The 57671-nt window shown below is 73.6% G+C and carries 43 protein-coding genes and 1 pseudogene (2 of these 44 cut by a window edge); 24 read left to right on the top strand and 20 right to left on the bottom strand.

What is annotated here, in order from left to right:
- The 3 genes in view from ABZT12_RS23755 to ABZT12_RS23745 are tightly spaced (at most 9 nt apart) and all read left to right on the top strand, a layout consistent with a single transcriptional unit that may run on beyond the window.
- On the top strand, positions 1 to 4005 hold the 3' end of the coding sequence (locus ABZT12_RS23755; protein WP_356388013.1) for a type I polyketide synthase. Its footprint begins 6615 nt before the window's first position; 4005 of the gene's 10620 nt are visible here — the last part of the coding sequence; its start codon lies off the left edge, out of view; it ends in the stop codon at positions 4003 to 4005.
- A gap of 9 nt (positions 4006 to 4014) precedes the next feature.
- On the top strand, positions 4015 to 15255 hold the full coding sequence (locus ABZT12_RS23750) for a type I polyketide synthase (RefSeq protein WP_356388011.1): 11241 nt from the start codon (positions 4015 to 4017) through the stop codon (positions 15253 to 15255).
- Positions 15256 to 15262: 7 nt separating this feature from the next.
- The gene (locus ABZT12_RS23745) at positions 15263 to 16162 is read left to right on the top strand and encodes a proline iminopeptidase-family hydrolase (protein WP_356388009.1); all 900 of its coding nucleotides are present in this window, start codon (positions 15263 to 15265) and stop codon (positions 16160 to 16162) included.
- A 70-nt stretch (positions 16163 to 16232) separates the two neighbouring features.
- Here ABZT12_RS23745 and ABZT12_RS23740 read toward each other — a convergent pair whose 3' ends face one another.
- From ABZT12_RS23740 to ABZT12_RS23730, 3 genes are read right to left on the bottom strand one after another with little or no spacing between them, the layout of a single operon-like run.
- Positions 16233 to 16625, bottom strand: coding sequence for a DNA-binding protein (locus ABZT12_RS23740; protein WP_356388007.1), 393 nt, complete (start codon positions 16623 to 16625; stop codon positions 16233 to 16235).
- Complete coding sequence (locus tag ABZT12_RS23735; protein ID WP_356388005.1) at positions 16625 to 16876, bottom strand: hypothetical protein; 252 nt, start codon at positions 16874 to 16876, stop codon at positions 16625 to 16627. Before ABZT12_RS23735 ends, ABZT12_RS23740 begins: the two co-directional genes overlap by 1 nt.
- Positions 16877 to 16879: 3 nt before the next feature.
- Complete coding sequence (locus ABZT12_RS23730; protein WP_356388003.1) at positions 16880 to 18208, bottom strand: MFS transporter; 1329 nt, start codon at positions 18206 to 18208, stop codon at positions 16880 to 16882.
- A gap of 223 nt (positions 18209 to 18431) precedes the next feature.
- Between ABZT12_RS23730 and ABZT12_RS23725 the strand changes: the two genes are divergently transcribed.
- On the top strand, positions 18432 to 18701 hold the full coding sequence (locus ABZT12_RS23725; RefSeq protein WP_356388001.1) for a hypothetical protein: 270 nt from the start codon (positions 18432 to 18434) through the stop codon (positions 18699 to 18701).
- 309 nt (positions 18702 to 19010) lie between these two features.
- On the top strand, positions 19011 to 20384 hold the full coding sequence (gdhA, locus tag ABZT12_RS23720; protein ID WP_356387999.1) for an NADP-specific glutamate dehydrogenase: 1374 nt from the start codon (positions 19011 to 19013) through the stop codon (positions 20382 to 20384).
- A 280-nt stretch (positions 20385 to 20664) separates the two neighbouring features.
- Here gdhA and ABZT12_RS23715 read toward each other — a convergent pair whose 3' ends face one another.
- The gene (locus tag ABZT12_RS23715) at positions 20665 to 21099 is read right to left on the bottom strand and encodes a nuclear transport factor 2 family protein (protein ID WP_356387997.1); all 435 of its coding nucleotides are present in this window, start codon (positions 21097 to 21099) and stop codon (positions 20665 to 20667) included.
- A 184-nt stretch (positions 21100 to 21283) separates the two neighbouring features.
- On the opposite strand from ABZT12_RS23715, the gene ABZT12_RS23710 reads away from it, so the two are divergent.
- The gene (locus ABZT12_RS23710) at positions 21284 to 22183 is read left to right on the top strand and encodes a helix-turn-helix transcriptional regulator (protein ID WP_356387995.1); all 900 of its coding nucleotides are present in this window, start codon (positions 21284 to 21286) and stop codon (positions 22181 to 22183) included.
- A gap of 300 nt (positions 22184 to 22483) precedes the next feature.
- Here the strand turns inward: ABZT12_RS23710 and ABZT12_RS23705 are convergent, their stop codons facing one another.
- Positions 22484 to 23665, bottom strand: a complete 1182-nt coding sequence (locus ABZT12_RS23705; protein WP_356387993.1) for an amidase domain-containing protein — start codon at positions 23663 to 23665, stop codon at positions 22484 to 22486.
- Positions 23666 to 23959: 294 nt separating this feature from the next.
- On the opposite strand from ABZT12_RS23705, the gene ABZT12_RS23700 reads away from it, so the two are divergent.
- The 5 genes from ABZT12_RS23700 to ABZT12_RS23680 all read left to right on the top strand — a co-directional run bounded on the left by ABZT12_RS23700 (position 23960) and on the right by ABZT12_RS23680 (position 30145).
- Positions 23960 to 25399: a WGR domain-containing protein gene (locus ABZT12_RS23700; protein ID WP_356388025.1), complete on the top strand. Its 1440-nt coding sequence runs from the start codon at positions 23960 to 23962 to the stop codon at positions 25397 to 25399.
- Positions 25400 to 25680: 281 nt separating this feature from the next.
- Entirely contained in the window at positions 25681 to 26433 is a 753-nt protein-coding gene (locus tag ABZT12_RS23695) for an NAD(P)H-binding protein (RefSeq protein ID WP_356387991.1), read from the top strand.
- A gap of 257 nt (positions 26434 to 26690) precedes the next feature.
- Positions 26691 to 27824: a Fic family protein gene (locus tag ABZT12_RS23690; RefSeq protein WP_356387989.1), complete on the top strand. Its 1134-nt coding sequence runs from the start codon at positions 26691 to 26693 to the stop codon at positions 27822 to 27824.
- Between the two features lie 65 nt (positions 27825 to 27889).
- Positions 27890 to 29068, top strand: coding sequence for an epoxide hydrolase (locus tag ABZT12_RS23685; protein ID WP_356387987.1), 1179 nt, complete (start codon positions 27890 to 27892; stop codon positions 29066 to 29068).
- 117 nt (positions 29069 to 29185) lie between these two features.
- The gene (locus tag ABZT12_RS23680; protein ID WP_356387986.1) at positions 29186 to 30145 is read left to right on the top strand and encodes a lysozyme; all 960 of its coding nucleotides are present in this window, start codon (positions 29186 to 29188) and stop codon (positions 30143 to 30145) included.
- Positions 30146 to 30413: 268 nt separating this feature from the next.
- On the opposite strand, the gene ABZT12_RS23675 is transcribed toward ABZT12_RS23680, so the two are convergent.
- From ABZT12_RS23675 to ABZT12_RS23660, 4 genes are all read right to left on the bottom strand, one after another.
- Entirely contained in the window at positions 30414 to 31031 is a 618-nt protein-coding gene (locus ABZT12_RS23675) for a TMEM175 family protein (RefSeq protein ID WP_356387985.1), read from the bottom strand.
- Positions 31028 to 31375, bottom strand: coding sequence for a glycosyl hydrolase (locus ABZT12_RS23670; protein WP_356387984.1), 348 nt, complete (start codon positions 31373 to 31375; stop codon positions 31028 to 31030). The genes ABZT12_RS23675 and ABZT12_RS23670 overlap by 4 nt, the downstream gene beginning before the upstream one ends.
- A 313-nt stretch (positions 31376 to 31688) precedes the next feature.
- Complete coding sequence (locus ABZT12_RS23665) at positions 31689 to 31844, bottom strand: hypothetical protein (protein WP_356387982.1); 156 nt, start codon at positions 31842 to 31844, stop codon at positions 31689 to 31691.
- Positions 31845 to 31987: 143 nt separating this feature from the next.
- Entirely contained in the window at positions 31988 to 33193 is a 1206-nt protein-coding gene (locus ABZT12_RS23660; RefSeq protein ID WP_356388023.1) for a phospholipase D-like domain-containing protein, read from the bottom strand.
- A gap of 138 nt (positions 33194 to 33331) precedes the next feature.
- On the opposite strand from ABZT12_RS23660, the gene ABZT12_RS23655 reads away from it, so the two are divergent.
- From ABZT12_RS23655 to ABZT12_RS23630, 6 genes and pseudogenes are all read left to right on the top strand, one after another.
- Positions 33332 to 34174 carry a DUF1206 domain-containing protein gene (locus ABZT12_RS23655; protein WP_356387980.1) on the top strand — a complete coding sequence of 281 codons (843 nt, stop codon included), beginning with the start codon at positions 33332 to 33334 and terminating at the stop codon, positions 34172 to 34174.
- Positions 34175 to 34521: 347 nt separating this feature from the next.
- A complete protein-coding gene (locus tag ABZT12_RS23650; RefSeq protein WP_356387978.1) occupies positions 34522 to 36543 on the top strand; it encodes an NAD-binding lipoprotein in 2022 nt (673 codons plus the stop codon).
- Positions 36544 to 36577: 34 nt separating this feature from the next.
- A pseudogene (locus tag ABZT12_RS23645) lies at positions 36578 to 37483 on the top strand (aminoglycoside phosphotransferase family protein).
- 116 nt (positions 37484 to 37599) lie between these two features.
- Positions 37600 to 38736 (top strand): molybdopterin-dependent oxidoreductase, encoded by a 1137-nt coding sequence (locus ABZT12_RS23640; RefSeq protein WP_356387976.1) that lies wholly within the window; start codon positions 37600 to 37602, stop codon positions 38734 to 38736.
- On the top strand, positions 38733 to 39152 hold the full coding sequence (locus ABZT12_RS23635) for a hypothetical protein (RefSeq protein ID WP_356387974.1): 420 nt from the start codon (positions 38733 to 38735) through the stop codon (positions 39150 to 39152). The genes ABZT12_RS23640 and ABZT12_RS23635 overlap by 4 nt, the downstream gene beginning before the upstream one ends.
- 286 nt (positions 39153 to 39438) lie before the next feature.
- Positions 39439 to 40491 (top strand): NAD-dependent epimerase/dehydratase family protein, encoded by a 1053-nt coding sequence (locus ABZT12_RS23630; protein ID WP_356387972.1) that lies wholly within the window; start codon positions 39439 to 39441, stop codon positions 40489 to 40491.
- Positions 40492 to 40627: 136 nt separating this feature from the next.
- Here ABZT12_RS23630 and ABZT12_RS23625 read toward each other — a convergent pair whose 3' ends face one another.
- Positions 40628 to 41743: a HAMP domain-containing sensor histidine kinase gene (locus ABZT12_RS23625; protein ID WP_356387970.1), complete on the bottom strand. Its 1116-nt coding sequence runs from the start codon at positions 41741 to 41743 to the stop codon at positions 40628 to 40630.
- On the bottom strand, positions 41733 to 42467 hold the full coding sequence (locus ABZT12_RS23620; RefSeq protein ID WP_356387968.1) for a response regulator transcription factor: 735 nt from the start codon (positions 42465 to 42467) through the stop codon (positions 41733 to 41735). Before ABZT12_RS23620 ends, ABZT12_RS23625 begins: the two co-directional genes overlap by 11 nt.
- A gap of 163 nt (positions 42468 to 42630) precedes the next feature.
- Here ABZT12_RS23620 and ABZT12_RS23615 point away from each other — a divergent pair, with 163 nt between their 5' ends.
- Genes ABZT12_RS23615 through ABZT12_RS23600 form a run of 4 tightly spaced genes read left to right on the top strand, consistent with a single transcriptional unit; the run spans position 42631 to position 46347 of the window.
- On the top strand, positions 42631 to 43362 hold the full coding sequence (locus ABZT12_RS23615; protein ID WP_356387966.1) for a glycosyltransferase family 2 protein: 732 nt from the start codon (positions 42631 to 42633) through the stop codon (positions 43360 to 43362).
- Positions 43359 to 44009: a DUF2064 domain-containing protein gene (locus tag ABZT12_RS23610; protein ID WP_356387964.1), complete on the top strand. Its 651-nt coding sequence runs from the start codon at positions 43359 to 43361 to the stop codon at positions 44007 to 44009. The genes ABZT12_RS23615 and ABZT12_RS23610 overlap by 4 nt, the downstream gene beginning before the upstream one ends.
- Positions 44006 to 44860, top strand: a complete 855-nt coding sequence (locus tag ABZT12_RS23605; RefSeq protein WP_356387962.1) for a class I SAM-dependent methyltransferase — start codon at positions 44006 to 44008, stop codon at positions 44858 to 44860. Before ABZT12_RS23610 ends, ABZT12_RS23605 begins: the two co-directional genes overlap by 4 nt.
- Positions 44857 to 46347: a glycosyltransferase 87 family protein gene (locus tag ABZT12_RS23600; protein WP_356387960.1), complete on the top strand. Its 1491-nt coding sequence runs from the start codon at positions 44857 to 44859 to the stop codon at positions 46345 to 46347. The genes ABZT12_RS23605 and ABZT12_RS23600 overlap by 4 nt, the downstream gene beginning before the upstream one ends.
- Before the next feature lie 114 nt (positions 46348 to 46461).
- Here the strand turns inward: ABZT12_RS23600 and ABZT12_RS23595 are convergent, their stop codons facing one another.
- The 3 genes from ABZT12_RS23595 to ABZT12_RS23585 form a co-directional block, all read right to left on the bottom strand.
- Positions 46462 to 47967: a cryptochrome/photolyase family protein gene (locus ABZT12_RS23595; protein WP_356387957.1), complete on the bottom strand. Its 1506-nt coding sequence runs from the start codon at positions 47965 to 47967 to the stop codon at positions 46462 to 46464.
- A 201-nt stretch (positions 47968 to 48168) separates the two neighbouring features.
- The gene (locus tag ABZT12_RS23590; protein ID WP_356387955.1) at positions 48169 to 49428 is read right to left on the bottom strand and encodes a hypothetical protein; all 1260 of its coding nucleotides are present in this window, start codon (positions 49426 to 49428) and stop codon (positions 48169 to 48171) included.
- Positions 49429 to 49558: 130 nt separating this feature from the next.
- A complete protein-coding gene (locus ABZT12_RS23585; RefSeq protein WP_356387953.1) occupies positions 49559 to 50806 on the bottom strand; it encodes an MFS transporter in 1248 nt (415 codons plus the stop codon).
- A gap of 556 nt (positions 50807 to 51362) precedes the next feature.
- Between ABZT12_RS23585 and ABZT12_RS23580 the strand changes: the two genes are divergently transcribed.
- The 3 genes from ABZT12_RS23580 to ABZT12_RS23570 all read left to right on the top strand — a co-directional run bounded on the left by ABZT12_RS23580 (position 51363) and on the right by ABZT12_RS23570 (position 53280).
- Complete coding sequence (locus ABZT12_RS23580; RefSeq protein ID WP_356387951.1) at positions 51363 to 51566, top strand: hypothetical protein; 204 nt, start codon at positions 51363 to 51365, stop codon at positions 51564 to 51566.
- A 608-nt stretch (positions 51567 to 52174) separates the two neighbouring features.
- Positions 52175 to 52846 (top strand): beta-glucanase, encoded by a 672-nt coding sequence (locus ABZT12_RS23575; RefSeq protein WP_356387948.1) that lies wholly within the window; start codon positions 52175 to 52177, stop codon positions 52844 to 52846.
- 65 nt (positions 52847 to 52911) lie between these two features.
- On the top strand, positions 52912 to 53280 hold the full coding sequence (locus tag ABZT12_RS23570; RefSeq protein ID WP_356387945.1) for a hypothetical protein: 369 nt from the start codon (positions 52912 to 52914) through the stop codon (positions 53278 to 53280).
- 398 nt (positions 53281 to 53678) lie between these two features.
- Here ABZT12_RS23570 and ABZT12_RS23565 read toward each other — a convergent pair whose 3' ends face one another.
- The 6 genes from ABZT12_RS23565 to ABZT12_RS23540 all read right to left on the bottom strand — a co-directional run.
- A complete protein-coding gene (locus ABZT12_RS23565; RefSeq protein ID WP_356387943.1) occupies positions 53679 to 53945 on the bottom strand; it encodes a DUF4235 domain-containing protein in 267 nt (88 codons plus the stop codon).
- Between the two features lie 12 nt (positions 53946 to 53957).
- Entirely contained in the window at positions 53958 to 54386 is a 429-nt protein-coding gene (locus ABZT12_RS23560) for a DUF3618 domain-containing protein (protein WP_356387940.1), read from the bottom strand.
- Positions 54383 to 54817, bottom strand: a complete 435-nt coding sequence (locus ABZT12_RS23555; RefSeq protein WP_356387937.1) for a phage holin family protein — start codon at positions 54815 to 54817, stop codon at positions 54383 to 54385. Before ABZT12_RS23555 ends, ABZT12_RS23560 begins: the two co-directional genes overlap by 4 nt.
- A 111-nt stretch (positions 54818 to 54928) precedes the next feature.
- Complete coding sequence (locus tag ABZT12_RS23550; RefSeq protein WP_356387934.1) at positions 54929 to 55981, bottom strand: YihY/virulence factor BrkB family protein; 1053 nt, start codon at positions 55979 to 55981, stop codon at positions 54929 to 54931.
- Between the two features lie 160 nt (positions 55982 to 56141).
- Positions 56142 to 57065 (bottom strand): glycosyltransferase, encoded by a 924-nt coding sequence (locus tag ABZT12_RS23545; RefSeq protein ID WP_356387931.1) that lies wholly within the window; start codon positions 57063 to 57065, stop codon positions 56142 to 56144.
- A protein-coding gene (locus ABZT12_RS23540; RefSeq protein ID WP_356387928.1) for a glycosyltransferase crosses the window boundary here: on the bottom strand, positions 57062 to 57671 show its 3' portion. 332 nt of this gene lie beyond the right edge of the window; 610 of the gene's 942 nt are visible here — the last part of the coding sequence; its start codon lies off the right edge, out of view — the gene reads right to left on this strand; its stop codon occupies positions 57062 to 57064. The genes ABZT12_RS23545 and ABZT12_RS23540 overlap by 4 nt, the downstream gene beginning before the upstream one ends.

Raw genomic sequence — 57671 nt, 5'->3', positions numbered from 1 at the left:
ACCGCCCGCACCCCCGCAGCCCTCACCGACCAGGCCGCCCGCCTGCACACCCACCTCCAGACCCACGACGCCTCCCTCACCGACCTCGCCCACTCCACCGCCACCAGCCGCACCCTCCACGAACACCGCGCCGTCGTCCTCGCCGCCACCCGCGAGGAACTCCTCACCCGCCTCACCGCCCTCACCCGGGGCGAGACCCCGGCCGACACCGTCACCGGCGCCCGCACCGACGGGGCGACCGCCTTCCTCTTCACCGGCCAGGGTGCCCAGCGCCTGGGCATGGGCCGTGAACTGCACGCCGCCTACCCCGAGTTCGCCCGCGCCCTGGACGAGGTCGTGGCGGCCATCGACGCGTTCCTTGAGCGCCCGCTGTATGAGGTGATGTGGGGTGAGGACGAGGCGCTGCTGAACAGCACCGCCTACACCCAGCCCGCCCTGTTCGCCGTGGAAACAGCCCTGTACCGCCTCGTTGAGTCGTGGGGGGTGCGCCCCGACTATCTGGCCGGGCACTCCATCGGCGAGATCACCGCCGCACACGTCTCCGGTGCGATCAGCCTGGAGGACGCGGCCCGGCTGGTCACCGCGCGCGGGCGCCTCATGCAGGCACTCCCGGCCGGTGGTGCCATGGCCGCGATCCAGGCCACCGAAGAGGAACTCCTGCCGTTCGTGAGCGACGCGGTGGGGATCGCTGCGATCAACAGCCCCACCTCCGTGGTCATCTCAGGCGAGGAAGCTGAAGTCGACGCGCTGGTCGCGGAGTTCACGCAGCAGGGCCGTAAGACGACCTGGCTGCGGGTCTCGCACGCCTTCCACTCCCCGCTGATGGAACCGGCGCTGGCCGAGTTCCATCTGGTCGCCCAGAGCGTCACCCACCAGCAGCCGCGCATCCCGGTCGTCGCCGGAGTCCACGGCGAGATCACCGACGAGTGGGGCACCCCGGAGTACTGGACCCGCCACCTGCGCGAAGCCGTCCGCTTCGCCGACACCGTCACCCACCTCCACGAGCGCGGGGTCACCCGCTTCCTGGAACTTGGCCCGGACGCGATCCTCTCCGCGCTCACCCAGTCCACCCTCGACGCACCCGGCACGGTGATCGAACCGGCCGTACGCAGGAACCGCCCCGAGACCCGCACCCTCCTCACCGCCGTCTCCCGCCTCTTCACCACCGGCATCCGCGTCGACTGGGACGCCTTCTACGCCGGCACCGGCGCCCGGCGCGTGGAGCTGCCGACCTACGCCTTCCAGCACGAGCGGTTCTGGATCCTGGACCGGCCCGGCGGCGACGCCACCTCGCTCGGCCTCCAGACGCTGGACCACCCACTGGCCGGCGCGGTCCTCTCCACACCCGAGACGGACGCGGTGGTCCTCACCGGACGCCTCTCCACGGCCGTACAGCCCTGGCTGGCCGACCACCGGATCGGGGAGGCCGTCGTCCTCCCCGGCACCGCACTCACCGAACTCGCGATCCGCGCCGGTGACGAGGTCGGCTGCCCGGTCGTGGAGGAACTCACCCTGGAAGCACCCCTGGTGCTGCCCGAGCACGGCGGCACGGCCATCCGCGTCTCGGTCGGCGCGGCCGACGACAGCGGGCGCCGCCCGGTCGTGTTCTTCTCCCGCACCGACGACGACGAGCCCTGGACCCGGCACGCCACCGGCATCCTGACCGCCCAACCGCCCGCCCCCGCGCGCCCGTTCGACGCCACGGTATGGCCGCCGCGCGACGCCGAACCGGTGGACCTCACCGGGTTCTACGACGAGATCGCCGACGCCGGACTCGCCTACGGGCCGGTGTTCCGCGCACTGCGCGCCGCCTGGCGCACGGGCGACGACGTGTACGCCGAGGTCGCGCTGGCCGACGGCGTCGACACCGACGGCTTCGGCGTCCACCCGGCACTGCTGGACGCCGCACTGCACCCGGTGGCACTGACCGGCGTGACCGGCGGCCAGGCGGCCCTGCCGTTCGCCTTCTCCGGTGTGTCCCTGGCCGCCGAGGGCGCCACCCGGCTGCGCGTACGCGTCACCGTCCGCGGCGAGGGACAGGTGGGCGTCGACCTCGCCGACGCCACCGGAGCACCGGTCGCCTCCATCACCACCCTGGTACTGCGCCCGCTCACCCCGGCCGACCACAGCGGCGCCGCCGCCCTCCGCGACGCACTCTTCCGCCTCGACTGGGCGCCGGTGACGACCGCCGAACCCAACAGCCGCGACACGAGCGGCAGTTGGGAGACGGTCACCGCCGCGCCCGGCACCCCGGTGCCCGCCACCGTCGTCTGGGACGCGACCGGCACCTCCCTGACCGGCTCCGCGACCGCCGCCCTGCGCACCGCCCAGGAATGGCTCGCCGACGAACGCTACGACAACGCCACCCTGGTCGTCCGCACCCAAGGCGCCGTCACCCCCACCCCCACCGCCACCGACGGCCCCGACCCGGCCGCCGCCGCCGTCTGGGGCCTGATCCGCTCCGCCCAGTCGGAGAACCCCGGCCGCATCGTCCTCCTCGACACCGGCACCGGCACCGACCGCCCGGATGAGGACGAGATCGCGGCGGCCGTCGCCACCGGCGAGACCCAACTCGCCTGGCGCGCGGGCACCCTGTACGCGCCCCGCCTGGTGCGCGCCACCGAACCCGCCGACAGCACACCCCGCTTCGACCCCGACGGCACCGTCCTGATCACCGGCGGCACCGGCCTGCTGGGCCGCGTCTTCGCCCGCCACCTCGTCACCGAACACGGCGTACGCCACCTGCTGCTCACCAGCAGGCGCGGCGCCGACGCACCCGGCGCCGCCGAACTCGCCGCGGAACTCGCCGAGTCGGGCGCCACCACCGAGATCGCGGCCTGCGACACCGGCGACCGCCAGGCCCTGGAAACCCTCCTGGCCGGCCTCCCCGAAAACCGTCCGCTCACCGGCGTACTGCACCTCGCCGGCGTCATCGACGACGGCATCCTCGCCTCCCTCACCCCCGAACGCCTCGACACCGTCCTGCGCCCCAAGGCCGAAGCCGCCAGGCACCTGCACGAGTTGACCGCACACCTCGACCTCGCCGCGTTCGTCCTGTTCTCCTCGGCGGCCGGCGTCCTGGGCAACCCCGGACAGGCCAACTACGCCGCCGCCAACGCCTACCTCGACGCCCTCGCCGCCCACCGCCGCGCCCAGGGCCTGCCCGCGCAGTCCCTGGCCTGGGGCCCCTGGGCGGGAGAGGAGACAGCGGGCGGCATGGCCGGCGACCTCACCGGCCAGGGACGGATCGGCCGCAGCGGCATCCAGTCCCTCACCACCACCGCCGGCACCCAGCTCTTCGACGCCGCACTCGCACACGGCGCACCCGCCCTGGTCACCATGGCCCTGGACCTCAAGACACTGCGGGCCGCCCCCGAACCGCCGCCGCTGCTGCGCCAACTCGCCCCCGCCCGCGGCCGCCGCCGCACCGAGGCGGCCACAGCCGTCGACACCACCGCCTTCCGCACCCGCATGGCCGCCCTGTCCGACGCGGCCCGCACCGACGAACTCGTCGACCTGGTACGGGCACACGCGGCAGCGATCCTGGGCCACTCCACGACCGCGGCCATCGGCAAGAGCCGCGAGTTCAACGAACTCGGCTTCGACTCCCTCTCCGCCGTCGAGTTCCGCAACAGCCTCGCCGAGGCCACCGGGCTGCGCCTGCCGCCCACCCTGGTCTTCGACTACCCCAACCCCCAGGCCGTCGCCGAGTACTTCGCCGGGGAACTGCGCCCCGCGACCGGCACCGACGGCACCGGCACGGCGGGCGACGCGGCCGACCCCGACTCCGACGAGGGAAAGATCCGCCGCCTGCTGCAGACCGTGTCCATGACCCGCCTCCGGGAGACGGGCCTCGTGGACACCCTGCTGCAACTCGCCGACGGACGCGCGGACACCGTCTCCGACGCCGCCGGCGACGAAGAGGCGATCGACGACCTGGACGCCGAAAGCCTGATCAACATGGCGCTCGACGGTCTCGGGCTGGACGACATACAGGGAATGTGAGAGAAGCAGATGTCCAATTCAGACCAGAAGCTGCTTGACGCACTCCGGGCGTCCATGAAGGAAACGGCCCGGCTGCGCACCCAGAACCGGAATCTGGCCGCCGCCGCCCGTGAGCCGATCGCGATCGTCGGCATGGCCTGCCGCTACCCGGGCGGCGTGGATTCCCCCGAGGGACTGTGGCGGCTGGTCGACGAAGGGCGCGACGCGGTCACCGAGTTCCCCGTCAACCGCGGCTGGGACACCGGCGCCCTCTACGACCCCGACGGCGAACGCCCCGACACCACCTACGTCAACCAGGGCGGATTCCTGCACGAGGCCGACCACTTCGACCCCGCGCCCTTCTCCATCAGCCCCAACGAAGCCCTCATCATGGACCCCCAGCAGCGCCTGCTGCTGGAAGCCTCCTGGGAGGTCTTCGAACGCGCCGGCATCGACCCGCACACCCTCAAGGGCAGCAAGACCGGCGTCTACTCCGGGATGATGTACCACGACTACCCCTACAACAACGCGACCGGCTCCATCGCCTCCGGCCGCGTCAGCTACGTCTTCGGCTTCGAGGGCCCCTCGGTCACCATCGACACCGCCTGCTCCTCCTCCCTGGTCGCCATCCACCTCGCCGCCCAGTCCCTGCGCTCGGGCGAGTCCACCCTCGCCCTGGCGGGCGGCGTCGCCGTCATGTCCACCCCCGAGGTGTTCGTCGAGTTCAGCCGCCAGCGCGGCCTCGCCAAGGACGGCCGCTGCAAGTCCTTCGCCGCCGCCACCGACGGCACCGGCTGGTCCGAGGGCGTCGGCGTCCTGCTCCTGGAACGCCTCTCCGACGCCCGCCGCAACAACCACCAGGTCCTGGCGATCGTCCGCGGCTCCGCCGTCAACCAGGACGGCGCCTCCAACGGCCTGACCGCCCCCAACGGCCCCTCCCAGCGCCGCGTCATCCGCGCCGCCCTCGACAGCGCCGGCCTGAGCACCGCCGACGTCGACGCCGTAGAGGCCCACGGCACCGGCACCACCCTCGGCGACCCCATCGAGGCCCAGGCGCTGCTGGCCACCTACGGCCAGGGCCGCGACACCGACAAGCCGCTGTGGCTGGGCTCCCTGAAATCGAACCTCGGCCACTCCCAGGCCGCCGCCGGCGTCGCCGGCGTCATCAAAATGGTCCAGGCGCTGCGCAACAGCGTCCTGCCCAAGACCCTCCACGTCGACGCCCCGACCCCGCACGTCGACTGGGAGGCCGGCAACGTCAAGTTGCTGACCGAGCCGGTCCCATGGCCGGCGGGGGAGCGCCCGCGCCGCGCGGGCGTCTCCTCCTTCGGCCTGAGCGGTACCAACGCCCACGTCATCGTGGAAGAGGCGCCCGACGCCGCAACACCGGTCCAGGAAGAGAAGGAAGAGCAGGAAGGCGACGGCTACGTGCCGTCCCTGATCCCCTGGGTGGTCTCCGGCCGCACGGACGGGGCCCTGCGCGCACAGGCCGCACAACTCGTCTCGTTCGCAGGGGGACTGGATGACCGGGCCATCGCAAGTGTCGGGCGTGGGCTGGCCACTCGCCGCGCGCGACTCGACCACCGGGCAGTCGTCCTCGGCGGAGACCGAGAGGAACTGATCACCGCCCTCTCCGCCCTGGCCGAGAACCGGCCCACGCCCTCCGCCGTGACCGGCTCGGTACGCGAAGGCAGGACGGCGTTCCTGTTCACCGGCCAGGGTGCCCAGCGTCTGGGGATGGGCCGTGAACTGCACGCCGCCTTCCCCGAGTTCGCCCGCGCCCTGGACGAGGTCGTGGCGGCCATCGACGCGTTCCTTGAGCGTCCGCTGTATGAGGTGATGTGGGGTGAGGACGAGGCGCTGCTGAACAGCACCGCCTACACCCAGCCCGCCCTGTTCGCCGTAGAAACCGCGTTGTACCGCCTCGTTGAGTCGTGGGGGGTGCGCCCCGACTACCTGGCCGGACACTCCATCGGCGAGATCACCGCCGCACATGTCTCCGGTGCGATCTCGCTGGAGGACGCGGCCCGGCTGGTCACCGCGCGCGGTCGCCTCATGCAGGCACTCCCGGCCGGTGGTGCCATGGCCGCGATCCAGGCCACCGAAGAGGAACTCCTGCCGTTCGTGAGCGACGCGGTGGGGATCGCTGCCATCAACAGCCCCACCTCCGTCGTCATCTCAGGCGAGGAAGCCGAAGTCGAGGCGCTGGTCGCGGAGTTCACGCAGCAGGGCCGTAAGACGACCCGGCTTCGGGTCTCGCACGCCTTCCACTCCCCGCTGATGGAACCGGCGCTGGCCGAGTTCCGGGCCGTGGCGGAGACCGTCACCTACACCGTGCCGCAGATCCCGGTCGTCGCCGGAGTGCACGGCGAGATCACCGAGGAGTGGGGCACCCCCGCCTACTGGACCCGGCACCTGCGCGAGGCGGTCCGCTTCGCCGACACCGTCACGTATCTGCACGGGCGGGGCGTGGAGACGTTCCTCGAACTCGGCCCCGACGCCATCCTCACCGCCCTCACCGCACAGAGCGTCGGCGACGTCGAGGGCACCGTGGTCGTACCGTCGCTGCGCCGTAACCGGCCCGAGGAGCGGGAGTTCGTCGCCGCCGTGGGACGGCTGCACGCACAGGGCGTGGGCGTCGACTGGGGCGCCTACTTCGGTGCGGCCGGCGACCGCTGGGCCGACCTGCCCACCTACGCCTTCCAGCACGAGCGGTACTGGGTCGAGCCCGAGGCGGGCACCGGTACGGCCGGGCTGGGCTCGGCGGGTCTGGACGTCGTGGGGCACCCGCTGCTGAGCGCGGCCGTGGAGTCCGCCGACTCCGGCGAGATCGTGCTCACCGGGCGCCTCTGCGTCGACACCCAGCCCTGGCTGGCCGACCATGACGTCCTCGGCTCGATCCTGTTCCCCGGCACCGGCTTCGTCGAACTCGCCATCCGCGCGGGCGACCAGGCAGGCTGCGGCAAGGTCGAGGAACTCACCCTGCACGCCCCGCTCGTCCTGCCCGAACACGGCGGAGTCGCCGTCCAGGTATGGGCCGGCGCCCCCGACGCCGACGGCCGTCGCACGGTGAGCGTCCACTCCCGCGCCGAACACGCCGGTGAGGGCGACTGGATCCGGCACGCCGAAGGCGTCCTGGCCCCGGCCGCCGCCGCGCCCGCCGCCGACCTCGCCGCCTGGCCGCCGCCCGGCGCCACCCCGACCCCCGTCGAGGGCGCCTACGCGCTGCTCCTGGAACGCGGCTACCACTACGGCCCCGTCTTCCAGGGCCTGAAGGCCGCCTGGTCCTCCGGCGAGGCCCTGTACGCGGAAGTCTCCCTCCCCGAGCAGGCCCACGCCGACGCCGCCGGCTACGGCATCCACCCTGCCCTCCTCGACGCCGCCATGCACGTGGCCCTCATCGACGACGGCGCCGGCACCGACGAGTCCACGGTCCTGCCGTTCTCCTGGAACGACGTCACCCTGCACGCCGCGGGCGCCGCGTCCCTGCGGGTGGCCATCGTCCCCTCCGGCCCCAACACGGTGACCGTCACCGTGGCCGACGCCACCGGACAGCCCGTCCTCACGGTCGGCTCACTGATCTCCCGCCCCGTCTCCCAGGAACAACTCGACGGCGGACGACAGGAATCCCTCCACGAGATCGGCTGGCGCCCGCTGCCGGCCGCCCCCGTCGCCGAGGTTTCCGCCCCCCTGCTGTGGGAGGAGGTGCGGGTGGGTACGGAGGCGGTGTCGGGTGCGGTCCTCTACCGTGTCCCGGCCGCCCAAGGCCTGGTCCCGGAGGCTGTACGGTCTGCCGCGCACCAGGTGTTGGGGGTGGTGCAGGAGTGGCTGGCCGGTGAACGCTTCGCCGACTCCACCCTGCTGGTGGCGACCCGGGGTGCGGTGGCCGTGGAGCCGGGCGAGGACGTCGACTTGGCGCAGGCTCCGGTGTGGGGGCTGGTGCGGGCGGCGCAGGCGGAGAATCCCGGCCGTATCCAACTCACCGACGGCGAAGGCGACTTCGCGGCCGTTGTCGCCTCGGGTGAGCCGGAGAGCGCGGTCCGCGCGGGCGGCTTGTTCGTTCCGCGGCTGACGCCGGTGACCGCGCGGACGGCCGAGGTGCCCGCGGTCGACCCGGAGGGCACGGTGTTGATCACCGGTGGTACGGGCGGTATCGGCGCCCACCTCGCCCGCCACCTCATCACCGCCCACGGCGTACGCCACCTGCTGCTCACCAGCAGGCGCGGCCCTGACGCGCCCGGCGCCGCCGAACTCACCGGCGAACTGACCGAGTTGGGCGCCGAGGTCACCATCGCCGCCTGCGATGTCGCCGACCGCCGGGCCCTTGAGAACCTCCTGGCCGCCGTCCCCGCCGCGCACCCCCTCACCGGGATCGTGCACGCGGCGGGCACGGGAGACAACGGCCTCATCGCCACCATGACACCCGAACGCATCGACGCCGTCCTCGCACCGAAGGCGGACGCCGCCTGGCACCTGCACCAACTCACCGACACCGACGACCTCGCCTTCTTCACCCTCATCTCCTCCGCCGGCGGCCTCACCCTCGCCGCCGGACAGGCCAACTACGCCGCCGCCAACACCTTCCTCGACGCCCTCGCCACCCACCGCAACAACCAAGGCCTGCCCGCCACTTCACTCGCCTACGGGCTGTGGCTGGACACCGGCATGGGGCAGTACATCACCGACACCGACGTCAAACGCATGCAGCGCCAGGGCCTGCCCCCGCTGCGCGCCGAGGAGGCGGTGGCCCTCTTCGACGCCGCCCTCGCCTCCGGCCGGCCGGCCACCGTCCCCCTGCACATCGACCGGGCCGCACTCAACGCCCGTACCGACGAAGTCGCCGCGCTCCTGCGGCCCGCGAACGCCCAGCGCCGTACGCTGCGCAAGAGCGCGGCCGGGGCGGCGGGCGACGGCTCGGCACTGGCCGCGCGCCTCGCCGCGCTGGACGCCGACGAGCGGGCCGACGTACTGCTGGAACTGGCCCGGGAGAACGTCGCCGCCGTCCTGGGACACGCCTCCGCCGACGCCGTAGAACCCGACCGGGCCTTCCAGGAACTGGGCTTCGACTCCCTCAGCGCCGTCGAACTGCGCAACCAGCTCGGCGCCGCCACCGGCCTGCGCCTGCCCGCCACCCTGGTCTTCGACTACCCCAACGCCCGCGCCGTCGCCGACTACCTCGGCGAAACCCTCGCCGGTACGGCCGCCACCACCACCGCTGCCGGCAGTGCCGTGCGCGCCGGGGCCTCGGACGGCGACCCGATCGCGATCGTCGCCATGAGCTGCCGGCTGCCCGGCGGGGTCACCTCGCCCGAGGAACTGTGGGACTTGGTCGCCGAGGGCCGCGACGCCATCGGCACCTTCCCCACCGACCGCGGCTGGGACCCGGACGTCTACGACCCCGAACCCGGCACGCCCGGCAAGACCTACGCCCACGAGGGCGGATTCCTCTACGACGCGGGCGACTTCGACCCGGAGTTCTTCGGCATCGCCCCCAACGAGGCGATCGTCATGGACCCCCAGCAACGCCAGCTGCTGGAGGTGTCCTGGGAGGCCCTGGAGCGGGCCGGCATCGACCCGCGCTCCCTCAAGGGCAGCCGCACCGGTGTCTTCGCCGGGGTGATGTACCACGACTACGGGCAGGGCACCGAGGCCGCCGCCACCACCGGCGGCAGCCTCATCTCCGGCCGGGTCTCCTACACCCTCGGCCTCGAAGGCCCCTCGATGACCGTCGACACGGCCTGCTCGTCCTCGCTGGTCTCCCTCCACCTGGCGATCCAGTCGCTGCGCTCGGGCGAGTCCACGCTCGCGCTGGTCGGCGGGGTCGCGGTGATGGCCAGCCCCGACATGTTCGTCGAGTTCAGCCGGCAGCGTGGCCTGGCCGCCGACGGGCGCTGCAAGTCCTTCGCGGGCGCGGCCGACGGTGCCGCCTGGTCGGAGGGGGTCGGCGTGATCGTCGTGGAACGCCTCTCCGACGCCCGCCGCAACCAGCACGAGGTCCTCGCCGTGATCCGCGGCTCGGCCGTCAACCAGGACGGCGCCTCCAACGGCCTGACCGCCCCCAACGGCCCCTCCCAACAGCGCGTCATCCAGCAGGCGTTGGCCGCCGCCGGCCTGACCACCACGGATGTCGACGCGGTCGAGGCGCACGGCACCGGCACCAAGCTCGGCGACCCCATCGAGGCCCAGGCCGTCCTGGCCACCTACGGCCAGGACCGCGACGCCGACCGGCCGCTGTGGCTGGGCTCCCTGAAGTCCAACATCGCCCACACCCAGGCCGCGGCGGGTGTCAGCGGCATCATCAAGGTCGTCCTGTCCCTGCGCAACGGCCTGCTGCCCAAGACCCTCCACGTCGACGAACCGACCCCGCACGTCGACTGGGAGGCCGGCAACGTCAAGTTGCTGACCGAGCCGGTCCCATGGCCGGCGGGGGAGCGCCCGCGTCGCGCGGGCGTCTCCTCCTTCGGTCTCAGCGGCACCAACGTCCACGTCATCGTCGAGGAGGCCCCGGCCGCAGAGGCCGCCGAACCGGTCGCTGCCGTCCCACCGCCCGCCGTGCCCGTGGTGGTGACCGCCCGCGGCGCCAAGGCGCTGACCGACCAGGCCGCCCGCCTGCGCACCCACGTCGAAACCCACGACATCCCCCTCACCGACCTCGCCTTCTCCACGGTCACCGGCCGCACCCCGCACGAACACCGCGCGGTCGTCGTCGCCGCCACCCGCGAGGAACTCCTCACCGGACTGTCCGCCCTGGCCGAAGGCCGCGGCTCGGCCGACGTCACCACCGGCTCGGCACGGCCCGGCAAGACCGCGTTCCTGTTCACCGGCCAGGGTGCCCAGCGTCTGGGGATGGGCCGTGAACTGCACGCCGTCTACCCCGAGTTCGCCCGCGCCCTGGACGAGGTCGTGGCGGCCATCGACGCGTTCCTTGAGCGTCCGCTGTATGAGGTGATGTGGGGTGAGGACGAGGCGCTGCTGAACAGCACCGCCTACACCCAGCCCGCCCTGTTCGCCGTAGAAACCGCGTTGTACCGCCTCGTTGAGTCGTGGGGGGTGCGCCCCGACTACCTGGCCGGGCACTCCATCGGCGAGATCACCGCCGCGCATGTGTCGGGTGCGATCTCGCTGGAGGACGCGGCCCGGCTGGTGACGGCCCGCGGGCGCCTCATGCAGGCACTCCCGGCCGGTGGTGCCATGGCCGCGATCCAGGCCACCGAAGAGGAACTCCTGCCGTTCGTGAGCGACGCGGTGGGGATCGCTGCGATCAACAGCCCCACCTCCGTGGTCATCTCAGGCGAGGAAGCTGAAGTCGAGGCGCTGGTCGCGGAGTTCACGCAGCAGGGCCGTAAGACGACCCGGCTTCGGGTCTCGCACGCCTTCCACTCCCCGCTGATGGAACCGGCGCTGGCCGAGTTCCATCTGGTCGCGCAGAGCGTCACCCACCAGCAGCCGCGCATCCCGGTCGTCGCCGGAGTCCACGGCGAGATCACCGACGAGTGGGGCACCCCGGAGTACTGGACCCGCCACCTGCGCGAAGCCGTCCGCTTCGCCGACACCGTCACCCACCTCCACACCAAGGGAGTGACCCGCTTCCTCGAACTGGGACCGGACGCGATCCTTTCCGCCCTCACCCAGTCCACCCTCGACAGCGACGACACGGCCGTCGTGTCGGCCCTGCGCAAGAAGCGCCCCGAAGCACGCGCCCTCCTCACGGCCCTGGGCCGGCTCCACACCGCGGGCGCCCGCGTCGACTGGGACGCCTTCTACGCCGGCACCGGAGCCCGGCGTGCCGACCTGCCGACCTACGCCTTCCAGCACCGCAGGTTCTGGGTGGAGGCCACCGCCGTCACCGACGTCGCCCACCACGGGCAGGCAGCCGTCGAGCACCCGCTGCTCAGCGCGTCGGTCGCGCTGGCCGGCTCCGAGGAGGCGGTCCTGACCGGACGGCTCGCGGCGGCCACCCACGGCTGGGTCGCCGACCACGACGTGCTGGGGACCGTGCTGCTGCCGGGCACCGGATTCGTCGAACTCGCCCTGCGCGCAGGCGAACAGTTCGGCTGCACCACCGTGGAGGAACTCACCCTCCAGGCTCCCCTGGTGCTCCCCGCCGACGGGGGAGCCGCCCTCCAGGTCGCCCTGGGCGCCCCCGACGAAGCGGGCCGGCGCACCCTGCGCGTCCACTCCCGCCACGAGCACGCCGAGCCCGGCACCCCCTGGCTCCTGCACGCCGAGGGCCTCCTCTCCACCGGCGCACCCGCCCCCGCCGCCGGCCTCACCGCCTGGCCCCCGCCCGGCGCCACCGAGGCCGACATCAGCGACACCTACGAGGTGCTGCGCGAACGCGGCTACCACTACGGCCCCGTCTTCCAAGGCCTGAAAGCCGCCTGGACCACCGGCGACGACATCTACGCCGAGATCGAACTCCCCGCCCGGGCCCACACCGACGCCGCCGGCTACGGCATCCACCCCGCCCTCCTCGACGCCACCATGCACGCCCTGGGCACCGGCTCCACCGACGACACCGACACCGACATCGAGGACGGCGCCAAGCCCCTGCTGCCCTTCTTCTGGGAGGGCGTCAGCCTCTACGCGGTCGGCGCCACCGCCCTGCGGGTCCGCATCACCTGGACCGGCGAGAACACCATGTCCCTGGACGCCTCCGACACCACCGGCGCCCCGGTCCTCTCCGTCCAGAGCCTCACCTTCCGCCCGGTCTCCCAGGAGCAACTGGCGGGCGGACGACAGGAATCCCTCTTCGAGATCGGCTGGCGCCCGCTGCCGGGCACCTCCGTCGCCGAGGTTTCCGCCCCCCTGCTGTGGGAGGAGGTGCGGGTGGGTACGGAGGCGGTGTCGGGTGCGGTCCTCTACCGTGTCCCGGCCGCCCAAGGTCCGGTCCCGGAGGCTGTACGGTCTGCCGCGCACCAGGTGTTGGGGGTGGTGCAGGAGTGGCTGGCCGGTGAACGCTTCGCCGACTCCACCCTGCTGGTGGCGACCCGGGGTGCGGTGGCCGTGGAGCCGGGCGAGGACGTCGACTTGGCGCAGGCTCCGGTGTGGGGGCTGGTGCGGGCGGCGCAGGCGGAGAGTCCCGGCCGTATCCAACTCACCGACGGCGAAGGCGACTTCGCGGCCGTTGTCGCCTCGGGTGAGCCGGAGAGCGCGGTCCGCGCGGGCGGCTTGTTCGTTCCGCGGCTGACGCCGGTGACCGCCCGGTCCGCCGAGGTGCCCGCGGTCGACCCGGAGGGCACGGTGTTGATCACCGGTGGTACGGGCGGTATCGGCGCCCACCTCGCCCGCCACCTCATCACCGCACACGGCGTACGCCACCTGCTGCTCACCAGCAGGCGCGGCCCTGACGCGCCCGGCGCCGCCGAACTCGACGCAGAGCTCACCGGGTTGGGGGCGCAGGTCACGATCGCGGCCTGTGACGTGTCCGACCGCGACGCGGTCGCCCGCCTCCTGGCCGCCGTCCCCGCCGCGCACCCCCTCACCGGGATCGTCCACGCGGCGGGCACCGGAGACAACGGCCTCATCGCCACCATGACACCCGAGCGCATCGACGCCGTCCTCGCACCGAAGGCGGATGCCGCCTGGCATCTGCACGAACTCACCGACAATCTGGCCTTCTTCACCCTCATCTCCTCCGCCGGCGGCCTCACCCTCGCCGCCGGACAGGCCAACTACGCCGCCGCCAACACCTTCCTCGACGCCCTCGCCACCCACCGCAACAACCAAGGCCTGGCAGCGAGTTCACTCGCCTACGGGCTGTGGCTGGACACGGGGCTGGGGCAGTACCTGTCGGAGACGGACGTGAAGCGGATGGAGCGCCAGGGGCTGCCGCCGCTCACCCCCGAGGAGGCGGTGGCCCTCTTCGACGCCGCTCTCGCCTCCGGCCGGCCGGCCACCGTCCCCCTGCACATCAACCGCACGGCCCTGCACGCCAGGGCCGGGAAACTGGCCGCGCTGCTGCGCCCGGTCACCGCCCAGCGCCGTACGGCGGGAGCCGGCGGCGGGGAGGTGGAGGTCATCTGGTCGCGGATCGCGCAGGTGTCCCGCGAGGAGCAGGACGCGGCGCTGCGGGAACTGGTGCGGGAGCGGGCCGCGGCGATCCTCGGGCACGCTAGCGCCGACGCCGTGGACGTCGAACGCGGCTTCCTGGAGCAGGGCTTCGACTCGCTGAGCGCGATGGAACTGCGCAACACCCTGATGAAGGACACCGCGCTGAAGCTGCCGCCGATGGTCGTCTTCGACAGCGACACCCCGGCCCGGCTCGCGGCGCTGCTGCTCGACGAGTACGCCGTCCAGGCCCCGGCCGCCGCGACGGCCGGAACGCCCGAGGAGCCCGCGGCGCCGGTCCGCACGGTCGCGCGCGGCGAGACGCTGCGCGACCTCTTCCACGGGGCGGTCTTCTCCGGCCACGAGGACAAGGGCTTCGACCTGCTGCGGGCGGCGGCGGCCGTCCGGCCCTCCTACGCCGACGCCGCCGAACTGGCGGCCGTACCCACCGTGACCCGGCTCGCGGACGGCCCCGACGGCCCGCACCTGATCTTCGTCAACACGCCGATGGCGACCGGGGGCGCCTACCAGCACGCCCGGGTCGTCTCCCGGCTGTCGGGCCGGCGCCGGGTCTCCGCGCTGCCCGTCCTCGGCTTCGACGCAGGCGAGAGCCTGCCGGCGACCCCCGAGGCCGCCGTGCAGGGGCTGGCCCGCACCGTGCTGGAGGCGGCGGACGGTGAGCCGTTCGTACTGATCGGCTACTCCTCCGGCGGCACCCTCGCCTACGCGACCGCCGCGCACCTGGAACGCGCGCACGGCATACGCCCCTACGGGGTGGTGCTGCTGGACACCTTCACCGTGCACGACGGAGCGGGCGAGGGCGTACCGATGGGTGATCTGGCGCGCGGGCTGTTCCACAAGGAGTCCGCGTTCGGGGAGTTCGACACCACCCGGCTCTCCGCGATGGGCCGCTGGGTCGAGCTCGTCCCCGACCTGCCGCTGCCCCCCGTCGAGGCACCGGTGCTGTTCGTGCAGTGCACCCAGTCCTTCGTGCCCGACGGCGACAACCCCTCCCCGGAGCTGACCGCCGGCCGGGCCGAGCCCTGGGAGCCCGGCCACAGTCTGCGCCCGGTGCCCGCCAACCACTTCACGATCATCGAGGAGCGCGCGGACGTCACCGCCCGGACCCTTGAGGAGTGGCTCGACACCGAAGCCGCCGAGGCCTTCGGCGCATCCGAGGCGCTCGCCGTCTCACCCGCCGCCCGACAGAGCAGGAAGTGATGGAGAGATGACGGCGACACGCAAGCGCAGGGGCACCGTCCCCTTCGGGCCCTACGAGACCTGGTACCAGGTGACCGGCGACCTCTCCTCCGGCCGCCCGGCCCTGGTCGCCGTGCACGGCGGCCCCGGCAGCACCCACGACTATCTGCGCCCCCTCACCCAACTCGCCGCGACCACCGGCCCGGTGGTCCTCTACGACCAGCTCGGCAACGGCGGCTCCACCCATCTGCCCGACAAGGGAGCCGACTTCTGGACCCCCGACCTGTTCGCCGACGAACTCGCCAACCTGCTCACCCAGTTGGGCATCGCCGACAACTACGTCCTGTTCGGCCAGTCCTGGGGCGGCCTGCTCATCACCAAGGTCGCCGCCGCCCGCCCGGCCGGACTGCGCGGCCTGGTCATCGCCAACTCGCCCGCCTCCTACCCGCTCTGGCTCAAGGAGGCCGAACGGCTGCGCGCGGAACTGCCGCCCGAGGTCAACGAGACCCTGCTGCGCCACGAGGCGGCCGGCACCACGGACTCCGAGGAGTACCACGCGGCGATGCGCCCGTTCTACGAGCGCCACGTCTGCCGCCTCAAGCCGTGGCCGCGCGAGTACCTCGCCTCCTTCTACGAGGTCTACAACGACCCCACCGTCTACTACGCGATGAACGGCCCCAGCGAGTTCCACGTCGTGGGCACCCTCAAGGACTGGTCGGTGACGCAGTACTGCCCCGACGTGAACGTGCCGACCCTGATCATCTCCGGCCGCTACGACGAGGCCACCCCCGCCACCGTCCAGCCCTTCAAGGACCTGATCCCCGGCGCCCGTTGGGAGATCTTCGAGGAGTCCAGCCACCTGCCCCACCTGGAGGAACCGGAACTCTTCCAGAAGGTGATGCGCGACTTCCTCGACAGCCTGGAGTGAGCCCGGCCGCCCGGGCAGACCCTCGGGCGTTGCGGCCCGTACGGCATACGGGGAGCCTGGGCGCGCACCGTCAGACGGTGACGACCTCGATGGCGGGCCCGCACAGCCGGCTGATGTCCTCGGGGTCGGAGGTGAGCACGGTGACCGGTCCCGGCACGGAGCGTGCCACGGTGCAGAGCACGGCGTCGATGGCGTACTTGTGGCCACTGAGGCGGTTGCCGCGCAACAGCGCCGCGGCTTGGTCGGTGACGTGCTTGGTGACGTCATGTACGTCAATGCGTGAGAGCACCCACCGGATGCGGGCGGGGTGGATGCGTGCGTAGTCCGCCTCCAGGGTGGTCATCGCGGTGGTGGCCACGCGTATGCCTTCTTCCAGGGCTGCCTGGACGAGGGCGAGGACGATGCGGTCCTTGAGGTAGAGCTTGGACAGACCCTCGCTGTCGAGGAGGAGCGTGCCGGGCATCAGGCCGCAGCACCGCCCGCGTCACGCCGATCGTGACGCAGCACAGCGCGGGCCGCTTCGATCTCCTCCCGGGACAACGGGTCGTTGTCGGTCTCGAAGTCGGTGACGATCTCGCGGAGCCGGTCCATGGCCACCCGCTGCTCCAGGGCCTCCGCCACGTATGCGGAGAAGCCGCCCGGGCCGACATGGGTCCGTACGGTCTCGGCGAGTTCCTCGGGAAGACTGATCGAGTACTTTCTACTACCGCTCATGGTTCACATGCTACCGGAGGTAGCATCCGGCCCGGCCGCCGGTTCGGTGGTGGGTGATCCCGCGGTGGGCGGGGCGGGAGTGAGCGGGCCCGGGGTGTGTGAGGGGCCGGTGTCCGCGCGCAGGGCGCGGACGGCGGGGGAGAGCAGGGCGGCGGCGGTGGCGAGGGTGGCCAGGGCCGCGCAGCAGGCGAGGGCGTGGCCGACGCCTACCGCGCTCGCGGCCGGGCCCGCGGCGAGCAGGCCGAGCGGGGCCAGCGCGAGGGAGCCGAACCAGTCGTAGGAGCTGACGCGGGACAACAGCTGTTCGGGGATCTCGCGCTGGATCGTGGTGGCCCACAGCACGCCGAAGACGTCGCCGCAGACGCCGGCGCCGAACGCGGCCGGGACCAGCGCCCACAGCGGGGCGCGGGCGGCGAGCAGCGCGATGGGCAGGGCGGCGGGGAAGGTCACCAGGACGGCCACCAGCAGCGGCCGTCCGACCCGGACCCGGGCGGCGAGCCCGGCCCCGGCGACCGTGCCCAGCGCCTGCGCGCCGACGACCATCGACCAGGCACGGGCCCCGCCCAGATACTCCCGGGCGGCCAGCGGTCCCAGTACACCGACGTTGGCGTTGAGCGCGGCCATGACGACCGCGTACTGCACGACGACCGTCCACAGCCACTGCCGGGAAGCGAACTCCCGCCAGCCCTCGCGCAGTTCGGCCCACCCCGAGGTCTTCCCCGGCGGCCGGGCGGCCACCGGCAGACGGGCGGTGAGCAGCGCGCTGACGGCGAACGAGGCGGAGTTCAGGGCGAGCGCCCAGCCCGCGCCGACCAGCGCCACGGTCACCCCGGACAGGGCCAGGCCCAGCAGCAGGGCGCTGTTGGTGGCCACCCGCAGCAGCCCGTTGGCCCGCTGCCGCCGGCCGGCGGGCACCAGCAGCACCACCATGCCGTCCATCGCGGGTGCGAACAGGGCGGTCGCGGTACCGGCCGCCACCGCCAGCGCGCACATCGCCGCCACCGGCGCGTGCCCGCTCAGCACCAGCGCGGCCAGCCCGCCGTAGGCGCCGGCGCCCAGCACATCCGCCAGCGCCATCAGCCGCGCCCGCGACATCCGGTCCGCGATCACCCCGCCGACCAGGATCAACGCCAGCTGCGGCAGCGCCTGGCAGGCCAGCACCAGCGACAGCCGTCCCGGCCCGGCACCCGGCAGCCCGAGCACCGCGAAGGCGAGGGCGACCCGGGCGAACCCGTTGCCTAGCACCGACACCGTCCGCGCCGCGGCCAGCACCACGAACGCCCGCTCACGCCGGAGCGGCGGCCCGCCGGGGGAGGAGAAGGAGGTCGTCACAGCCGGGCACTCTAAACGGTGACCGCCCGCCCCCGTCCACAACCGGCCACCCCTTGAACGCAGTTGGGGTACTCAGGTACACCGCCTTCCTGCGGCAGACCCGATCCCGTTCCCGGGCCCCAGGTCCATGGTCCGCCGGGGCCCGGCGGACCAGACTGGTGGTACGGCCGCAGCAGCGGCCGGACCCCCACGCCCGACAAGCCCGCCAGGGAAGGCCCCCCTCATGCGCATCCTGCCCAGTGACGGAGTCACCACCACCGCCCTCGCCGACGGCCGGCTCACCCTGCGGGCCGAAGGCCGCCCCGCAGCGGTGCACTGCACACCCCTCGCCGCCACCATGTGGATGGCGCTGCGCCACAGCGACGGTTTCGTCGACCTCGCGGTGGAGAGCCTGGCCCGCGGCTGGGGCACCGAACGCGCCAAGGTGGGCGCGGTGATGGACGCCTGGTGCGCCCGCCTCCTGGCGGGGGGCTGGCTGCGGCCGGCGCTCTAGTGCTGTGGCCGGGAGGGTTTGCCGGAAAGCTCGCGGCGTCCGGTGCGGTACATCGCAAGGCGGAGCATTGCCCGCGTACTGGATGTACTCGGGTGATGCGACAACGCGGCGAGGTGCCGTGCCGGGCGTCGCGAGCCGGTGAACCTTCCCGGTCACAGCACTAGCCACCCTCGGCGCCGGCGCGCAGCCACCCTCGGCCGCAGCCTCCGCCGAACCCCGGCCCGGGCCGAGCGCTGCTTTGCCGGGGCCCTAGCCGGGCGGAGTAGTACTGACGGCGGCTCATGTGCCGTTGGCCCGGAAGGGGTTGCCATGACATCAGCATCCACAGCGTCCACCGCGTCCGCGCGGGACAGGCTCACCGCCGTCCACGACGAGGTCGTGCGCCGCAGTCCGGCCCAGCCGGAGTTCCACCAGGCGGCCAGGGAAGTGCTGGAGACGCTGGCCCCGGTGCTGGCGGCCCGGCCGGAGCTGGGGGAGGAGGCGCTGGTGGAGCGGATCTGCGAGCCCGAACGGCAGATCCTCTTCCGGGTGCCGTGGCAGGACGACACCGGCCGCGTCCACGTCAACCGCGGCTTCCGCGTGGAGTTCAACAGCGCCCTGGGCCCCTACAAGGGCGGCCTGCGCTTCCACCCCTCCGTCGACCTCGGCATCGTCAAGTTCCTCGGCTTCGAGCAGATCTTCAAGAACGCCCTGACCGGCCTGGGCATCGGCGGCGGCAAGGGCGGCAGCGACTTCGACCCGCGCGGGCGCAGCGACACCGAAGTGATGCGGTTCTGCCAGTCGTTCATGACCGAGCTCCACCGGCACATCGGCGCGGGCACGGACGTACCGGCCGGCGACATCGGGGTGGGCGGACGCGAGATCGGCTTCCTGTTCGGCCAGTACCGGCGGGTGACCAACCGGTGGGAGGCGGGGGTCCTCACCGGCAAGGGCACCGGCTGGGGCGGCTCGGCCGGCCGCACCGAGGCCACCGGCTACGGCAACGTCCTCTTCGTCGCGGAGATGCTGCGCCGGCGCGGCGAGGACCTGCCCGGCCAGCAGGTGCTGGTCTCCGGATCGGGCAACGTGGCCATCTACACGGTGGAGAAACTCCACCAACTCGGCGCCCGCGCCCTGACGGTGTCCGACTCCGGCGGCTACGTCGTGGACGACAAGGGCATCGACCTGGACCTCCTCAAGCAGGTCAAGGAAGTCGAGCGGGGCCGCGTGGAGGACTACGCCCACCGCCGCGGCGCCTCCGCCGCCTATGTGCCCGGCGGCTCGGTGTGGGAGGTGCCCGCCGACGTGGCGCTGCCCTCGGCGACCCAGAACGAACTCGACGCCAAGGACGCGCTGGCCCTGGTGCGCGGGGGAGTGAAGGCGGTCTCGGAGGGCGCGAACATGCCCGTCACCCCCTCCGCGGTCCGCATCCTGCGCGACGCGGGCGTCGCCTACGGGCCGGGCAAGGCGGCCAACGCCGGCGGCGTCGCGGTCAGCGCCCTGGAGATGCGCCAGAACAGCGCCCGCGACAGCTGGACCAAGGAGCGGGTGGAGAGCGAACTGGCCACGGTCATGCGCGACATCCACGACCTGTGCTGGCACACCGCCGAACGCTACGGCGTCCCCGGCGACTACGCGGCCGGCGCCAACATCGCCGGCTTCGAACGCGTCGCGGAGGCGATGCTCGCCCAGGGCCTCATCTGAACCCCTCCCCGCCCGCGCACCCGTACCGGCCCCCCGGGCCCGTGCGGGTGCGGGCAGCGGGAACGAGCCTGCCGGCGGTGGTGAGGAACTGCGCGCAGGCCGCGACCGGGTCCATGAACGCCCCGAGTCGTCGTCCATGGTCACGTCCAGCCGCAGCCGGGGACTCCGTCCCCGCACATGCCCGCACCGTACGACTGGTGCGGATGACTGCCGGCCACCCGACGACCTCAGCGAAGCGGGTCTCCGCGTGCACCACCGGAAGACCCGACGAGCGTCGTGGTCAGCGGGTGCCCGCCTCGGCGCGTGCGTAGAACGCGGCGAGTTCGTGGGGGTTCTTGGTGTAGACGTCGATCTTGCGGACCAGGCCGTCCTCGACCTGGTGGATCTCGACCATGGTCAGCGGGTACTTCTCACCGGTGGTGTGGGCTGTGAGTGTTCCGGTGAGCGTTCCGATGACGCCGGCCGGGCCCTCGAAGACGTCGGCATCGGTAATGGCGACGTCGGCGTAGCCCATCATCGCGCCGAGGACCGACTGCACGAACACCTCGCGGCCCTGGTGCACGCCGCCGTAGGGGAGCTGGTTCGGCTCATCGACGATCACCTCGGGGGCGAGCTTTGCCAGGACACCCGGCACATCGCCCTTCCCCAACGCGTCATACAGCCCTCGCACGACATCCGCGGGGCTCTCCGTCACCGTCTCGACCTGGTTGCTCATCTGCTGTGTCCTGTCAGTGTTCAGGTGCTGCCGACCGGGGCGCGTGCGTCCTCGCACCGGTCGGGCCCCGGGAGGATCGGGGCACGCACCATGCAACGCGAGACGGCCGTGACGGGGGAGTCCTTGCCGTGAGGGGTACTGGCAGGGCCCCTCACCCGTCGCGCAGCCTGCCTACCCTGGCCTCATGGACAACAGGGACGCAGTCAGCGCATTCCTCCGCTCCCGACGCGACAAGATCACCCCGGAGCAGGCCGGTCTGCCGACGTACGGTCAGCGCCGGGTGCCCGGACTGCGCAGGGGAGAGGTGGCCACGCTCGCCGGCGTGAGCGTCGAGTACTACACGCGCCTGGAGCGCGGCAACCTCCAAGGCGTCTCCGACAGTGTGCTCGACACCCTCGCCCACGCCCTGCGGCTCGACGACACCGAGCGCATGTACCTGTACGACCTCGCCCGCGCTGCCGGACCGGCGCCGCGAACGCGGGCACCGTGGCGGGAGAGCCGACCGACGGTGCGGCCGAGTGTGGCGCGGATCGTCGATGGCATGCCGGAGCTGCCGGCGTACGTGATGAACAACCGCCTCGATACGCTGGCCGCCAACCCGTTGGGCCGGGCCCTGTACTCGGAGATGTATGCCGACCCGACATGCGGGGCGAACGTCGTCCGGTTCGCGTTCTTCAACTCCGCAGCCAGGCGGTTCTACACCGACTGGGAACGCATGGCCCGCTTCGCCGTGGGCGCGCTGCGCATCGAGGCGGGGAAGAACCCCTACGACCGGGAGCTGTCGAACCTGATCGGTGAACTGTCCACCCGCAGCGACGCCTTCCGCGTGATGTGGGGCTCGCACGACGTGCATGTCTTCCGCGAGAGCACCAAACGCCTCAACCATCCGCTCGTCGGCGAACTGGAACTCGATCAGGAGACCCTGAGCCTGCCGGACGAAAGCGGCCTGAGCGTTGTCGTCTACAGCGCGCCCCCCAGAACCGCCGCGGAGGACGGCCTGAAGCTGCTCGCCAGTTGGTCCGCCACGACCGGACAGGAGCAGGACGCGCACTCCCTGAGCAACCCGCCGCCCCGGCAGGCCTGACGGGGCCGTACCGGCCCCATTCCGGCGCTCACTCCCCGGCCCGTCCGTAGGGGATGCCGAGGGCGGACGTCGGCAGCTGCGGGCCAACTCGGCCTCGATCTCCCGCCATTCGCGCCCCGGCTCGTCCACCGCCACAGCACAGCCGCCGGGGCGCCGCGCCAGGCCGCCGCACGGCAGGGGCGAGATCGGCGCGGCCCGCTCCGGCGACCGCCTCCGGGCGGACTTCAGCCGGCCGGAAAGAACGGGAGCCGGGCCCCCGGCCCGGCTCCCGCCCTCACCACCTTGTCGCCTGCCGGACCGTCAGGTGCGGTAGGCGTAGTACGCCGCCGTCGGGTACGAGGCGATGATGCTCGCCACCGAACGGTTGTAGGTGTTGGTGGAGTGGTACGTCACGTACGGCACACCCTGCGGGCTGCGGTAGGTGACGATCATCGTGTGGTCCTTGGACCCGTCCTTGTTGAAGTCCATCTGCAGCACGTCACCGACGTCCAGCTGGTAGACGTTGTCCAGCGAGGTGACCCGCTTGGAGGACAGCGCGAACCAGGAGAACTCGTTGACGCCGACAAAGGAGTCCGACTGGATGTCGGCGGTGCCGAACCACTTGTGGAAGTCGTCCGTGTAACCCGGCACGTGCTTCCAGCCGCCGGCCTTCAGGGACTGGCTGACGAAGTTGGTGCAGTCGCCGCCCGCCCCCTGCCCGTTGAAGTTCGGGTAGTCCGGGTTGTAGTTGTTCCAGTACTTGGCCGCGTACGCCGCCATCGCCTTGTAGTCGTAGCCGGAAGCCGTGAAGTTCTTCGGCTTGGCCGGCGCCGGCGTGGTGATGGCCGAACGGGTCGCCTCCGGCGGGGCGTCGTCGGCGGCCGTCTTCGGCGCGGCGACGGCCGGCGCGGCCAGGACCTGGTTGACCGCGACCCCGTCGTCGGTGTCGCGGACACCGCTCAGCTGCCAGTCGCCCGAACGCCCGGCCTTGAACGTCAGCCGGTGATGGGCCTGGAAGCCGGTGGTCTTCGGCTCGTTGCCCTTGGCCTTCTCATAGGTCAGCGTCGTGGTCTCGGTGACGTCGACCGTGGCACGCGCACCCTTGACCCGCGTACGGTCCAGGGTGACGCTCGTCTTGGCGGCGCTGTACTTCTCGCCGAGCGACGCCAGCCGGGACTTGCGCTGCCGCAGCTGCGTCAGCGCCGAACTCTCGTTCCGCGACTGCGCCGAGGACAGCTTCACCTCACCCGAGAACCGCTTCGACAGCGGCGCGTGGTGCGCGCTGCTCCCGCCGTCCACCAGGGCGTCGGTCCGGTCGGTGAAGACCGCGTCCGCCAGCTTCTGGAAGGTGGCCCTGGTCGACGGGTCCACCGAGGGCTCGGCGGAAGTCGCCGCGCCCGCGCTCCAGTTCGGCACCAGCACCGCACCGGCGACGACCGAGGCCGCCGCCGCCGTGACGATGCCCGCCTGCCGCTTCTTACGGCTCAGTTTCCGTGATCTCAATGGTGTTCCCCTCTACGCCGGTACTCGATACCGGGAGCCGCATCCTCGCACGCCATGTGCATGCCCTGTGAAGGGGGTTACCGAAGGGACACTTGGAAACAGGCCGCCCGCGAACCCCAAGACCCCCGGCCCCCCGCCGCCCACCCCACCACACGCGTGAGCGACCAACACCGGTGGCCCCGAACCCCGTTCAGTCGGTGTCGGACCGCTTGTCAGTGCCTCCTCCTACGGTGTGAGCAGTGGGAGCTGCGAAAAGGCCGCCGCTCCTCGCCTGGGGAGGGGTCTGCCGTGTCCGTGTCGAGGGTGTCGACGTATCTGGAGCTGTCGCAGGACGACAGCGCCGCCCACAAGTTCTACGAGGTCCTGGTCGACGGCGCGACGGTGACGGTGCGCTACGGGCGCATCGGCTCGGCGGGGCAGACGCAGACGACGACGTTCCCCACCGGGGAGAAGGCGCGCGGCGCCGCGGCGAAGAAGGTCGGGGAGAAGGTCCGCAAGGGATACGCCCCGGCCGTCCCGGGCGGACGCGCCCCGCGCGCGGTGACCCGCCGTCAGGTCGCCTCCGCCCCCTCCACCGCCCGCGCCGTCGCCCCCGTGCTGTGGCGTTTTCGCACCGGCTCCTCCGCGTTCGGCATCCACGTCGACGACGACCGCTGCTGGGTCGGCAACCAGGCGGGCGACGTCTACACCCTCGACCACGAGGGCGCGGTCCTGGCCCGCTTCAGTCTGCCGGACGGCGTCAAGTGCCTGGTCGCCGACGACTTCTGGATCTACGCCGGCTGCGACGACGGCCGGGTCTACGACCTCTCGGCGAAAGTCCCCTTCGCCGCCTACGACATCGCCGCCGACGTCGACATCTTCTGGCTCGACATCCACCAGGGCGTCCTGAACGTCTCCGACTGCGACGGCCGCCTCACCGTCATCGACCACGAGGACGAACACCAATGGGCCCGCCGCAGCCAGGGCGAGCACGCCTGGATGGTCCGCGTCGATGACCGCGCCGTCTACCACGGCCACCAAGAGGGCGTCACCGCCTACGCGCCCGACGGCAGCGGCCAGTTGTGGCACACGCCCACCCGGGGCGGCGTCCTGTTCGGCTGGCAGGAGGACGACGCCGTGTACGCGGGCACCGCCCATCACGCGGTCCAGCGGCTGTCGAAGGCCACCGGCGCGATCGAGGCCACCTACGCCTGCGACAGCGCGGTCTACTCCTGCGCCGCCGCGCCCGGCGGACGTTTCGTCTTCGCCGGGGACGCCGCCTCCTCCGTCTACTGCTTCGGCCGGGACGGCACCCGCCTGTGGAAGCTGGGCACCGGCGGCGGCTCGGCGCTGTCGATGCAGTACCGCGACGAGCGGCTCTACCTGGTGACCACGGACGGCTCCCTGGTGTGCGTGGACGCGAGCGAGGCGGCCGTCCACGCCGCCCAGCAGGGCACCGTGCCGGTGGCCCGGGACGTCAAACTCGCCGCCGCCATGCCGGCCCACGCCCCGGCCACGGCCGCGACCGCGGTGGCCGCCGTCACCCACGCCCCCGCCGGCACGGTCGTCGTCGAATGCACCCAGGAGGCCGGCCGCGTCCGTGTCCACGTGGTGTCCGAGGGCTACGACCCGTCCTGGAACGTCCAGTTCCCCCGCGCCATACGCCAGCCCGGCGGCCGGTACGTCGTGGACGCCCTCCACCCGGCGGCCGGCGGTTTCTACCGCGTCCGCGGCGACATCCGACGCCTGCTGTGAGCGCAGGTGGGCCCGGCCGGACCGGAGCGGCCCCGTCCCGGCCCTGGCGGTCCGACCCGCGCGGACCAACTCCGCCCGCCGACAGGCCGTACGGCATCCCCACCGAACCAACCCGGGGCCGCCCACCAGAACGCGAGAACGCGAGAACGCGGTACGCGAGCCCCCGGCCAGGTACACGGCGGCGGGCCGTACTCCTGCCGTCCTGCCGGGGCGGGAGGCCCGGCCCGGCAGGGCGGCACCCGATGACGTACGGCAGCATGGGAGCGAAAGGGAGGACCGGCATGCGGGTAGCGGTGGCAGGCGGGACCGGGCTGGTGGGACGGCTCGTGGTCGAGGAACTGACCGCGGCCGGCCGGGAGCCGGTCGTGCTGGCCCGCTCCCGGGGCGTGGACCTCCTCACGGGCGCGGGAGCCGACACGGCCCTGGCGGGCGTCGACACGGTCATCGACGTGAGCAACACGACCACCATGAGCGGGCGCAAGTCCGTCGCCTTCTTCGAGAGGGCCGGCCGTACCCTCCTGGACGCCGGGGCGCGGGCGGGCGTACGCCATCACCTCGCCCTGTCGATCGTCGGTATCGACCGGGTCGGACTCGGCTACTACCAGGGCAAGTTGCGCCAGGAGGAGCTGGTGAAGGCCGGCCCCACGCCGTGGACGGTGCTGCGCGCCACCCAGTTCCACGAGTTCGCCCAGCAGACCCTCGACCGGATGCCGGGGCCGCTCGCGGTGGTGCCCCGGATGCGGACCAGGCCCGTCGCGGCCCGCGAGGTCGCCCAGTGCCTGGTACGCCTGGCGTCGGCCCCGGCGCAGGGCATGGCCCCCGAACTCGCCGGACCGCGGGCCGAGCAGCTCACCGACATGGTGCGCCGCCTGCTGCGGGCCCGCGGTGAGCGGCGTCTGCTGCTGCCGCTCACCCTGCCCGGCGCCACCGGCAGGGCCATGACCGGCGACGGACTGCTGCCGGCCGGAGCAGGCCCGTGGGGCGGCCAGACGTTCGAGGAGTGGCTGGCCGCCCACCCCACCCCGCAGGGCTGACGCCGCGGTGCCCCCGCCGCCCCGGCCGGCCCTCTCCGGCCCCACACTCGCCTCCCTCACCGCCGAACGCGGCCGACTGCCCGTCCCGGCCACCGGCTGCTCGGTCCGGCGCAGGACGCCGAGGACGCCGAGGACGCCGAGGACGCCGAGGACGCCGAGGATTCCGTACAGGAGACCTGCGCCCGCTGGTGCGTCCTGCCGGAGGAGGAGCGCTTCGATGGTTTGACGCAATGATTGCGTCAATATATCGTCAGGTAGTGCTCTTCCCCACGCCAGACCTCACCGCGGCCGACCGCGAGGTCCTCGAACAGATCGACCGGATGCGCGTGACCCTGCGTCATGACGTGCGGGCCGCCACCAAATGGACGGCAGGTCTGCGGAAGTTCCTCACCGCGGACGCGGTGGCGGCCTCGAACTCCATCGAGGGCTTCAAGGTGGCGACCGTGGACGTCGAGGACCTCATGGAAGGCGAGAGCGAGGTCGACATCTCGGAGGAGAACCGGGAGGAGACCCTCGCCTACCAGCGGATGATGACCTACATCCAGACCCTCCACGACGTCGAGGACTTCTCCTACAGCAAGGGGCTGCTCAACAGCCTTCACTGGATGCTGCAGGGACACCGGCACACCGTCCGCCGCCCGGCGGGCCAGTGGCGCAGGGGCCCGGTCTACGTCACCGACGCCCGCGATCCGAGCATCGCCGCCTACACCGCCCCCGACGCCCCGCTCGTCGCCGGCCTGATGGGGGAACTCGTCGACTGGCTCAACCAGAGCGACACCACCCACGCCCTCGTGCGGGCCGCGATGGCTCACCTGCACCTGGTTTCCATCCACCCCTGGGCCGACGGCAACGGCCGCATGTCCCGCTCCCTGCAAACCCTCATGATCGCCAGGGAAGGGGTCCTGGCACCCGAGTTCTCCTCCGTCGAGAGCTGGCTGGGACGGCCCGGCAACACCTGGGAGTACTACCGCGAACTCAACGACCGGGGCAGCCGGTACCAGCCCGACCAGGACGTCTCCGGCTGGATCAGGTTCAATCTCACCGCCTACCACCAGCAGGCTCAGACCGTCCAGGGCCGGCTCGCACGCTCGGGTCGCGTCTGGGCCGCTCTCGCGGCCTTCGCCGCAGGCCGGGGCCTGGACGAACGCACCGTCACCGCGCTCCACGACGTCGCCATGGCCGGACGCGTGCGCCGTTCCCGCTACCAGAACGCCGAAGCTCTCAGCCTCCAGCAGGCCCAGCGCGATCTGCGTGATCTGACGGCCGCCGAGATCCTCCAGCCCGTCGGCCGTACCCGCGCCCGCTACTACACGGCGGGCCGTCAGTTTCCCCCCGACGTCGTCGACATCGCGCAGACCCCCATGACGCTGACCCACCCCTACCGCCCCTGACGCCTCCCCGCCCCACCGGCCGGAGCCCGCGCCCCCCGCGTCGTAGCATGCCTGCCATGCCTGCCATGCCTGATCAGCCGCTTCGGCCGGAGCCGTTCACCGTGCGGGCCGCGCCCGCCGCCCTCGATGATCTGCGGGTCCGGCTGCGGGCGACGCGCTGGCCGGACGCGGCCGAGGACACCGGCTGGGCGGCCGGGGCCGACATGGATTATCTGCGGGAACTGGTCGCCTACTGGGCGGACGGGTTCGACTGGGCGGCGCAGGAGGAGGCGCTCGCCCGGCTGCCGCGCTTCCGGGTCCGGCTGGGCGGCGCGGGCATCCACTTCGTGCATGCCCGCGCCGTGCGGCCCGCCGGGCCCGTCCTGCCGCTGGTCCTCAGCCACGGCTGGCCCGACTCCTTCTGGCGCTACTCCAAAGTGGTGCCGCTGCTGACCGATCCCGGCGCGCACGGCGCCGACCCCGCCGACGCGTTCGACGTGGTCGTGCCCGACATGCCCGGCTACGGCTACTCCGACCGCCCCACCGGCGCCGCGCCGGACTCCATCGCCGTCGCCGGCCTGTGGGCCGCCCTCATGGACACCCTGGGCTACCCCCGCTTCGGCGCGGCGGGCGGCGACATCGGCAGCCACGTGAGCCGCTACCTCGCGCTCGACCACCCCGACCGGGTCGTGGCCGTGCACCGCATGGACGGCGGCCTGCCCGTCCTCGACGGCGACCCCGGCCGCCTCACGCCCGCCGAACGCGTCTGGTTCGCGGACGTCGCCGCCTGGGGTGCGAGCGAGGGCGCCTACGCCGCCGTGCACCGCACCCGGCCCCAGACCGCCGCCGTCGCGCTCACCGACTCCCCGGCCGGGCTCGCCGCGTGGATCGTGGAGAAGCTCCGGGCCTGGAGCGACTGCGGCGGCGACATCGAACGCAGCTTCACCAAGGACGAGATCCTCACCGACGTCACCCTCTACTGGCTCACCGGGACGATCGGCTCCTCGATGCGCATGTACCGCGCCAACGCCGCCATCCCGCCCGCGCAGCTGACCCGCCGCGTCGAGGTGCCCTCGGGCTTCTCGCTCTTCCCCGGCGACATCCTGCGCCCGCCGCGCGCCTGGCTGGAGCGGACGGCGAACGTCGTACGGGTCAGCGAGCCCGCCCGCGGCGGCCACTTCGCGCCCTTCGAGGAACCCGAGCTGTACGCACGGGAGTTGCGCGACTTCTTCCGCCCCTACCGGACGGCGGCGGCCACGCCCTGAACACCCGGGCATGGCACGTCCCTGCCGACGAATCACCCGGACGGCCCCGGCGGCACGGCGCCAGGACACCGTCATCGGGCGGTACATGACGTGCGGGGTGGCGCGAGTGAGGGTCAGATGGAGTGCGTGCGAAGATCCATAATCCCCCGCCCCGGCCGCCCGCGCCCCCGTCTGCGCCTGGCCGCCGTCCTGCTCACCCTGCTCGCCCTTCCCGTGCTGCCGGCCGCGTCCGCGGCAGCCGATCCCGCGCGACCCGCCCCACCGGCGCGACCCGCACGTCCCGCTCCACCGGCGCCGCCCGCGCTGCTCGCGCCGCCCGGGCCGTCCGTGCTCGCGCCGCCCGGGTCGCCCGAGTCGGTCCCGGTGCGCGGCAACGCCTACATGGGCATGGGCGTCGCCGCCCACGAAGGGGCCGCCGCCCCCTCCGGCGCGCCGGCCCCGGCCACCAGGGCCGGACAGACCGAGGGCGTCGACGTCTCCAGCCACCAGCAGGACGTCGCCTGGTCCACGCTGTGGAGAAGCGGCACCCGATGGGCCTATACGAAGGCCACGGAGGGCACGTCCTACACCAACCCCTACTTCTCGCAGCAGTACAGCGGCGCCTACGGCGTCGGCATGGTCCGCGGCGCCTACCACTTCGCCGCCCCCGACTCCGGCAGCGGCGCCGCGCAGGCCGACTACTTCGTCGACCACGGCGGGGGCTGGTCCGGCGGCGGCCGCACCCTGCCCGGCGTCCTCGACATCGAGTGGAACCCCTACGGCGACTCCTGCTACGGCAAGTCCGCCGACGCCATGACCGGCTGGATCGGCGACTTCCTCAGCCGCTACAAGGCCCGCACCGGCCGCGACGCCGTCATCTACACGTCCGCCAGCTGGTGGAACAGCTGCACCGGCGGCTACCGCGGCTTCGCCGCCAACCCCCTGTGGGTCGCCCGGTACGCCTCCTCGGCCGGGGAACTCCCCGCGGGCTGGCCGGCGTACACGATGTGGCAGTACACCTCCACGGGGCCGACGGTCGGCGACCACGACCGGTTCAACGGCTCCCCGGACGCACTGGGACAGTTCGCGGCCGGCTGACGGCCCCCTTCGCGCCCGGTCCACCCCCGTCCGCGAAAGAGCCGTCAGCAGGGCAGAGACACCCGAACGGCCCCGCCCCAACGGGGCCGTTCACCGCGAAGCGAGCGGCGCGGGGAGCCGGCTTCCGGCCGCGCCGACCCCGGGCACCGGCGTGCCGTCACTTCAGGGCGCGCCGAACTTGTCGTAGGGGAAGGTCAGTTGGGGCGAGGGGAGAGGTGTGCGCGCCGAACTCGTCGTAAGAACAGGAGAGTTGGGGTGGGCGGAGGTTTCAGGGCCGTGGCCGGGACAGGCGCAGGAGGTACTGGACGGGGAGGAGGGCGAGCCAGAACCACATGGCGGCCGTCGTGTCGAGGAAGGCCAGCGGGACGGAGAGGAGGAAGACCAGCACGTCGGCGGTGAGCCGGGCGGTGAAGCGGCGCCGGTCCGCGGCCCGCGAGGGCTCCACCTGGCCCTGGGTGAGCAGCAGCATGACGACGTGCACCGCGTGGATCGCGGCCGTGACCCCCGCGTAGAAGGCGACCGCGTCGGGCTGTGAGGCGTACTCGGCCAGCAGCGCCGTCGGGAAGGGCAGCATGGCGACCAGACCCAGACCGAGGAGCGTCACCCGGGTCACCAGCGTGGAGGCGGTCGTCAGGCCGGTCAGGATGCGGCGCTGGTCGCGCCAGAACCCGGCGATGAGCGTGAAACTGAGCGCGAAGGCACCGAGGCTGGGCAGCGCCTCGCGCAGCGCCCGGTGGAACGCGGCGCTGTCCAGATGCCCGGGAATCGACACATCGATGACCAGCAGCGTCATCGCGATGGCGTAGATGCCGTCGGACAGCGCGACCAGCCGCGCCATGCCGGTGCCGTCCTCGCGAGGACGCGTCTGTACAGAGTGCTCGGTCATGCCGCCGACAGTATGGCGTGCGAGAGGAGCCCCCCGAGGGAGGAGGCGGTGAGGAAGGCGGCCTGCTGCGCGGGGGAGGGGAAGCGGGTGCCGTGGGAGAAGTCGATCAGCGCGTACTCGGTGAGCCGGATCGGCTTGTGGTAGCGCTCGTGGACCGCCCGCAGATACGACGTCAGCTGCTGCACGGCCTGCGGGGTGCGGAAGTCCCCTCCGTACCAGGGGAGGGTGATGAAGTCGACCCGGTACCCCCTGGCCGAGGCACCGGACATGAAACGGTCCAGCCAGCCGGCGACGTCCGCGAGGGCCGCGCCGGCCGCAGCATCTCGGTGACCGTGGCCGGCCACTGGGGCGGCCCGTGTCCGGGGCCGGACGGGATGGGTTTCGACGGCGGCGGGGCGCTGCGCGGGCGGAGACCGCACCAGCCTCTGCGAGGGCCCCAACCCGCCCACCACGTGGGGGAGTTCACCCTTCCGCGACGGCGCGACGGCGGCGTGGCAGGGGCGTCTGGCGCCCGCTGCTGCCGCGTCACCTTCGGCGCCACCCGCCGGCCCGACCGACCCGGCGCCGGCGCGCCCGTGCAGCGCCAACAGGTGCGCCCTGCGCGGGCCGCAGGGGGGGCGCGGCCCGCGCAGGGCGGGAGGGGGGTTCGGGGGAGGGCTAGAAGTAGTGCTTGCGTCCGCCGACGGCGCGGCCGGTCGAGCCGAGAATCCACAGGACCGCACCGACCACGATGAGGATCCCGCCGATCGTGGTGAGCAGCGAAAGACCGACCAGCAGGCCGATGATGAGCAGGATGAGGCCGACGACAATCATGACGCTTCCGATCTTCCAGTCTTTACGGTCGGATCCCTGTTGTGCCCTGTTCGGGTTCCCTCCTTCTCACCACTCATGCATGCCGATTCACGGGAGTTCGGCGGGGGCGGCGCCCGCCCCGGGGCGTCAGCGCTCCCGACGGCTCACAGGAAGCGGCGGATCGGCACGACGGCCGTCTCCTTGGCACGCTGGAGGGGGGAGCGCCGCTTCCACTGGCTGGGGCTGATCGGCTCGCTGTGCTCCAGGTCCTGCGTGAAGTGGCGGTCCAGGGTCGCGGTGAAGGACTGGTCCAGCACGGCGAGCATGACCTCCTCGTCGTGGTCCAGGGAGCGGCGGTTGAAGTTGGTGGAGCCGACCAGGGCGGTGATCCGGTCGACGGTGACGACCTTGGTGTGCAGCATCGTCGGCTGGTACTCGAAGATCTTCACCCCGCAGGCGGTGAGGGCCTCGTAGAAGCGCTGGCCCGCCAGCTGGCAGACGCGTTTGTCGGTGTAGGGGCCCGGCAGCAGGATTTCCACCTCCACCCCGCGGCGGGCGGCGGCGCACAGCAGCTCGATGAAGAACACGTCCGGCGCGAAGTAGGCGGTGGCCAGCCGGATCCGCTCCTGGGCCGACTCGATCACCACCCGGAACAGGGTCTGCATGTCCTGCCAGCCGAAACTGGCCGAGCCCCGCACCACCTGCACGACGGCGTCGCCGTGCGGGGTGTGCGGGGTGAACCTGTCGCGGTCGTCGAAGAGTTCGTGGTGGCACTCGGCCCAGTTCTGGGCGAACGCGGCGGCCAGCCCGTCCACCGCCGGCCCCCGTACCTGGACGTGGGTGTCACGCCATTCGGCGGGGTTGCGCGCGTTGCCGCACCACTCCTCGGCGATGCCGACCCCGCCGGTGAAGGCCGTCTCCTCGTCGACCACCAGGACCTTGCGGTGGCAGCGGTGGTTCTGTTTCAGCGGGGAGAGGTACAACGGCTTGCGGAACCAGGCCACTTGGACGCCGGCCCCTTCCATCGCCGCCAGCTGCTCCTTCTCGATGAGCCGGCTCCCGAAGCCGTCCAGCAGCAGCCGCACCCGCACTCCCTGGCGCGCCCGCTCCGCCAGCGCCCCGGCGAACTGCCGGGCGATCTCGCCCTTCCAGTACACGAACGTCATCATGTCGATCGTGTGCCGGGCGGACCGTATGCCCTCCAGCATGGCGCCGAAGATCTCGTCGCCGTTGCGCAGCGGGAGCAGCGCGTTGCCTTCGGTCGCCGCGATGCCGATGAGTCTCTCCAGCCGGCGTCTGGTGCGCCGGGCCCGTTCGTCCAGGAGGGCCCGGGTGTCCTCCTCCCCGGTGGGGGAGTGCGGCGAACTCATGGTGCCGGCCGCTTCGGTGGTGCCTTCGGCGGCGTCCTGCGTGTGCGTCATGGCTGTACCTTCCTCGACGCCGGCCGCGAAGACAAAGCGGGGGCTTTTCGCAGGGATCGCCTTGCGTTGCGGGGGCAGACGGCAGCCATGGCTACTGAACCGACGACCGCACGCGGACGCGTGCACGCCCAACGCGCGGCGAACAGCAGCGCAGTTTCGGCCGCGGCCCGTGCGGGCTTTGTCGCCCGAGGGGTCATCTACGTACTGATCGGCGTTCTCGCGGTGCGGATCGCGTTCTCCGACGGCGGCGGCGAGCAGGCCGACCGCGGCGGGGCGATTGCCGAGATCGCCCAGAAGCCGTTCGGCACCGTCCTGCTCTGGCTGCTGGGCACAGCCCTGGCGGGCATGGCCCTGTGGCGGCTGTCGGAGGCCGTGTTCGGGCAGGCGGGCCCGGACGGCGACAAGCCCGGCAAGCGGGCCATGGCGGCCGGCCGCTTCGTCTTCTACGGATTCGTCTCCTACTCCGTGCTGTCCTACGCGGCCGGGGAGAAGGGCAGCGGCAGCGGACGCTCCGACAAGAACTCACACGACGTCACGGCGAAGGCGCTGGAGTGGCCGGGCGGGCAGTGGATCGTGGGCATCGCCGGTGCCGCGGTGGTCGTGGCCGGCGGGTGGATCGCGGCCCGGGCTCTCATGCGCAAGTTCCAGAAGCACCTGAAGATGGCGGAGATGTCGCAGAAGACGAGCAAGGCGGTCACTTTCCTGGGGATGTTCGGCGGTACCGCCCGGGGCGTCGTCTTCGCGGTCGCGGGCGGCTTCGCCATCGCGGCGGCCGTGCAGCACCAGCCGGGCAAGGCCAAAGGCATGGACGACACGCTGCGTTCCTTCAGCCAGACCCCCGCGGGGCCCTGGCTGCTGGTGCTGATCGCCGTCGGCCTGGTGGCCTTCGGGGTCTTCTCCTTCGCCAACGCCCGCTGGCGCAAGCTCTGACCCCGGACGCAGAAACGCAGGACGCAAGAACGCAGAAACGCAGGACGCGAGAACGCAAGACGTAGGAACGCAGCAGGCGGGCGGGGAGTGCGTGAGGGCGCCGGGGAGTGACACCGGCGCCCTCTTTCCGGCTGTGCGGCCCCGGCCGACTGCCGTACCAGGGGGCGGAGTTGGCGTGTCCGCCAGCCGCCCGGCGCCCCCCGCGCCCCCGCGCCGCCGGGCGCCCGGGTTTCCGCCCCGGCCGCTGCCCGAAAGAATGAAACTCCTGGTGGAACGGCGTGTCCTGGACGCCGGGCCCGGCACGCTTCGATTCCCGGACGTGCGCACAGAAAGACCAGGGGGCTGATGTGGAAGGGCGCCAGGAGCGGACCTCGTTACGCCACCGCACGCGGTACCTGTTCGACAGGACACTGGCCCGCAGCACGGGCGCACTACTGGGCTGGCTCGCCCTGTCGTGCCTGGCGGTGGTCGTGCCCGTCAGCGCCCTGCTGGTGTGGACGGACCCCGGCGCGCCGCGTTCCCTCTCCGGCCGGCTCACCCAGGTGTGGCGCACCAGCGCGGAGACCCTGCGGCTGGGCGCGGCGACGGGCGCGCCGCTGCGGATGCTGCTGTCGGTACTGCTCGGCCTGATCGCCCTGCTGTGCGTGTCGACGGTCGTCGGAGTCGTCACCACGGGCCTGGGCGACCGGCTCGCCGAACTGCGCCGGGGCCGCTCCCGGGTGGTGGAACGCGACCACACCGTGGTCCTGGGCTGGTCCGACCAGGTCTTCACCGTGGTCGCCGAAGTGATCGCCGCCCGTCCGCCCGGCGTCCGGCAGGTGATCACCGTGCTCGCGGACCGGGACCCGGCCGCCATGGAACGGGCGCTGACGGCCGCCCTGGGCGTCACCGCCGGCGTCCGGCTGGAGTGCCGCACCGGCGTGCCCGCCGACCTCGGCGCGCTGGCCCTGGTCGCCCCGGGCGCGGCGCGGGCGGTGGTGGTGCTGCCCGCCGAGGGCACCGACGGCGACCTGACGGTCGTCAGGATCCTGCTGGCGCTGCGGACACTGCTCGGCGCGGACGGCGGGCCGCGGGTGGTGGCCGCCGTGCACGAGGGGCGCCATCTGCCGGCCGCGCGGCTGGCCGCCGGAGCGCGCGGCACCGTCCTGGAGAGCGACCGGACGACCGCGCGGCTGCTGCTGCAGTCGGCACGCCACCCCGGGATGTCGTCGGTGCTGCGTGACCTCTTCGACTTCTCCGGAGCCGAGTTCCACATCACCGACGTCCCGCGGGCGGCGGGGCTCTCCTTCGAGGAGGCGGCGCTGCGCCTGGAGGACTCGTGCGCCGTGGGACTGCTGCGGGCCGACGGCCACCCGCTGCTCACCCCGGCGCCGCGCACCGTACTGGAGGCGGGCGACCGGCTGGTGACCGTCGCCCACGACGACCGCCCCGCCCCGCTCACCGCCCGCCGCGCACCGGTCGACACCGCCGCCATGGCCCCCCTGCGGCCGCCGGACGAACCCCCGCTGCGACTGCTGCTGCTGGGCTGGAACCGCCGTGCCCCGCTGATCGTGGACACCCTGCACCGCACCGCCCGGCCGGGCTCCGTACTCGACCTCCTCACCGGCCCCGGCCCGCTGCCCGCCGGGCTTGCGCACGGCGGGGACCTCTCGCCGCTGCGCGTCGTGCACCGCCCCGGCGACCCGGCCGCCCCCGAGACCCTCGACGGCCTGGACCTCCTCGCCTACGACAGCGTCATCGCCCTCGGCGCCGACCCGCGGGAGGGGACAGCCCCCCAACGGGCCGACGACCAGACCCTGCTGGCCATGCTGACGCTGCGTTCGTGGGAGGAGGAGACCTCCCGGGTGCTGCCCGTGGTGGCCGAGATGCGCGACCACCGCAGCCGGGCCCTGGCCCCCCTCGGCCCGGCCGGCGACGTGGTCGTACGGGGGGAACTCACCGCCCTGCTGATGACCCAGATCGCGCACGCCCCCCAACTGGCCGCCGTGTTCGAGGAGATCTTCGCCGTACGCGGCGGGGCGCTCGCCCTGCGCCCGGCCGGCCACTACGTCCTGACCGGCCGTGAGACCTCCTTCGCCACCGTGGTCGCGGCGGCGCTGCGCGGCGGGGAGTGCGCGATCGGCTACCGCGCGCACGACCCGCGCACACCCCGCCCCTACGACACCGTCCGGCTCTGCCCGGGCAAGTCCGAACGGCGCGTGTGGAGCGCCCAGGACGAGATCCTGGTCCTCACCCCGGCCCGTGCCGACCCCGCCGCCACCGGCCCCGTACGGGCCGCCGCCCTGCCCGGTATGCGACCACAACCCGGGGGAGCCGGGGGAGCCGGGGAGGACGCGCCGCCGGACGCCTCCGGCCGGAAAAGTGTTTGACGCCTCCGGGCCGGCGGCAGTCCGATGTCGTGCCATGAGCACAGGGCAGCCGCATCCCGGCCCGCACCCCATGGACGACGGCCGGGTACGGCGGCTGGTCGCCGGTCAGTTCCCGCAGTGGGCGGGGCTGCCGGTCGAACGGGTGGCCTCCGCAGGCACCGTCAACGCCGTCTACCGGCTGGGCCAGGACATGACGGTCCGGCTGCCGCTGGCGCGGGGCGGAGCCGGGGACGTGCCGACGGAGCGGACCTGGCTGCCCCGCCTCGCACCCCGCCTGCCCCTGCCCGTGCCCGAGGTGCTGGGGGCCGGAGAGCCCGCCGAGGGGTAGCCGTGGCCGTGGTCGGTCCACCGGTGGCTGGCCGGGGTGAACCCCCGGGCGGGGGCAGTGCGCGAGCCGGTCCTGCTGGCCGGGGAACTGGCCGCGTTCGTGACGGCGATGCGCGGCATCACCCTGCCCGGGGCGCCGCGCGCCCATCGCGGCGGTCCGGTCGCCCTGCTCGACGCCGAGACGCGGGCGGCGATCGAGGACCTGCGCGGCATCCCCCAGGAGGACGTCGACTGCGACGCAGCCGCCGCCGTGTGGGAGGAGACGCTGCGGGCCCCCGGACGGGACGGCCCGCCGGTGTGGCTGCACGCCGATCTCATACCGGGCAACCTGCTGGTGGACGGCGGCGGCAGGCTCGCCGCAGTGATCGACTTCGGGTGCGTGGGAAGGGGAGACCCGGCCTGCGATCTCTTCCCGGCATGGAATCTGCTGCCGCCCGATGCCAGGAAGACCTTCCGCCGGGCGCTGGACGTGGACGGGGCGACCTGGACCCGCGGACGGGGACGGACACTCTCCCAGGCGCTGATCGCGCTCCCGCACTACCGCACGACGAACCCGGCGATGGCCGGCAACGCCCGGCACGTGATCCGCTCCGTACTCACCGACGAGGGCTGAGGCACCGCCCGGGGGCGGGGCGACGAGGGCTGAGGTGCTCACCGGCGGGGAGACGTCCCCGGTCCGTAAGGATTCACGCGTTCCGCCACGGGTTCGCGACGGGTGGGATGGACGGCATGAAACTGCGTGTCACTCCACCGGTGTTCAGGGGCGCACTGCACGACCCCCGCACAGCGACCTCGATCGGCCGCTGGCTCGGTCCCGCCTTCGCGGTCTGCTTCGCCACCGGACTGGTCAGCCACTTCCTGCAGCATCCGCCGGACTGGCTCGCGGACACCCTGCCGAGCCGTCCGTCATGGGGCTACCGGCTCACCCAGGGGCTGCACGTCGCCTCCGGCATCGCGGCCGTCCCCCTGCTCCTCGCCAAGCTGTGGACGGTCTATCCGCGGCTGTTCGCCTGGCCGCCGCTGCGCTCGCCGCGGCACGGAGCGGAGCGGCTGTCGGTCGCGCTGCTCGTGGCCGGAGCGGTCTTCGAGGTGGCCACCGGGCTGCTGAACACGGCCCAGTGGTACCCGTGGCCGTTCTCGTTCGTACCGGTGCACTACGCGGTGGCATGGCTGGTCACCGGGGCACTGCTCCTGCACCTCGCGGTCAAGGCACCCCAGATCCGGGCGCACTGGAGCCGGCGCTCGCCCGGCACGTCGGCGCTGCCCGAGCGGGACGGCCCCGACCGGCGTTCGCTGCTCGCCGCGGTGGGCGCGGCCGTCGGCGCCGTCACCCTGACCACCGTGGGCCAGTCCTTCACTCCGCTGAAGGACCTCGACCTGCTCGCGCCGCGCCGGCCCGACCGCGGCCCCCAGGGCCTGCCCGTCAACCGGACGGCCGCGGCGGCCGGCGTGGGCCGGATCACCGGCGAGGAGTACCGCCTGGTCGTCGACGGGCCCCGCCCCTACACCCTGACGCTGGAGGAACTGCGTGCCCTGCCCCAGTACGAGGTGGAGCTGCCGATCGCCTGCGTGGAGGGCTGGAGCGCGTCCGCGCGGTGGACGGGCGTACGCACCGCGGATCTGCTGGACCGGGCCGGCGCCCACCCGCACGCGCGTGTGCGGGTGGTGTCGCTGCAACCGCGCGGCGGCTACCGGATGTCGGAGATGGGACACACCTACGCCCGCGACCCGCTGACGCTGCTGGCCCTGCGGCTGAACGGGGAGGAACTCCACCCCGACCACGGATACCCGGCGCGGCTCATCGCCCCCGGCCGGCCCGGAGTGCTGCAGACCAAATGGGTCGGCCGGCTGGAGGTGCTGGCATGAGGACGGCACGCCTGCTCGCCGCCGTCGCCGGCCTGGCGCTGACGGGCGTCGGGGTGTCCCTGCTGCTCGACGTCCGCGACCTGCCGGGCGTGCTGCTCTGGCTGGGCGGGGCGGTGCTCCTGCACGACGCGCTGATCGCGCCGCTGGTCCTGCTGGCCGGGCTGGTACTGGTGCGCGGCGGCGGGCGCGGACCGGTCCGCGCGGCGCTGACGGTCGCCGGCGCGCTGACGGCCGTGGCGCTGCCGGTCCTGCTGCGGCCCGGGCCGCGGGCCAACCCCTCGGTGCTGCCCCTGGACTATCCGCGCAACTGGCTCCTGACGCTGGCGGCCGTGGCCGTGGCCGTGGCCGTGGCCGCGGTGACGGCACTCCGCACAGCCGCACGGGGCCTTGTCCGCAGGCGACGGCCACCGCCGTGAACCGGCCCACGGGCCCGCCTCCGCCCCTCGCCGCCCACTCCGACGCCGGGCGGGGCGCCCCGGGACCGCGCACGGTCCTGCTCGCCTCCCGCCACCCGGCCGGTGAGGACAGGAGCCGGAAGGGCGGGCGCGGCCTCGCCGCCCGCCGCCCGGGAGCGGACGGCCACCCCTTGCGGCCCGGTGCCGATCCGGCCCGGAGTGCGCGGCGCGCCGGGAAGGCTTACGGACCGCTGACGTTCCCGCGCCGCGCGGCCCGTGCGCGGCGGTGCGGTTCTACGGTCGGGGCATGCTGATTCTGGTCACCGGAGGCGCGGGCTTCATCGGCTCCCACCTCGTCACCGCCCTCACCGCCGCCGGGCACGGCGTACGCGTCCTCGATGCGCTGCTGCCCGCCGCCCACCGCACCCCGCCGCCCCGCCCCGAGGGAGCGGACTGGCGGCAGGCCGACGTACGCGACGCGAGCGCCGTGGCCGACGCCCTGCACGGCGTGGACGCCGTCTGCCACCAGGCCGCCATGGTCGGCCTCGGCAAGGACTTCGCCGACGCTCCCGCCTACGTCGGCTGCAACGACCTGGGCACGGCGGTCCTGCTGGCCGGCATGGCCGAGGCGGGGGTGCGCCGCCTGGTACTGGCCGGATCGATGGTGGTGTACGGCGAGGGCCGCTACGAGTGTTCCCGGCACGGGACCGTACGGCCGGGGCCGCGCACGCCCGCCTGCCTGGAGGCCGGGCGTTTCGAGCCGCCGTGCCCGCACTGCGGCGAGCCGCTCGCCCCCGGTCTGGTGGACGAGGACGCGCCCGCCGATCCGCGCAACGTCTACGCGGCCACCAAGCTCGCCCAGGAGCATCTCGCCGCCGCCTGGGCGCGGGCGACGCGGGGGAGGGTGGCGGTGCTGCGCTACCACAACGTGTACGGGCCCGGCATGCCGCGTGACACCCCCTACGCGGGCGTCGCCTCCCTGTTCCGGTCCGCGCTCGCCCGCGGCGAGAGTCCGCGGGTGTTCGAAGACGGCGGCCAGCGGCGGGACTTCGTGCACGTGCGGGACGTGGCCGGTGCCAACCTCGCCGCGCTGGACGGCGTGGGCGGGCTGGTCGAAGGCGGCCTGCGGGCCTACAACGCCGGCAGCGGACAGCCGCACACCGTGGGGGAGATGGCCGCCGCGCTGGCCGCCTCCCACGGCGGCCCGAAGCCGGTGGTCACGGGCGAGTTCCGGCTCGGCGACGTCCGCCACATCACCGCCTCCTCCCGCAGACTCCGCGATGAGCTGGGGTGGAAGGCGCGGGTCGGTTTCGGCGAGGGGATGGCGGAGTTCGCGTCGGCGGCCCTGAGAGCCGGCTGAGCCCCGGCCCGCGGACTCGCCCGGGGCGGGCCAAGCGGCGCGGCTCACCCGGCCGGCCCGCTTCCCTCTCCGGCGCGCCCCGGCATCATCGGGCACCTGGTATCCGGCATCGCCGGGCACTCGGCTCGATCGAGGATCAGCGGGCCGCCGCGGGCAGGTGGACCTCGAAACGGCAGCCGCCGGGAACGTTGTGGACGGCGGTGCGGCCCCGGTGGGCCTCCACGATGCCGCGCACGATGGCCAGGCCCAGCCCGGCGCCCGCGGGCGGGGTACGGGCGTCGGTGCCGCGCCAGCCGGTGTCGAAGACGCGGGGGAGGTCCTCCGCCGGGATGCCCCCGCAGCCGTCGGTCACCGCCAGCACGACACTGTCGCTCTCCCGGCGGGCGGAGACGGCGACCGTGCCGTCGGCGGGGGTGCGGCGGATGGCGTTGACGAGCAGGTTGGCCAGGACCCGGGACATCTCGCGGCCGTCGACCTCGACCGGCAGCCGTTCCACCCCCTCGCCCACCAGCCGCACCCCCTGTTCCCTGGCCAGGGCGTCGGCGCCCGCGATCGCGTCGCCGACCAGGTCGTAGACGGAGAGGCGGGTGGGGGTCAGGGCCAGGACGCCGGCCTGTATGCGGGAGAGTTCGAAGAGATCGCCGACCATGCCGCTCATCCGCTCGACCTCGGTACGGATACGGGCGTGGTAGACGCCGGGCTCGGGGACCACGCCGTCCTCCAGGGCCTCGGTCATGGCCTGGAGGCCGGCCAGCGGGGTGCGCAGGTCGTGGGAGATCCAGGCGACCAGCTCGCGGCGGGAGGCCTCCAGGGCCCGCTCCCGTTCCCTGGAGGCGGTCAGCTTGGCGCTGGCCGCGGCCAACTGGCTGCTCAGTTCGGCCAGTTCGGCGGTGGGCGCGGTGGCGGGCGGGGTGAAGCTCCCGTCGTCGCCGAGGGCGCGGGTGGCCTCGGTCAGGGCCCGGCTGCCGGTGACGACGCTGCGGCCGAGCAGCAGCGCCACGGTGAGGGAGGCGACCGCCGCCATGGCGCACACCATCGTCACCACCCACAGGTCATGGTCCGACAGGAGCATCGCCCAGGACACCAGCAGCGTTCCGGCGAGCATCGCCGCGACCGTGACGGCCGCGACCACGGCCAGCGACAGCGCCACCGACCGGTTGCGCAGCAGCCGCAGGGCCGCCGTCCCCGAGACGCCGGCGGCGGCGGCGCCGATCGCCGCGTACAGGGCGATCAGCAGCGTGTCACCGAACACCGTCCCCTCCGTTCCCGCCGGCCGCCGCGGAGAAGGGAGGGTCGAAGCGGTAACCGACCCCCCACACCGTGCTGATCAGGGCGGGGCGGGCCGGATCGGTCTCGATCTTCTCGCGCAGCCGCCGCACATGGACGGTGACCGTCGACAGGTCGCCGAACTCCCAGCCCCACACCTGGCGCATCAGGTCCTCCCGGCTGGTGGCCCGGCCCGGGTGCCGCATGAAGAACGTCAGCAGGTCGAACTCGCGGATCGTCAGGGCCAGTTCGCGGCCATGGCGGGTGGCGCGGCGGCCGGTGGGGTCCAGCGCGAGCGGGCCGCTGCGCAGCCACGGCCCGGCGGCCGGGGGCCGGCCGCCGGCCGGTGTCCCGGCGCGGCGCAGCACGGACTCCACGCGCAGCACCAGCTCGCGGGGGCTGAAGGGCTTGGTGACGTAGTCGTCCGCGCCGACCTCCAGACCCAGGACACGGTCCTCCTCGTCACCGCGCGCGGTCAGCATGATCACCGGGACGGGGGCGTCCTGGCGTATGCGCCGGCACACCTCCAGCCCGTCCATGCCTGGCAGCATCAGATCCAGCACCACCAGGTCGGGCGGCCGGGACGCGACGAGGGCCACGGCGGCGGGACCGTCGGCGACCGCGTCGACGGCGAAACCCGCCCGGTCCAGGTAGCCGGTGACGACCTCGGAGACGGTGGGGTCGTCGTCCACGACCAGTACGCGTTTCACGCGCCGAGTCTCCCACCGCGGCGGGCGCGGCAGGGGGCACGGGGGCGGACGTCACCGGTCCGTAAGAAGCGCCGGGGTCCCGGTCCCCGGGGACGGTGATGTCAGCGTTCCGTAAGGACGCCGTGACCCTTATGTACTGGTTCGTGTTCGTAGGGTGAGTGGGGTGATCGAGAAACCCCCTTCCCCCGCGGCCGTCGGGCCTGTGGACGTCGTGCTGCCCTGCCTCGACGAGGCCGGGGCGCTGCCCTGGGTCCTGGAGCGGATCCCCCCGGGCTGGCGCGCGATCGTCGTCGACAACGGCTCCACCGACGGCTCTGCCGACCTCGCCCGTTCCCTCGGGGCGCACGTGGTCCATGAACCGCGCCGTGGTTTCGGCGCCGCCTGCCAGGCGGGCCTGGCCGCCGCCACCGCCGGCGTCGTCTGCTTCTGCGACTGCGACGCCTCCCTCGACCCCGGCCTGCTGCCCGGGATCGCCGCTCCCGTCCTGGACGGCAGCGCCGACCTGGTGCTGGGCCGCCGCCGGCCCACCACCCCGCGGGCCTGGCCGGCCCACGCGCGGCTGGCCAACCTCGAACTCGCCCGCCTGGTCCGCCGCCGCACCGGCCTGCCCCTGCGCGACCTGGGCCCGCTGCGCGCGGCCCGCCGCGAGGCGCTCCTGGCCCTGGAACTGACCGACCGGCGCTCGGGCTACCCGCTGCAGATGGTGGTCCGCGCCGCCGACGCCGGCTGGCGCGTCCGCGAGAAAGACGTCCCCTACCACCCGCGTACCGGCCGCTCGAAGGTCACCGGGACCTGGCGGGGCACCTGGCAGGCGGTACGGGACATGCGCGCCGTCCTCGCCGAACCGCCCGCCGCCCGCCCGGTCGGCGTGCCGCTCCCGCAGGCCGCGCGATGACCGCCCCGCCCACCGGGCCCGCCACCCTGCTGGTGATCGCCAAGGAACCGCTGCCGGGCAGGGTCAAGACGCGGCTCACCCCGCCGTACACCCCCCAGGAGGCCGCCGTACTGGCCGAGGCCTCCCTCACCGACACCCTCCACGCCCTGCTGCGCACGCCCGCCCGGCGCCGGGTCCTGGTCCTCGACGGCCGTCCCGGACCATGGCTGCCGCCCGGCTTCGACGTGGTGCCCCAGGGGCCGGGCGGACTGGACGAGCGGATCGCCGGCGCCTTCGCCCGCTGCGACGACGGTCCCGCCCTGCTGGTCGGCATGGACACTCCGCAGCTCACCCCGGACCTGCTCCTCCCGGTGGGCCGGGACGGCCACGACGCCTGGTTCGGGCCGGCCGCGGACGGCGGTTTCTGGGCCCTGGGACTCGCCGACCCGGCCCGTAACGGCTCCCTGGTGCGCGGGGTGGCGATGTCCACCGGCCGCACCGGCGCCGTCCAGCGGCTCAGGCTCACCCGGGCGGGACTGACGGTCCGTGACCTGCCCGTGCTGCGGGACATCGACACCGCGGCCGACGCCGCCGAGGTGGCCGGCGTGTGCCCGCCCGGCTCACGCTTCGCCGCGGCCCTGGCCTCCCTCGGGCAGACCACCCGGTGAGCGGCACGGCAACCGGCACGGCGACCGGCACCGCGACCAGTAGTGGATTCCCCCTCGGCGAGGGGTCCGAGCGGGCCGCACCCGCCGAGCCCGGGGGAGCCGAACTCGGCGGCGAGTCCCGGATCGGGGAGCCCTGGGTCGGTGACCCGTACGCGCAGGCCCTGCGGGCCGGCCGCGGCCCGCTCTATCTGCGCCGCCTGGCACCCCGCCTGACCGGAACACCCGGGCTTCTCCCCCTGGACATGGAACGCTGGTGCGCCGCCCCCGACGCTCCCGACCTCGACGTACTGGACCGCTGCACCGCACCCGTCCTGGACGTCGGGTGCGGGCCGGGACGGCTGGTGGCCGCCCTGGCCGCCCGCGGGGTGGCGGCCCTGGGCATCGACGTCAGTCCCGCGGCCGTCGCCCGCGCCCGACGCCACGGCGCGAGCGCCCTGCGCCGCTCCGTCTTCGACAACCTGCCGCGGGAAGGCGGGTGGGGCACGGTCCTGTTGCTGGACGGCAACGTGGGGATCGGCGGAGACCCCGCCGCACTCCTCGCCCGGCTGCGCCGGCTGGTCCGTCCCGGCGGCCGGCTGCTGGCCGAGGCGGCCGGCGACGACGTGGACGAGCGCCTCACGGTCCACGTCGAGGACGCCCACGGCCGCCACGGCCGTCCCTTCCCCTGGGCCCGCGTCGGCCCGACCGCCCTGACGGCTGCCGCCCGCAGCACGGGCTGGATCCTCACCGGCCACTGGACGGCCGAGGGCCGCCCCTTCGCCGAACTCCACCGACCGGGCACCGGGCCGCACGCGACGGTCACCGGCCCCGGCCCCCACCTCGCGGCCCACGGAGAGGTCGCCCGGCCATGACCGACACCACCACCGCCCGGGCGGAGGGCTCCGGGCCCCCACCGTCCGCCCCGCCGGCGCCCGCGACCCCCGCCCCGGCGGCGGACCGGCCAAGGGCCCGGGCCGCCGTCACCGTGACAGCGCTCCTGCTCGCCGCCCTCACCGCCGCCGTCGTCGCCACCCTCCGCGCCGGCGACAACACCGGCGCCCCCGGCCGCCTGCTGGCCGGATACGGCATCGCCTGGGCGCTGTTCGCCGCCGCCGCGTGGACGGTACGCAAGGCGCCACCCCGCGCCGGAGCCGTCCTGGTCGTGCTCGGCTCGGCCGCCGTGGCGCTGGCCGGACTCGCGGCACCACCCCGCACCAGCAACGACATGTACCGCTACGCCTGGGACGGACGCGTCCAGGCCGCCGGAATCTCCCCCTACGCCCACCCGCCCGCTGCCCCCGAACTGGCCCGGCTGCGCGACGGCTGGCTCTTCCCCCCGGACGCGGTGTGCCGGGGCTGGGGCCTGACCCGTACGGCCACGGGTCTGTGCGTCCGCATCAACCGGCCCACCGTCCCCACCATCTACCCGCCCGTCGCCGAAGGCTGGTACCTGGCCGTCCACGCCGTGTCCCCGCCCGGCAGCCGCCACAAGCCGCTCCAGGCGGGCGGCGCGGTCCTGGCGGTCGGCACGACCGCGGCCCTGCTGGCCGTACTGCGCCGGCGCGGCGACCCGGGGCGGGCCCCGGCCCGGGCCGCGCTGTGGGCCTGGTGCCCGGCCGTGGCCTTCGAAGCGGTCGACAACGCCCACATCGACACCCTCGGCGTGCTGCTCACCGTGCTCGCGCTCGGCACCGCCACGGCCGGGACCCGGCGCGGCGCGCTGCTCGGCGCCGCGATCGCCGTGAAGATCCTGCCCGTCCTCGCCCTGCCCGGCGCCCTGTCCGGGCAGCGCGCTCCGGTGCGCGTCCTGCGTCTGACGGCCTCCGCCGCCGCCGCGGTCGCCCTCGCCTACCTGCCCTACCTGGCGGCCTCCGGTACGGGCGTCCTGGGCTACCTGCCCGGCTACCTCCACGAGGAGGGCTACGAACCGGGCCACGTACGCCGCTTCGCCCTGCTGCGGCTCCTGCTGCCCGACACCGCGGCCGGCGCGACCGCGGCCGTGCTGCTCGCCCTGACCGCGCTGTACGTCTGGTGGCGGGGCGACCCGGCCCGCCCCTGGCGCGGCGCGCTGCTGCTGACCGGCACCGCGCTGCTGCTCTTCTCGCCCAGCTACCCCTGGTACTCCCTCCTCACCGTCGCCCTCGTCGCCCTGGACGGCCGCTGGGAGTGGCTCGCCCTCACCCTCGCCGGCACCGTCCTCTACCTCGCCGGCCGGCTCCTGCCCGGCTTCCCCCTCCAGGCATGGGCGTACGGCGCGGCGGCCCTGGCCGTCACCACCGGCGCCTGCCTGCGCTCCGCCCCCCTGCGCCGCCTCACGACCCCCGCCCGCCCCGGGGACACCGGCCCTGCCCCCGGCTGAGCCACCCCGCTTCCCCGGCCGCCCCGCGCCGCCGCCCCGTGCCCGGTCGAGCCGCCCACCGGGGCACGGGGCATCCGCACTCCCGGCGCCGGGAGTGCGGATGCCGGTGGCCTTTCAGGGCGGTCCCTCCCCGCGTTCCCGTTCCTGTTCGAGCAGGGCGTCCAGGTCCGTGAGGCGGTTCAGCCCCCGTACGGCCTGGGACATGCGGGGATTGTGCTCCAGCTGGGAGCGGTGGCGGTGCAGGAAGGCCCAGTACCCGGCGGTGTAGGGGCAGGCGTCCTCGCCCGCCCGCACCGTGGGGCGGTAGCGGCAGGGGCCGCAGAAGTCGCTCATCCGGTTGATGTAGGCACCGCCAGAGGTGTACGGCTTGGTCGTCATCCGCCCGCCGTCGGCGTACTGCGACATGCCGACGACGTTGGGCAGCATCACCCAGTCGTAGCCGTCGACGAAGCAGCGGTGGAACCAGTCGGTCACCGCGGCGGGGTCCCATCCCCTCTGCAGCGCGTGGCTGCCCAGCAGCATCAGCCGGGGGATGTGGTGGGTCCAGCCGGTGTCGCGCACCTGGGCCAGGACCGTCGACAGGCAGCGCGCGCCGACCGCGTCCGCGTCCAGGTCCAGGAACCACCCGGGCAGCGGTGTGAGGTGCCCGAGAGTGTTGTGGTGGCGGTAGGACTCGCCGAAGTACCAGTACAGCTGCCATACGTACTCGCGCCAGCCGGTGATCTGGCGCACGAACCCCTCGACGCTGTTGAGCGGCGCCTCACCCGCGCGCCAGGCCCGCTCGGCGAGTTCGGCGCACTCCAGCGGGTCCAGGAGGCCGAGGTTGAGCGAGGACGACAGCAGGCTGTGGCTGAGGACGGGGTCGCCGGCGAGCATGGCGTCCTCGTGCGGACCGAAACCGGCCAGCCGGTGGGAGACGAAACGCCGCAGCGCGCTGCGGGCCTCCCGGCGGGTGGCGGGAAACAGGCGCGGTCCGTCCCGCCCCACGAAGGACACCTGCCCGGCCCGCTCCCAGCGGTCGAGGTCGTGGCGGACCTCCTCGTCGATGCCGTCCTCGCGCGGACGGAAGGGGGCCGGGGCCGTCAGCGTCTGCGCGTCCTTGGGCGGGGGTTCACGGTTGTCGTGGTCGTAGTTCCAGCGTCCGCCGGCCGGCTCCGCGCCGTCCATGAGCAGGCCGTGGTTCTGGCGCACCCAGCGGTAGAAGTCCTCCTGGCGCAGCCGTGAGCCGCCGTGGCCGTCGGCCCACGCCCGGAAGTCCTCGTGCGGGACGAGGAATCCCCGGGCGGGCAGCACCCGCACACCGTCGAGCGCGCCGACGAACCCGAGGGCGGCGCGCGAGGTGGGGTGGTGCACCGTCACCGCGGCGGACCCCACCGCCTGGCGCAGCCCCTCGCGGTAGGTGTCCGCCCGGACGTAGTGGACCCGGTCGCCGAGTTCCGCCGCCCGGTGGCGCATCGCGGAGAGCACCAGATGGGCCTTGGCCCGGTGGAAGCGGCGGCGCCGGAACACCGACCGCGCCTCGATCATCACGACCGGCGTGTCGGGGGCCGGCCCCCGCTCGTGCGGGGTGAGGAAGTGCGGCCCGAGCTGATCCCCGAAGAGCCAGTGGAACGCCGTCACGGCCGGCCGCCTCCCTGGCCCCGCACCAGCGGAACGCGACCGGCGGGGGAGGGACGGAGGAGAAGAGACATGAACGGCTCCAACGGCGCGACGGGACGGGAACGGGGACGGGACGGGTGGGGTACCGAAGGAATTCCCAGGTCACGACGGCCGCGGATGCGGGCGAACGGGTGAAGGGGTGAAGGGCGGGGGAGCGGCCCCTCACTCCACGACCGTGTGCGAGGTGAACCAGGACGCGGCGCCTCGCAGGTGACGCTCGACGGCCTCCTCGGTCTCCGCGGCGACCACGACGCGTCCGGCCTTGGTGTCGGAGGAGACCCGCGAATCCCCCGCCGTGTCTCCCGGCGCCACCTCCACACTGGCCCGCACCACGCCCGGGAGCGCCAGAACGCGCCGCGTGTCCGGCACGGAGACGATCCGCCCCGGCCGCGCCGGCAGGTTGAGGTATCCGTAGCAGAGCGCCGAGGGCGCGGTCGTGGGGATGTCCGGGGGAAGACCGAGCAGGGCTCTCGCCCATTCGGCGACCAGGTCGAAGCCGTACTTCTCCTGGAGTTCCTCGCGCATCATCCCCCCGCTGGTGCGCCCGGCGCACTCGCTGAACACCAGCCGGTCGCTCTGCCGGAAGGCTTCGAGATGGAACACGCCGTCGGTGTGGCCCAGCGCGGCCAGTGCGCGCGAGACCAGACGGCGTGCCTGGACGTACAGGCCGGTGTGGGCCCCCGGCTCCAGCAGTACGGTGCCCGCCAGGCCGCCGGTCTTGATGGCGATGAGGTTGTGCAGATAGCGCGAGACGGTGAGCGCCAGCAGGCTCCCCTCCCGTACGACGCCGTCGATCTGAAGTTCCGCACCGGCGACGAACTCCTCGACCGCCCACGGCCCGTGCCCCGCCTTCCCCGGCCGGGACGCCCGCAGCAGGGCCGCCTCCCGGGCGGAGTCCAGCACGAAGGTGTCGGCCGTGCCCGCGCCCGCCAGCGGCTTCACCACCAGGGGGTAGTCGCTGTCGCGGACGGGCAGGCCGGACAGCGTGTCGACGGTGAAGCAGTCGGCCACCGGCAGGCCCGCTCTGCGCACGGCCTGCTTCTGCGCGACCTTGTCGCGCAGCAGGACGGCGGTACGCGGTGACAGACAGCGGGCCCCGCCCATGCTGCCCACCACCGCGGCGGCGACCAGGGCGAACTCCAGGTTGGTGCCGACGGCGGTGAAGCCCTCCAGGCTCACGTCATGCCGTTCCAGGCCCTCCAGGACATGCTCGACGTTGGTCGGATCGGGCACCACCACGATGCGTCCGCCGAACCCCTTGCGCAGCGCGGTGGCGACATCACCGGGCGCCATCACATACGTGACGTTCTGGCCCAGCCCGGTGAGCGCCTCGGCGGTGAAGGCGCGCCACCCGAGCACCAGAGTGCTCCCGGACGCGGACCCGGAGGGCCCCGGCGACGATCGGAGCGCGGTGTGTGCCATGGGAGTGGTCCTTTCAGCGGCATGAACACGGACGCGGGACACGAACCCGGACATGAACCCGGACGCGGACACGCGGGAGCAGTCCGGCGGGTCACGGCGAATGAGGGGAGGTGGGGGAGGCCGGCCAGGCCTAGGCGGCTACGGAGACCCTCGTGGCGTCCTTCTCGGCGGCCCGCACCAGCGGAACGCACACCGCTCCCACGGCCCCGAAGACGGCTCCCAGGACGATCCAGCCGCCCGCGCCGACGCCGATGACCAGCGCTGTCACGAGGACGGGCCCGACGAACTGCTGGAGACCACGCCCGAGGGCGAAGACCCCCTGGTACTCCCCCTGGCGTCCCGGCGGCGGCAGTTCGAAGGAGACACCCCAGCTCCCGGCCGACTGGTAGATCTCTCCCACCACCATCACCACGGCAGCCAGGACGACCAGCGCCGCCACCCACCCGCGGGGAACGGCCGCGGTGCCGGCGAAGAGCAGGCAGGAGAGAAGCAGGAGCATCCCCGCCCGCCGCAGCAGCAGCGCGGCGCCCCGGGCCGAGGCCGCCCCTCTGCTCAGCCGCACCTGAAGAAGCAGGACGAGCAGCGTGTCGGCGATGATGACCACGGAGTTGAGGCTGCCCGATTCCCGCAGCCGGACGGTGATCCACAGCGGGATGCCGATGTTCAGCATCGCGGTGTGCAGTTCCAGCAGCCCGGCGGCGAGCGTGACGGCGAGGAAACGGTGGTCGCGCAGGGCCGCCCGGCTCCGCGCCCCGGAAGGCCGCCGTTCCGGCTCCGGCCGCGCCGGTTCGCGCAGGCCCAGGGTGACCGCCGCGCAGACCAGCTGGGCGCAGGCATTGACCGCGATCACCGTGTAGAACGCCTGGCGGGTGCCCGCGGCCAGCGCCACGCCGGCCAGCGCCGCACCGGCCATGGAGCCGAGGTTGAAGACGCTGCGCATCTGGGCGCGTACCTTCGTCGCCGTCTCCTTCCCGAAGAGACTGAACGTCAGAGCGGCCCGCAGCGGACTGCCGGCCGTCTCCCCGACCGCTGTCAGACAGGCGACCACCGCGAACACCGCGAAGGTGTCACTGAAGCAGTACAGGACGAACAGCACGGAGAGCGCGGCGTAGTCGCCCGCCAGAAGCGGCCGCGCGCCCAGCCGGTCGGCGAGTTTCCCGGCCGGGACCGTGGAAAGGAATCCGCAGAATCCCGCGACGGAGAGGGTGAGTGCGACCGACCGCGGCGAAAGCCCGACGGTCCTGGTGAAGAAAATGGCGCTGGACGTCAGAAAGAGTCCGGTACCCGCCGACTGCACCAGCGTGAGAAAGGCGAGCCTGCGGGCGGTGCGAGTTTCGGGAACCAGGTCCCGATATAAGTTCTGAAGTATCCGATTCACGTACATCCCCCTGTTTTTCCACGTGCGGACGTGACGCCCGCCCCGCTTCCTGTGCAGTATGCCGGGACCGGCCGCGGGCGCTCCCGGCGAGCCGCAGGCGTGCGGAGGCGGGCCGAAAGGGCAGGCGTGCGCGGCCCCGGCGAGCGGACCCGGCACGGCGCGGACGCCGGTCACGCGAGGGCCGGACCCGGGCACGGCACGCCCCGGGGCGGCGCCGCGGGCCTCGGCATATGCCTGGCCGGCCGGCGCTCCCCTCCCGGGAACCGCGCGCCGCGGCGCCTCCCTCGACGGGGCTCGGGCAGGTCACCCTCGGACGGTAGGGGCACCCGCCGCGCCGGCTCCACCGGTTTTCGGTACCGGTCCGCTGAGCGGAACAGTGCGCGACAACCATTTCCCCGCTCCGCACACTCATTTCCAGCGGCCCGACATCATCGGGGCGTGCGTACAGGAATTCCGCCGGGTCCGGCGTCCGCCGCACCGCGACGGAAGTGGTAGGGGGCAGAATCCGTACGGCCCTCTCCGCTGAATTCCTGGGCGCGGGTTCGAACACGAGCGAGTGGGCGCCGAGGTGATGGCGGGTCTGGAATACGGGACGGCCAGGGACCACGAACTGATCGACGGCGAACCCCACGTCCGGGCCGCCATGAACATCATCATGGCCATTCCGTCGGACATCGACACCCCGGTCGTCATCGAGAAGGGCGCCCCGCTGGCGTGGATCTTCACGCTGCCGAAGAAACAGCGCATGGAGAGCGTGTGACCACCCGGACGCCTCCGCTGAGCAGGCCGCCCGCACCGGGGCTGTCGGTTGCGGAGAGGAGGAACCTCGCGCTCCTCCTGGTCGGCCAGACCAGCAGCGTGTTGGGGACCCAGACGACCGGGGTGGCGTTGCCGCTGCTCGCCACAGGACTGGCCGGAGCCGGCTCGCTCTCCCGTCATCCCCTCCCCGCTGTCGGGCCGACTCCTGCCGGGGAGCCGCGCTCGCGGCGGCGGTCCTGCTCGCGGCTTCCCTTACCGTGTCGGACCCCAGACCGGCCCGCGAACTGGCCCGCGAACAGGTCGCGTTGATCAGCGCGTTCATGAGCGCCGGCGTCATCACCCACGACGCGGGCCGCGTCCACGGTTTCGAGTAGCGCCGGCGGAACCGCCGTACGGCCCGCGGGCAGGGCGGGCCGGTCCGCACGGCGCGGCGTCCGGCTCGGCCCCGGGCCCGGTAGGGGAGGTGCGGGGCGGCGGGGCGCAGGCGGGGCCTGTCACCCGGGAGCATGGTTTGGGCGGTGGATGCCGGTGCGTACCGCATGCCGGGCGGGCCGCGGGGGGAGGAGGCGGGCGTGCGATGCCACCCCCGGCCACAGAGGGAGAGCGCGTGTGAGCGCTGTCGTCTTCACCGCTGACTTCACCTCCGAGCGCCAGTGGGTCGCGGGCCGTTCCTGGGCCTATCCCGACGGCGGCCCCACCAACCCGGGCGACAACAAGCTCGACCACCTCACCGCGGATCCGGCCTACTCCCGCAGCGGCACCTTCCGGGCCACGCGCCGGGCGGACGGCCTGTGGGACACCGGCCTGCTCACCACGGAGGGGAGCGAGGAGGGTTTCCTGGTCCGCGCCGGGGACCACCTCGACGCCCGGGTGCGGCTGCCCGCGCTGACGGGTTCCTGGCCGGCCATCTGGACGTGGCGGGACGGCGGCAACGAGGTGGACGTGTTCGAGTACCACCCGGACAACCCCGACCTGCTGGAACTCACCAACCATGTGCGCCAGGGACAGCGGTACGTCCAGCACGAGACGGTACGTCCCGGCGGTGTCGTCGATCTGGGCGTGACGTTCGGCCGGCGCAGCGTGGTCTGGACCCTGAACGGGGAGCGGGTCTTCGCCGACGGCCGCGGCGTCGGATCGGGCTGGCACGCCTACCTGATCGTCAACCTCTCGGTCTGCGCGGGCCGTTACCACCCGCCTCCCGACGCCACGGCCACCGAACTGTCCTTCGGGGTGGAGAGCCTGGTGGTGCGCCGAGCCCTGCTCCCGCCCCTCCCCGCCTGACGGCCGCCCCGGGCCGCCTTTTCCGGCGTTCCCTCGTCAGGCGCCTCGGCGCGATCATCGACGGCGTGCTGGCCCTGGCGGCCGCCACCGTGCCGGTGCAGCGGATCACCCTGAGCCTGGTGGTCAACCCGGCCACCCATCCGCTCTTCGCGGCGGCCGAAGCGCGCAAGGAGCCCCGGGTCGCGGCCCTGGAGGACGGCCTGCGCGCCCTGTTCGCCGCCCGCGGCGCCGAGGACCCGGCCCTGGAGGAGGTCCTGCTGCGCAGCGTCCTCGAAGGCGTGATCTTCAAAATGGCCGTCTACGGCGACCAGTACCCGGCCGAACCGGTCCGCCGCCGCCTCTACGCCCTCTACGGCCTGCCCACTCCGGGCCCGGACCTGCTGCCCCCCGCTCCCCGTGCCGACCGCATGCGGGCCCGCCCGCGCGGGGAGTGACCGCCGTCCCCGTGCGGGGCGCGAGGAGTGACCGCCGCGCCGCGTAGGGGAGTGACTGGGGGAGTGACTGCTGTCCCCGTGCGGCTGACCGCCGTGCCGTGCCGCGTGGGGGAGGGACCGCCGTCCCCGTGCGGAGAGTCACCGTCGGCCGTGCGGGGTGACCGCCGCGCCGCGCCGTGTGGGGAGTGACCACGATGCCGCGCGGGGAGTGACCGCCGCGCCGCGTCCCGCCGCACCGGACAGGCGGTGGGTGGGGCGCGGCGCGGGTGGGGTGCGGATACTTCGGGTGCCCCTCACGGGCTTCGCGGGTGCGGCTGTCCGCGTCCGGGGAGCCGGCCCGCCGCCGGCCCCGGCACTCGGCCGCCGGAGCCGGCCGGCCAGAGGGCGCGGCGGGCGGGTCAGCCGGGCCAGGTGCCGGTCAGGCGGCGGATGGCCGCCGCGCCGCCGCGGTCGACGGCCGCCTTCACGCCCGCGAAGAGCGCGCCCTGAAGGACGGCGGCCACCAGCACCTCGCTCCAGCCGCGGTCCTCGTCGGTGGCGTCGGGTGCGTCCCGGTCGTGGCCGAGCGTCTTCCACGCCTGTTTGAACAGCGCGCCGGCCACCGCGCCGCTGAGCGCGCCGAGTACCAGACCGACCGGCTTGTAGACCGTCTTGGACGCCTTCATGAGGGGCCCTTCCTACTTCTTCCTCCGGCGCAGCAGCACGCAGGCGACCAGCAGGGCCGCGGCCGCCGCGATCAGGGCGATGCGGTTGTTGCGTACCTGCTCAGGCGCCTTGTCCTGCCACACCTGCTCCGCCTGGGATGCCTTGGCCTTCACCTGCCCGGCGGCGACGGCCGCCTTCTCCTTGACCGCGTCGGGCAGCTTGTCCTGCAGCGCCTGCGAGGCCTCGGAGGCCTTCGCCCTGGCCTGCCCGGTCAGCTCCGACGCCTTCGCCGCCGTCTGCTCCTTGAGCGCGGCGGCCTTCTCCTGCGCGCGGGCCTTGACGTCGGTCTTGTCGGCCAGCGCCTGGACCGTGTCGCCCAGCTCGTGGCGAGTCCGCTCGATCTGCTCGCGCAGCTCCTCGGTGCCGGCGGCGGTGGGCTCGTCGTGGGGCTGCTGCGTCATCGCTTGGCACTCTCCTTGATCTCGGCCACGTCGGCCTTCACACTGTCGATGGTCTGCTCCGGGGTGGGCGGGGCGGCCTGGCTGACCTCCTTCTTCCCGGTCAGCGCCAGTACGGCGGTGATCAGGCCGAGGATTCCCGCCATGATCAGGGCCGCGGCCCAGACCGGCAACGGCACGGCCAGCGCGGCGATGCCCGCGGCGACCAGGGCCTGCAAGGTCAGGAAGCCGGCCAGGCCCGCGCCGCCGAAGAGGCCGCCGCCCTTGCCGTACCGCCTGCCCTTGGCCTTCATCTCCGCCTGCGCCAGCCGCATCTCGCCCCGTACCAGCTCTGTCAGCTGCTGCGAGGCGCGCTGCACCAGCTCGCCGACCGGCTCGTCGGCCACGCTGCGCCCGGTAGTGCCGCCGGTCGTATACCGGTCTGTCTTGTTCATGACTCGCCCTCCTTCGCGGTGACCACCGCGTACCCCCGAATGGGCGAAAGCGACACGTGCCCCCGGGAAGAGGGGATCCCCTCTTCCCGGGGGCACGCGCGGCGGGCCCGGTCAGGACTCCAGGCGCCGGCGGTCCTCCTCGTTCCAGGCGCGGGTGTCGCGGGGCGGGACGTAGGGCTCCTCCCGGGGCGGCAGGCCGCCGGCGATGGCGCGCTGGCGGGCCATCTCGGCGTCGAACTCCAGGCCGAGCAGGATCGCGAGATTGCTGATCCACAGCCACACCAGGAACACGATCACGCCGGCCAGCGTGCCGTAGGTCTTGTTGTAGGAGGCGAACTGGGCGACGTAGAGGGCGAATCCCGCCGAGGCGATCATCCAGATCAGCAGCGCCACCACACTGCCGGGGGTGACCCACTTGAAGCCGCGCCCCTTCACGTTCGGTGTCGCCCAGAACAGGATCGCGATCATGACCGTGACCAGGACGACCAGCACCGGCCACTTCGCGAACGTCCACACCGCCAGCGCCGTGTCGCCGATGCCGATGACGGAGCCCGCCCGGCGCGCCAGGCCGCCGGTGAAGACCACGATCAGCGCGCTGGCCACCGCCAGGGCCAGGAGCACCACCGTCACCCCGACCCGCACCGGCAGCACCTTCCACACCGGCCGGCCCTCCGGCATGTCGTAGACGGCGTTCGCGGCGCGGATGAAGGCCGCCACATAGCCGGAGGCGGACCACACCGCCAGGACGACGCCGACCACGGCCATCACCGAGCCGATGCCGGCCCGTTCCTGCAACTGCTGCACCGCGTTGCTGATGATGTCCCGTGCCGAACCGGGCGCCAGCTTCCTGAGGTTGGCCAGCACCTGGTCGGTCGCCGACCGCCCGGCCACCCCCAGCAGGGACACCAGGGCCAGCAGGGCCGGGAACAGCGACAGCACGCCGTAATAGGTCAGGGCCGCCGCCCGGTCGGCCAGCTCATCGTCCTTGAACTCCGTCACTGTCCCCTTCAGCACCGCCCACCAGGACCGTTTGGGCAGGGCGCTGGGCTCGTCCGGGGCCCGGCGCCGCACCTCCTCGTCCGGGCCCGGCGTCTGTGCCGGTTCAGCAGGGTCGGGTGAACGGCGCTGCCCGTCCGGCGCGGCAGCATCTGATATTCCAGCCATACCAGTGGGGATAACCCCGCTCCGCACACCCATGCCTGGGCGTCCCGCGCCGACCGCCGCCAGGGCGTTCGCCGCGGCGGCCGTGCTCTTCGGCGTGTGGGCGGCCGGCTCCGGCCCCGGGGACAGCCCTGGGCGCCGCGCCTTCCCGCCCCGGCGCCGGTCAGCCGACGTAGCTGCGGGCGGTGGAGGTGCGCCGGGCCCGTTGCAGTGCGGCCAGGCGCTGTTCGAGCTCCGCGGGCACCGGGTCGCGCTGCCGCAGGACCCAGGGCAGGCCGGCCGCCGCCTGTCTGAAGGCGCGCAGCGAGGCGGTGTCGCGGGGGACGGTGGCCATCAGCTGGGCCGTGCGCAGCAGGGCCGGCAGCAGCGGCCGGCGCAGCCAGGTGAACCAGAGCGTGTTGCGCAGCCCCAGGACCCTGCGCGCGGTGCTGTCGCGCAGTACGGAGGCCTGGTGGTGGACGGTCAGACCGGCCGCGTAACTCATCCACCAGCCCTGCCGCAGCAGATCGGTGGCGAGCAGTTCCTCCTCACCGCCCAGCCACAGCCCGGGGTGGAATCCGCCCGCGCCGCGGAAGGCGTCGGTGCGCAGCACGGTGGCGGCGGCGAGGAAGGAACCCAGGGCCGGTCCCGGCAGCCAGCCGGGCCCCCGCAGCGGTGAGTCCCGCAGCTCCGCGACGACGGGGTCCTCGGTGCCGCAGGGCTCCACGACGATACGGGCGGTGACGGCGGCGAGCCGGGGCCGCCCGTCGAGCAGGTCGGCCGCCGCGCGCAGACTGCCGGGCTCCCACCAGGTGTCGTCGTCGCAGAAGGCCACGTAGGGCGTCCGCACCTGGCGCACCCCCAGGTTGCGCCCGACCGCGCCCAGGTTCCTGCCGGGCTGCAGGAGCCGGACCTCGGGGAAGTCGCGCCGGACCGCGGCGGCCGTACCGTCACGGGAGGCGTTGTCGGTGACGATCACCGGCGGCCGCTCGGGCAGGCCGCGCAGCAGGGCGAGGGTGCGCAGCAGTTCGGTGCGGCGGTTGTGGGTGATCACCACCACGCTGGTACGGCCGTCCGGGCCGCCGCCGGCTGCCGGGTGCCCGGTCATCGCGGACCCTTCCCCGGTGGCCCGGAGCGGGCGGGCGGGTCCAGCAGCCGGGCCGCGCTCTCCACGTGCGGCGGCAGCGGCCTGCGCCGGGCGAGGGCGGCGGGAAGGCGCGCGATCACCTCGCGCAGGGCCCGGCGCGCGCCGGGTTCACCGGTGGCCGCGCCGGCCGCGAGGCGCGCGGTGGCGCCGAGCGCGACCGGCAGGGGGCGCCGCAGCCACAGCGTCAGCACCTCGTTGCGCAACAGCTGGTGGCCGCGGTGGGCGCGGCCGCCGGGCTCGGGATGGTGGTGGGCGGTGAGGGAGGGGACGTAGGTGACACCCCAGCCGCCGGCGGCGAGGTCGTAGGCGAGCAGGGTCTCCTCGCCGCCGAAGAACAGCAGCGGGTGGTAGCCGCCCGCCTGGAGGAAGGCCTCGCGGCGCACCACGCAGGCGCAGCCCAGGAAGCCCAGCACCGGACGGCCCGGCAGGTCGGGGCGGCGGGGCAGCGGGGAGGCGGCCAGCACGGAGTTGAAGGGGTCCTCGCTCCGCTCGGGGCCGACCAGGGTGCGGGCGGCCACCAGCCCCAGACGCGGATGGGCCTGAAGGAGGTCGGCCGCCTGGCGCAGC

Origin of the sequence: Streptomyces sp. NPDC005423 (genome assembly GCF_040606415.1) — a bacterium.
GTDB lineage: Bacteria > Actinomycetota > Actinomycetes > Streptomycetales > Streptomycetaceae > Streptomyces.
The sequence above is the reverse complement of the archived record's forward strand: the minus strand, read 5'-3'. Positions and strand labels throughout refer to the sequence as shown.

Coding starts and splice junctions, on each gene's coding strand:
- ABZT12_RS23560 (WP_356387940.1), bottom strand. CDS start 54,386: ATGACGCAGCAGCCCCACGACGAGCCCACCGCCGCCGGCACCGAGGAG.
- ABZT12_RS23565 (WP_356387943.1), bottom strand. CDS start 53,945: ATGAAGGCGTCCAAGACGGTCTACAAGCCGGTCGGTCTGGTACTCGGC.
- ABZT12_RS23600 (WP_356387960.1), top strand. CDS start 44,857: ATGACCGACACCACCACCGCCCGGGCGGAGGGCTCCGGGCCCCCACCG.
- ABZT12_RS23695 (WP_356387991.1), top strand. CDS start 25,681: ATGCGGGTAGCGGTGGCAGGCGGGACCGGGCTGGTGGGACGGCTCGTG.
- ABZT12_RS23550 (WP_356387934.1), bottom strand. CDS start 55,981: ATGGCTGGAATATCAGATGCTGCCGCGCCGGACGGGCAGCGCCGTTCA.
- ABZT12_RS23660 (WP_356388023.1), bottom strand. CDS start 33,193: ATGAGTTCGCCGCACTCCCCCACCGGGGAGGAGGACACCCGGGCCCTC.
- ABZT12_RS23545 (WP_356387931.1), bottom strand. CDS start 57,065: ATGACCGGGCACCCGGCAGCCGGCGGCGGCCCGGACGGCCGTACCAGC.
- ABZT12_RS23750 (WP_356388011.1), top strand. CDS start 4,015: ATGTCCAATTCAGACCAGAAGCTGCTTGACGCACTCCGGGCGTCCATG.
- ABZT12_RS23740 (WP_356388007.1), bottom strand. CDS start 16,625: ATGCCCGGCACGCTCCTCCTCGACAGCGAGGGTCTGTCCAAGCTCTAC.
- ABZT12_RS23590 (WP_356387955.1), bottom strand. CDS start 49,428: ATGGCACACACCGCGCTCCGATCGTCGCCGGGGCCCTCCGGGTCCGCG.
- ABZT12_RS23735 (WP_356388005.1), bottom strand. CDS start 16,876: ATGAGCGGTAGTAGAAAGTACTCGATCAGTCTTCCCGAGGAACTCGCC.
- ABZT12_RS23725 (WP_356388001.1), top strand. CDS start 18,432: ATGCGCATCCTGCCCAGTGACGGAGTCACCACCACCGCCCTCGCCGAC.
- ABZT12_RS23640 (WP_356387976.1), top strand. CDS start 37,600: ATGAAACTGCGTGTCACTCCACCGGTGTTCAGGGGCGCACTGCACGAC.
- ABZT12_RS23685 (WP_356387987.1), top strand. CDS start 27,890: ATGCCTGATCAGCCGCTTCGGCCGGAGCCGTTCACCGTGCGGGCCGCG.
- ABZT12_RS23655 (WP_356387980.1), top strand. CDS start 33,332: ATGGCTACTGAACCGACGACCGCACGCGGACGCGTGCACGCCCAACGC.
- ABZT12_RS23675 (WP_356387985.1), bottom strand. CDS start 31,031: ATGACCGAGCACTCTGTACAGACGCGTCCTCGCGAGGACGGCACCGGC.
- gdhA (WP_356387999.1), top strand. CDS start 19,011: ATGACATCAGCATCCACAGCGTCCACCGCGTCCGCGCGGGACAGGCTC.
- ABZT12_RS23630 (WP_356387972.1), top strand. CDS start 39,439: ATGCTGATTCTGGTCACCGGAGGCGCGGGCTTCATCGGCTCCCACCTC.
- ABZT12_RS23745 (WP_356388009.1), top strand. CDS start 15,263: ATGACGGCGACACGCAAGCGCAGGGGCACCGTCCCCTTCGGGCCCTAC.
- ABZT12_RS23665 (WP_356387982.1), bottom strand. CDS start 31,844: ATGATTGTCGTCGGCCTCATCCTGCTCATCATCGGCCTGCTGGTCGGT.
- ABZT12_RS23635 (WP_356387974.1), top strand. CDS start 38,733: ATGAGGACGGCACGCCTGCTCGCCGCCGTCGCCGGCCTGGCGCTGACG.
- ABZT12_RS23680 (WP_356387986.1), top strand. CDS start 29,186: ATGGAGTGCGTGCGAAGATCCATAATCCCCCGCCCCGGCCGCCCGCGC.
- ABZT12_RS23715 (WP_356387997.1), bottom strand. CDS start 21,099: ATGAGCAACCAGGTCGAGACGGTGACGGAGAGCCCCGCGGATGTCGTG.
- ABZT12_RS23610 (WP_356387964.1), top strand. CDS start 43,359: ATGACCGCCCCGCCCACCGGGCCCGCCACCCTGCTGGTGATCGCCAAG.
- ABZT12_RS23555 (WP_356387937.1), bottom strand. CDS start 54,817: ATGAACAAGACAGACCGGTATACGACCGGCGGCACTACCGGGCGCAGC.
- ABZT12_RS23710 (WP_356387995.1), top strand. CDS start 21,284: ATGGACAACAGGGACGCAGTCAGCGCATTCCTCCGCTCCCGACGCGAC.